We start from the raw sequence: 57,060 nt of genomic DNA on the forward strand, positions 1-57,060 counted from the left end.
CTCGACGTCGTCCTCGCCGCGCACGACCTCGGTGGAGCCGCCGCCGAGGTCGACGACGAGGTACGGACCGGGGGTGCCGAGGCGTCGTAGTCCGGCCGTGGCACCGACGAACGACAGCCGCGCCTCGACCTCGCCGGGCACGACCTCGGGCGCGACGTCGAGGTCACCGAAGGCTGCGCGGACGCCGGTGACGAAGTCCGCGGCGTTGCGGGCGTCGCGGGAGGCCGACGTGGCGACGAACCGGGCGGCCGCCACGCCGTGCTCGCGGCACAGGTCGGCGTACTCGCGGGCGACGGCGAGCGTCCGGGCCATCGCGGCCGCGCCGATCTCCCCCGTGGCGTCGATGCCCTCCCCGAGCCGGACGACCTCGAGCCGCCGGACGACGTCGGTGACCAGCCCGTCCGCGGCGACGTCGGCGACGAGCAGCCGGATGGAGTTGGTGCCGCAGTCGACCGCGGCCACCCGGTGCGACGAGGGGTGGGCGCTCACGCCTCGGCGTCCGTCGCGCAGGACCGGCCCTCCCACCACGGCGGCAGTGCGGCCAGCGCCTCGTCGCCGAGGGGGTTGACGCCCGGGCCGACCGCCAGCGAGTGCGCGACGAGCACGTGCAGGCACTTGACGCGGGTGGGCATGCCCCCGGCGGACACGCCGGCGATCTCGGCGACCTCCCCGAGCTCGGACCGCCGGGCCAGGTAGTCCTCGTGGGCGGCCTCGTACCCGGCGCGCAGGTCCTCGTCGGCGTCGAGCCGGTCGGTCATCTCCCGCATGAGCCCCTGCGACTCCAGCGTGGAGACGGCGCCGGTGAGCCGCGGGCAGGTGGCGTAGAAGGTCGTCGGGAAGGGGGTGCCGTCGGGCAGGCGGGGCTCGGTACGGACGACGTCGGGCTCGCCGCAGAGGCAGCGGTGCGCGACCTCGACGACGCCGCGGGGGTCCCGGCCCAGCTGTCGCCGGACGGCCTCGAGGTCGGCCGTCGCGACCGGCGGACGGTCCGCGGTCATCGGCCACCCACGACGGCGGGGCCCGTCACCGCCGGGCCCCGGGGGCGTCGGCGGTGCGCACCGACTCCCAGACCGTGTCGTACCAGGGCCGCACGGGCGCGGCCTCGTCGGCGCCTGGGCCGGCGACGGCCGGGGTGTCGGCGGTCTCGGGCTCGGGGTCCAGGACGGTGTAGGACCGCTCCCCCGGCCGGACGAACTTCAGCCGCTCGCGGGCCTGCTGCTCGACGTAGGCCGGGTCCTCCCAGCGCTCGCGCTCGGCCCGCAGCGCCTCGACGTCGGCCTCCTGGGCGGCCACCCGGTCCTGCAGCGCGGCGATCTCCCCGCGCTGGTGGACCCACGCCGCGACCGACGACGCGAGGAGGACGGTGAGGAAGACCGCGATCCCGGCGAGGACGACACCGCGCCGCACGAGACGGTGCGTGACGGCCCCGCCGATCCGGCCGGGCCAGCCGGACCGGGTCCGCCGGACGACCTTGCTCGTCGTCGGCGTGCCGGTGGAGCGGGTGGCCGCGGACGCCGTCGACCGGGTGCGGCCGCCGGCGCTCCGGGCGCCGCTCCCGGTGGACCGCGACGCGGACGCCCGCGCCCCCGTCCCGCGTCGCGGCGGGCGGGACGCGGGACGGGTGGTGCGGCCGGGCATCGCTCGTGGTCCTCCGGGCGGGTCAGGCCCGGCGGGCGGCGAACCGCGGGAACGCCTCGGCGCCGGCGTAGACCGCGGCGTCGTCGAGCTCCTCCTCGATCCGCAGTAGCTGGTTGTACTTCGCGACGCGCTCGGACCGGGCCGGGGCGCCGGTCTTGATCTGGCCGCAGTTCGTCGCGACGGCGAGGTCGGCGATCGTCGTGTCCTCGGTCTCGCCCGAGCGGTGGCTCATCATGCAGCGGTAGCCGTTGCGCTGCGCGAGCGAGACGGCGTCGAGGGTCTCGGTGAGCGAGCCGATCTGGTTGACCTTGACGAGCAGCGCGTTCGCCGTGGCGGTGGAGATGCCGCGGGCCAGGCGCTCGGGGTTGGTGACGAAGAGGTCGTCGCCGACGATCTGGACCTTCGCGCCGAGGCGGTCGGTCATGGCCTTCCAGCCCTCCCAGTCCTCCTCGTCCAGCGGGTCCTCGATGGAGACCAGCGGGTAGGCGTCGACGAGCTCGGCGTAGTAGTCGACCATCTCGGCCGCGGACTTCGAGCCGCCCTCGAAGGCGTACGCGCCGTCCTCGTGGAACTCGGTGGCGGCGACGTCGAGCGCGAGCGCGATCTGCTCCCCCGGGGTGTAGCCGGCGCGCTGGATGGCCTCGAGGATGAGGTCGAGGGCGGCGCGGTTGGACTCCAGGTCGGGGGCGAAGCCGCCCTCGTCGCCGAGGCCGGTGGCCAGGCCCTTCTCCTTGAGGACGGCCTTGAGCGAGTGGTAGACCTCGGCGCCCCAGCGCAGGGCCTCGCGGAAGGTCTCGGCGCCGATCGGCGCGATCATGAACTCCTGGATGTCGACGTTGGAGTCCGCGTGGCTTCCGCCGTTGAGGATGTTCATCATCGGGACGGGCAGGACGTGCGCGTTCGGCCCGCCGACGTAGCGGAACAGCGGCAGGTCGGCGGAGTCGGCCGCGGCCCGGGCCACGGCGAGGCTGACGCCGAGGATGGCGTTGGCGCCGATCTTCTCCTTGTTCGGGCTGCCGTCGACGGCGAGCATCTCGGCGTCGACGAGGCGCTGCTCGCTGGCCTCGAAGCCGAGGAGCTTGGGCCCGAGCTCGTCGATGACCGCGTCGACCGCCTGCTCGACCCCCTTGCCGAGGTAGCGGCCCTTGTCGCCGTCCCGGCGCTCGACGGCCTCGAAGGCCCCGGTCGAGGCGCCGCTGGGGACGGCCGCGCGGGCGACGGTGCCGTCGTCGAGGGCGACCTCGACCTCGACCGTCGGGTTGCCGCGCGAGTCGAGGATCTCGCGCGCGCCTACTGCATCGATGTTGGCCACAAGACACTCCTGTGGAGAGGGGACACGTTTCCTGCCGAGCGTAGCCGGGGTGGGCTCCGTCACTCCGGACCGACCCGCTCCCCGGACCGGCGCGCTCCCGGGTCGTCAGCGGGTGGCGGCGAGGGCGACGGCGATCTGCGTGCCGACGCGGGCGTTGTGCTCGACGAGGGCCACGTTCGTGCGCAGCGAGCGCCCGTCGGACAGCTCGACGATGCGACCCAGGAGGTAGGGGGTGATGTCCTTGCCGCGCACCCCGAGCCGGTCGGCGTCGGCCAGGGCCTGCGCGATGACGCCGTCGATGTCGGCGCGCGGCATCTCCGCCTCGGCCGGCACCGGGTTGGCGACGGCGACGCCGGACTGCAGGCCGAGGTCCCACGTCGCCCGGGCCAGGGCCGCGACCTCCTCGGGGGTGTCGAGCCGCATCGGCACCGGGACGCCGGAGGAGCGGGAGAAGAACGACGGGAAGTCGTCGGTGCCGAACCCGACGACGGGGACGCCGAGGGTCTCGAGGACCTCGAGGGTCCGCCCGATGTCGAGGATCGACTTCACGCCCGCGGACACGACCGCCACCGGGGTCCGGGAGAGCTCGGTGAGGTCGGCCGAGACGTCCATGCTCGACTCGGCGCCCTGGTGCACGCCGCCGAGCCCGCCGGTGACGAACAGCCCGATCCCGGCCAGGCCGGCGATGCGCATCGTGCTGGCGACGGTCGTCGCGCCGTGCGAGCCGGTGGAGACGACCCGGCCGAGGTCGCGCACGCTGACCTTCGGCACCGAGCCGTCCGAGGCGAGCAGCTCGAGTTCGGCGTCGCCCAGCCCCACGGTCGGGCGTCCGGCGATGACGGCGATGGTGGCGGGCACGGCGCCGCCCTCGCGGACGAGGCCCTCGACCGTGCGGGCCATGCCGACGTTCTCCGGGTAGGGCATGCCGTGGCTGATGATCGTCGACTCCAGGGCCACGACGGGGTGCCCGTCGGCCAGGGCGTCGCGCACCTCGGGCGCGAGGGCCAGGGCGTCGTGGGGCGGGCGGGGCGTGGTCATCCGGGGAGCTCCTCGGTGGTCGGCTCGGTGGGGGTCAGGCGGTCCGCGACGAGCGCCGCGGTGAGGTCGGGACGGACGGTGTCGGGCGAGGCGCAGGTCAGGGCGGCCAGCACCTGCCCGAAGCGGGCGGCCTCGACGACGTCGGCGCCGGCCAGGAGGGAGTGGACGTAGCCCGCGGTCATCGCGTCGCCCGCGCCGGTGACGTCGACGACGTCCGTCGTGGGGGCGGCGACGAGCACCGCGCGGGGAGGGCCGTCCGGGGTGCGCACCGACAGCAGGCTGCCGCGGGCGCCGCGCCGCACCCAGACCCGCTCGACGCCGCGGGCGTGCAGCACCTCGGCGGCCGCGCGGACGTCCGCGACCGAGTCCGGCACGGGGAGGCCGGTGAGGGCGGCGAGCTCGTCGGCGTTGGGCGTGACGGTGTGGACGGGCCGACCGTCGTCGAGGGCCGGCGCGGCGGCGGTCGCCTTGGCGACGCTCACCGGCTCGAGGACGACGGGGACGCCGGCCTCGTCGGCCTCCCGCAGCAGGGCCCGCAGGACGGTGACGTCCAGGTTGCCGTCGAGGACGAGCAGCCCCGCGCCGGCGAGGAGGGCGGGCACCACCGCGAGGTCGCCGGTGCCGAGCTCGTCGGTGGCGCGCATGTCGGCGACGGCGAGGAGGAGGTCGCCGCGGTGGTCGAGCACCGCGGTGTAGGTGCCGGTCGGCAGCCCGGTCGTCACGAGGTGGTCGACGTCGACGCCGGCCGCCGCGGTCCGGGCCCGCACCGTCCGGCCGGCGACGTCGTCCCCGACGGCGGCGACGAGCACCGTCGGCGAGCCCAGCCGGGCGAGGTTCTCGGCGACGTTGCGGCCCACCCCGCCGACCCCGCTCGTCGCCGTGCCGGGGTTGCTCGTCCCGAGGACCGGCTCGCCCGCGGTGCGGACCTTGGCGTCGAGGACGGCCCCGCCGACGACGACGACGCGGACGGGCTCGGGCACCGGCACAGACTAGGGCCCCGTCGGGGTCAGCGCGGCAGGCGCCGGCCGGCGGCCTTGCGCCAGGCGCTGAAGGAGGTGACGGGTCCGGCGTGCGGGGGCACCAGCCACGGCCAGGGGTGCCGCTCGGCGACGTCGAGGCGCGCCGCCCGGGGGGCGAACCCGGGGACGGGGGCGTGGGTGACGGCCAGCCGGGTGCCGGCCAGCTCCGTCCCGACCCGGCCCCGGTGCAGCCGCACCTCGCGTTCCTCCCCCAGCTCGGCGAGGGTCTGGGCCAGGAAGACCAGCCGCTTGCCGGACAGCCGCAGCCGCCGCAGCAGGGGCTCGTCGAAGCAGAAGACGGCCGGGAGGTCCGGGTGGGCGGCCAGGGCCGGGTCGTCCGCCCCCAGGGACTCCGCGGTCAGCCACACCGCCTCCGGCTCGCCGCCCGACTCCACCTCGCGGGGTCCGGCGGTGGCCGCCGGGTCGGGGTCGTGGCGCAGCCGCGGGTCGGGGTCGGCGACCCGTCCGGTCGCGCTGCCGGCGCCGTCGGTGTCCGGCCACCCGGCGATCGGGCAGGCGTCCCGCAGGGCGCACCGCTCGCAGAGGCCGGGCGCGCGCTTGCGGACCTGCCACCGCGAGAACCCGTACGCCTTCGGGCTGCCCGCGCCGACCGTCCACTGCCAGCCCAGCCGGTTCGCGGCCCGGGAGCCGTCGAGCAGGTGGGTGAAGAACGCGTCCTCGCCGGAGCGCCAGCCCCATCCCTCGCGGACCGTCCAGTGCGAGGACAGCCACATCCGGGTCTGGTTGACGAGCCAGCCGTCCCGCTCGAGCTCGCCGACGGTGAGGTCGAGGCAGGCCATCTCGCGCGACCACGGCGCGGTGCGGGCGGCGGGGTCGTCCGCCGAGTCCGGGCGCGGGGCGTCGGGCGGCATGGCGTAGCGCAGCGAGTCCCGGGTCGCGGTGCCGACCCGTGCGTACAGGTGGCGCGCGTACTCCTGCCACAGCAGCTCGTCGCGGAACTTGCGGACGTCGCCGGCCGGGCCCCCGGCCACGTGGTCCCACACCTCGCGCAGGCCCAGCAGGCCGTGGCGGACGAACGGCGAGAGCCCGGACGCGCCCCGCGCCTCGGCCGGCCAGACCTGGTTGCGGCGGCGGGCGTAGCCGGTGACGTCGAACCCGGCCAGGGCGATGTCGGCCGCCCGCTGCCCGCCGGTGAACCGCCCGCTGGCCGCGACGCCGTCGGCCCCCTCCGCGGTGAGGTCGCCCAGGTGCCTCGCGGTCCAGGAGACGACGCCGTCGGGGTCCCCGGTGGGCGGTGCGGGTAGGAGGCTCACGCCGGACCGCGTCCGCCGGCCCCGCTCGTGCCGCCGCTCGGGCCACCGGCCGGGCCCGCGAGCCCGCGCAGCGCCGCGCGGGCCTCCGCCTCGGCGGACTCGACCGCCTCCTGCGCGGACTGCAGCCGGGCGAGCGCCCCGGGGTCGGGGTTCTGGCCCCGGCGGCGCATCCGGGAGAGGACCTTGGCCGCCGCGAGCCCCGGCGGCAGGGTGGCCGGGACGCCGTGGAGCAGGTCGTCCGCGTAGCCCCCGGCGGCCTTCTCGTCGGCCTTGATCCGCTCCCACTCGGTCTCGACCTGCTCCGGCGTCGTGGCGTCGCCGTCGGCGAAGACGTGCGGGTGCCGCCGGACGAGCTTGTCGACGAGCAGCCCGGCGACGGTGTCGACGTCGAAGCCGTCCGCCCCGGCGTCCTCGGCGACCCGGGCGTGGAAGACGACCTGGAGCAGGACGTCGCCGAGCTCCTCGGCCAGCGCCCGCGGGTCCCCGGACCCGATCGCCTCCAGCACCTCGTGGGTCTCCTCGACCAGGTACGGCGCGAGCGTGGTGTGCGTCTGCTCGGCGTCCCACGGGCAGCCGCCGGGCGAGCGGAGCCGGTCCATGGCCGCGACGACGTCGAGCAGCCGGCCGCCCTGGACGTCCCACGAGCCGACGACGAGCTCGACGTCCGGGGGCGTGTCCAGCCGGGAGACCTCGGCGGCGACCGCGTCGGACAGCCCGGGGTCGCCGTCGGAAGAGCCCAGCCACACGACGGACGTCGTCGCGGCGAGGTCGACGAGGGTGCGGGCGAGCTCCGGCGGAGCCACGTCGCCGACGGTCTCGACCGTGAGGTCGGCGTCCTCGAGCGCCTCGACGAGGGGCTCGTCGGCGGCCCGCGCCAGCAGCCGGTCGGCCTCGGTCACCGCACGCCACGCCGCGACCGACAGCAGCCCGGGGGCGACGCGCGGCGAGGTGACGACGAGCCCGAGCCGGCGCTCGCTCACGAGGCGGGCGTGATCCAGTCGGGCTGGGTGGCCTGGACCGAGATGTTCGTCGGGTCGAAGGTGCCGTAGCGGGGGTTGACCTCGACCTTCTGCGAGGCGATCTTCTGGACGAGCTCCTGCTGGTCGGCCTGGGTGAACTTCCCGCTGTCGCTGGCCTGCTGGAGGCTGTCGAGGAAGCGCAGGGCCTCGATGGTGGCCGGCGAGGGGTCCGCGACGCCGCGGCTCTGCGCGTCCTGCTCGGCGACCGAGTCGGAGGCGACGACGCCGTGCTCGTCGAAGAACTGCAGCGCCGGCCGGGCCTGGAGCAGCAGCGACAGGGTGGTGGCCGGCGTCAGCGGGTCGAGCCGTGGCTGGCTCATCCCGTTGAACTCCGACATGACGGACTGGACCTCGGTCTCGCTGATGACGCGGCCGTCGACCGTCGCGGCGCGGTTGGTCTCGAGGGAGCCGCAGCCGGCGGTGACGAGGGCGAGCGCCAGCGCGAGGACGCCGACGACGCGGCGAACCGGGAGGGTCACGAGGGGTCCTTTCACGATCGGGTCGCCCCGGCCGGGGCGGTCGCCGCACGGGCGGCCTCACCGACATTGTCCATGACGACGGTCCGCACCACCTGCGCGGCCCAGTCGAGGATGTCACGGTCGCGCAGCGGCCGGCCACCCACGCGGGCGGTCTTCGGGGCGGGGACGAGCAGGACGTTCGTCGCCGCCTTGAGGATCGAGCCGGGGTGGACGCGGTTCAGCCGCAGCTGCTGGCTCTCGCGCAGCTGCACCGGACCGAAGCGGACGTGCTGGCCCTGGACCGAGATGTCGGCGATGCCGGCGGACCGGGCGACGGTCCGCAGCCGGGCGACCTCGAGGAGGTTGCGCACCGGCTCGGGGACCGCGCCGTACCGGTCGACGAGCTCGCCCTCTATCTCGGCCAGCTGCTGGGTGTCGACGACCGCCGCGAGCTTCTTGTACATCTCCAGCCGCAGCCGCTCGTGCGGCACGTAGTCGTGCGGCAGGTGCGCGTCGACCGGCAGCTCGATCTTGATCTCGGCCGGGGCCGTCTCGCCCTCGCCACGGAAGGACGCGACGGCCTCGCCGACGAGCCGGACGTACAGGTCGAACCCGACGCCTGCGATGTGGCCGGACTGCTCGCCGCCGAGGAGGTTGCCGGCGCCGCGGATCTCGAGGTCCTTCATCGCCACCTGCATGCCGGCCCCGAGGTCGGTGTTGCTCGCGATGGTCTGCAGCCGGTCCAGGGCGGTCTCGGTGAGCGGGGTCTCCGGCGGGTAGAGGAAGTAGGAGTAGGCGCGCTCGCGGCCACGGCCCACCCGTCCGCGCAGCTGGTGCAGCTGGCTCAGGCCCAGCCGGTCGGCCCGCTCGACGAGCAGGGTGTTGGCGTTGGAGATGTCCAGGCCGGTCTCGACGATCGTCGTGCAGACGAGGACGTCGAAGCGCTTCTCCCAGAAGTCGACGACGACCTGCTCCAGCTTCTGCTCGCCCATCTTCCCGTGGGCCACGGCGACGCGGGCCTCGGGCACGAGCTCGCGGATGCGCGCCGCGGCCTTGTCGATCGTCGACACCTTGTTGTGGACGAGGAAGACCTGCCCCTCGCGCAGCAGCTCGCGGCGGATGGCGGCCGTCACCGTCTTCTCGTCGTAGGCGCCGACGTAGGTGAGGACGGGGTGGCGCTCCTCGGGCGGGGTGGCGAGCGTCGACATCTCGCGGATGCCGGTGACCGCCATCTCCAGGGTGCGCGGGATCGGGGTCGCCGACATGGCGAGGACGTCGACCTCGGTGCGCAGCGCCTTGAGCTGCTCCTTGTGCTCGACGCCGAAGCGCTGCTCCTCGTCGACGACGACGAGCCCGAGGTCCTTGAAGCGGACCTCCTTCGACAGCAGCCGGTGGGTGCCGATGACGAGGTCGACCGACCCGTCGGCCAGGCCGGCGAGCACCTGCTTGGCGTCGGCGTCGGTCTGGAAGCGCGAGAGGCCCTTGACGACGACGGGGAAGCCCGCGTACCGCTCGGCGAAGGTGTTGAGGTGCTGCTGGACCAGGAGCGTCGTCGGGCAGAGGACCGCGACCTGCTTGCCGTCCTGCACCGCCTTGAACGCGGCCCGCACGGCGATCTCGGTCTTGCCGTAGCCGACGTCGCCGCAGATGAGCCGGTCCATCGGGACCTCGCGCTCCATGTCGGCCTTGACCTCGTCGATGGAGCTCAGCTGGTCGGGGGTCTCGACGTGGGCGAAGGCGTCCTCGAGCTCGCGCTGCCACGGGGTGTCCGGGCCGAAGGCGTGGCCCTTGGTGGCCATCCGGGCCGAGTAGAGACGGATGAGCTCGGCGGCGATCTGCTTGACGTAGCGCCGGGCGCGGCCCTTGGTCTGCTGCCAGTCCGAGCCACCCATCTTGTTGAGCGTGGGCTGCTCGCCGCCGACGTAGCGGGTCACCTGGTCCAGCTGGTCGGTGGGGACGTAGAGGCGGTCACCGGGCTGGCCCCGCTTGGACGCCGCGTACTCGAGGACGAGGTACTCGCGGGTGGCGCCCTGCACGGTGCGCTGCATCATCTCGACGAAGCGGCCGACGCCGTGCTGCTCGTGGACGACGAAGTCGCCGGGACGCAGCTGCAGCGGGTCGACCTGGTTGCGCCGCTTGGACGGCATCCGCCGCATGTCCTTGGTCGACGTGCCGGACCCGCCGGCCGACCCGGTGAGGTCGGCCTCGGTGACGACGGCGAGGCGCTCGTCGGGGACGAGGAAGCCCGCCCCGACGGCGCCGGTGGTCACCGTGACGATGCCGGGCTCGGGGTCGGCGTCCTCGGGCACGAGCCGGGCCCCGATCTCGTGCTCGCCGAGCACCTCGGTGACCCGCTTGGCGAGCCCCGGGCCCTCGGTGGCGACGAGGACCGACCAGTCGTCGGCGACGAGCCGCCGCAGCTCGGCGACGGCGTCCTCGGTGCTGCCGCGGAAGGTCGGCGATGCGACGAGGCCGAGGTCGATCGTGTCGTCGTCCCCGTCGCCCGCGAACGGGGTGAGGTCGAGCCACCCGACGCCGAGCTCGCGGGCCTGGTCGCGCAGCTCGGCCATGGTGCGGAAGGACGCGGTGCCGAGCACGGACTCGAGGTCCACGGGCACGGCGCTGCCGGCGGCGGCGCCCACCCAGCCGGCCTGGAGGAACTCCTCGCTCGTCGAGACGAGGTCGTGGGCGCGGGTGCGCACCCGCTCGGGGTCGCAGGCGACGAGGGCGGAGCCGGCCGGCAGGACCTCGAGCAGGGTCTGCATCCCGTCGACGAGGGCCGGGGCCAAGGACTCCATGCCCTCGACGGCGATGCCGTTGGCGAGCTTGTCGAGGATGTCGGCGACCCCGGGCAGCTGGTCGGCGAGGGCGGCGGCGCGCTCGCGGACCGCGGGGGTGAGCAGCAGCTCGCGACACGGCGGCGCCCAGAGGCCGTGACCGGCGACCTCGAGGCTGCGCTGGTCGGCGACCTTGAACCAGCGGATCTCCTCGACGGTGTCGCCCCAGAACTCGACCCGGAGGGGGTGCTCCTCGGTGGGCGGGAAGACGTCGAGGATGCCGCCGCGGACGGCGAACTCGCCGCGCCGCTCGACGAGGTCGACGCGGGCGTAGGCGGCGGCCGCGAGGTCCTCGACGACGCGGTCCAGCGGCACGTCGTCGCCGGCCGCGAGCGCGACGGGGCGGAGCTCGCCGAGGCCCTGGGCGATGGGCTGGAGCACCGAGCGCACCGGGGCGACGACGACCGACAGCGCGCCGTGCGTGGCGTCTCCGGTCTCGGGGTGGGCCAGCCGGCGCAGCACCGACAGGCGCTGCCCGACGGTGTCGCTGCGGGGGCTCAGCCGCTCGTGGGGCAGCGTCTCCCAGGAGGGGAAGAGGGCGACGGCCTCGGGGCCGAGGGAGGCGACGAGGGCCGCGTGCAGGTCCTCGGCCTCGCGGCCGGTGGCGGTGACGGCGAGGACCGGCGCGCCGTGACGCCGGGGCGCGACGGCCGCGATGACGGCCGGCCGCGCGCCCGGTGGGCAGGCGGCCTCGACCTCGGCCGAGGGCAGCGCGAGGTGCTCGGAACAACGGGTGACGGCGGGGAGAGCGGCGATCCGGGACCGCAGCGTGGAGAACGAGGGCATGTCGACGTCCAGGATAGGCGTCGCCGCCGACACCCCGGTCCGCCGCCCGGGCGGTCGGGGGTCGCCGGTGAAGGTTCGGTCCGCCGGGCGGTGGGGCCGCCGCTGGACGGGACCGGCGTGGTCAGCGGACGCGGGCGTCCGCGTCGTCGGCGGCGAAGGGGTCGAGGTCGAGCGAGACGTCGTCGGGGTCGCCGACCGGCTCCGGCTCGCGGGTCACCGGCTTCGCGCCGCGCCGGCCGCGCAGCGACCACTTCTGGTCGCGGGCGGACGCGCCGCCGCCGGTCTCGTAGCCGTAGGTCTCGTACCCGTAGACCCCGGCCGAGCGGCCCTGTGGGATGCCGTTGAGCGCGACGCCGAGGACCCGGGCGTTGACGCCGGCGGCGAGCTCCAGGGTGCGCTTCAGCTGCTCCTTGCGGGTCTTGCCCATGAGCGTGACGACGAGGACGCCGTCGACCCGCTGGGAGAGGATCAGCGCGTCGGTGACCGGCAGCGTGGGCGGGGCGTCGATGACGACGACGTAGGACTTCGAGAGGTGGTCGAGCAGCTGGCGCATCCGGTCGGACCCGACGACCTCGCTCGGGTTGTGCGGGATGCGGCCGGCTGGCAGGACGAAGAGGTTCGGGGTGTCGGTCGAGACGATCGCCTCGCGCAGCGGCACCGACCCGGACAGCACCTGGGTGACGCCGACGCCGCTGGAGACGTCGAAGAGCGTCGCGACCATGGGCCGACGCAGGTCGCCGTCGACGAGGACGACCTTCTCGCCGCGCAGGGCCAGGCTGCGGGCCAGCAGCGCGGAGACCGTCGACTTGCCCTCGCCCGGCTGCGGGCTCGTGACGACGACGCTGCGGGGGGCGTGGTCGGGGTCGGCGAAGACGAGGTTGGTGCGCAGGTGCCGCAGCGCCTCCCCGACGGCGCCGCTGAGCAGCGCCTGGGAGTGCAGCCGCTGGCGCAGGTCGCGCGAGCGCGGGATGGTGCCGATGATCCCGTGGTCGGTGAGGGAGGTGACGTCCTCGGGACGGCGGATCCTCGTGTCCAGCCGCAGGCGGGCCATGACGAGCAGGTAGGCGGCGACGGCCCCGGCGGCGGCGCCGGTGGCGAGGAGCAGCAGCACGTTCGGCGACACCGGGCTCGTCGGCAGGACGGCGCTGGTCACGGGGATGAGCCGGACGACCGTGTCTCCCCGGGTGTCGCCGTTCTCGACGAGGGAGGCGACCTCGGCCGTGGCGCCGACGACGGCGTCCGCGACGTCCTTGGCCCGCTGCGGCGACGTCGACGTCGCGAACACCTGGATGCGGGGGCTGTCCGGCTCGGTCGCGTAGGAGATGGAGCCGGCGACGGCGGCCGGGCTGACGTCGAGCCCCAGCTCGTCCACGACCCGGTCGGCGACCATGCCGCTGCGGGTCAGCGGCGCGTAGGCGGCGGCCTTGGCGCTGGCGACGTTGTTGCCGACGGAGACCTCGGAGACGGACCGGCCGCCTCCCTCGATCTGCACGTAGGCCTCGGAGGAGGCGGTGTAGAGACGCGGCTGCAGGGCGGCGTACCCCGCGCCCGCGCCGATGCCGACGAGGAGGCACACGGCGATGCTGACCCAGAAGCGGCGCGCGACACGGACGGCGTCGAGGAGGGTCATGGATCCAGCCTTTCGGACCGCGGGGGCGACGAACCGCCTCACGGTAACGCCCGTGACGGGCGGGAACGATGGGTCGGACCTTATCTCGTCCGAACGGACCAGGGGCCGGGCCGGGGCGCCCGGGATCAGCGTGGGGCGTGGACCCGCTGCTGGGCGTCGAGGAGCCCGACGGTCACGAGGTGCTCGACGGCGTCGGCGGCGTCGTCGAGCAGGAAGGGCAGCAGGTCCTTGCGCTCGGACGGCGAGAAGTCCTTGAGGACGAAGTCGGCGGGCTCGGTGCGTCCCGGCGGGCGGCCGATGCCCACCCGCACCCGGTGGTAGTCCTTCGTGCCGAGCGAGGAGCTGATCGAGCGCAGTCCGTTGTGCCCGCCCTCGCCGCCACCGCGCTTGAGCCGGACGAGCCCGGCGTCGATGTCGAGCTCGTCGTGGACGACGACGAGCCGGTCGACCGGGACGGAGAAGAAGGACATGAGCGCCTTGACCGGGCCGCCGGACTCGTTCATGTACGACGACGGGACGGCGAGCACGGCCGACGGGCCGGGCACCCCGCCGGGACCGGTGCCGAGGCGCACCCGGTCGGCGACGGCGCGCGCCTTGTGGGTGCGCAGGCTGCCACCGGTCCGGCGGACGAGCTCGTCGACGACCATGGCGCCGACGTTGTGGCGGTTGCCGGCGTAGCGCGGGCCGGGGTTGCCCAGCCCGACGACGAGCCAGGGGGCGGTGTCGGTCACGGCGTCGATCATGTCAGAGGGCCGGGGACGCCGACGGGGCCCGGTCCGTGGTCGGACCGGGCCCCGTCGGGGTGCAGCGGGTGGCTCAGGACTCCTCGGAGGAGTCGCCCTCGGACGACGCGCCCTCGGCGGACTCGCCCTCGGTGCCGGCCTCGTCGCCGCCCTCGGCCTCGGCGTCCTCGTCGGACTCCTCGCGCTCGATGCCGGCCTCGGCCTCGGCCTCCTCGAGCTCGGCGTCGAGCTCCTCCTGGGTGACCTGCTGGGTGATGTTGACGACGAGCGCCTCGGGGTCGGTGAGCAGCTCCGCGCCCTCGGGCAGGCTCACCTGGCCGGCGAGGACCTGGGTGCCGGCCTCGGCGCCCTCGACGTCGACGGTGACCGACTCGGGGATGTCGGTCGCGAGGACCTCGACCTCGAGGGTCGTGAGGACGGTGGTGACGACGGTCTCGGCGGCGGCCTCGCCCTCGACGTGGACGCCGACCTCGACCGTGACCTTCTCGCCCTTGCGGACGACGACGAGGTCGACGTGCTCGATGACCGGCTTGATGGGGTCGCGCTGCACGTCCTTGGCCAGCGCCATGTGCTCCGTGCCGTCGATGACGAGCGTGAGCAGGGCGTTGGTGTGCTTGAGCGCGAGCATGGCCTCGTGGCCCGGCAGCGTGATGTGCACCGGCTGGGTGCCGTGGCCGTACATGACGGCGGGGATCTTGGCGGCGCGGCGGATCTTGCGGGCGGCGCCCTTGCCGAACTGGGTGCGCTGCTCGGCGACGAGCTTGGTGACCTCGCTGGACACGGGATGGCTCCTGGGGTGGGTCGGGGACGACGGTGACGGATGTCCTCGACGCGGGACGTGGCACCGAACCGGGCGCGGACGGCCGCCGGACCCGGGGGCCGGAGCGCCGCCAGCGTCGATCACGGACCTGTCGCGGACTCGCGTCCGCGGGTGCCGGACTGCGGTGTCCGGTACGACGTCCCTCGCCGAGGCAACCCCGAGAGTCTAGGCGACCGGGGGCGGGAGGTCGAAATCGGCGCCGCCCGGTCGCCCGACGTGGCGGACCCGGGGTGTCAGGGGACGGGCACGGGGGCGTCGACGTCGGGCGTCGACGCGGCCCGGCGACGCGCGTCGCGGCTCTCGCCGAGGCGCACGGCGGCAACCCCGCCGAGGATGACGATGCCACCGACGAGCTGCCAGGGCCCGGGCAGCTCGCCGAGGACGACCCACGCGACGAGGACGGCGAAGAGGACCTCGGTGAGCCCGAGGAAGGACGCCAGGGTCGAGCCCAGCCGCCGGGTGCCGACGATGCCGAGGACGTACGCGGCCGCGGCGGCGACGAGGACGAGCTCGGCCAGCGAGGTCCAGGCGGGGACGGCCACCCCGGCGAGGTCGACCGTCGCGTCGCCGGTGTGCATGCGGATGACGCCGAGGCCGCCGAGGAGGGCGAGGGCGAGGGTGCCGAAGAAGAGGCCGACCGCGGCGAAGGTCAGCGGCGGCAGCCGGGTCTCGCGCCCCGCGAGCACGTAGTGGCCGGCGAGCCCGACCGCCGCGAGCGAGGCCCAGGCGACCCCGACCAGGTCCGGGGTCGACTGGCCGGCGACGTCGAGGACGAGCACCAGCCCGAGGACCGCGAGCACGATGCCGACGCCGGTGAGGGCGTGCGGGCGACGGCGGGTGAGCAGCCAGACCCAGAGGACGACGACGACGATGCCGAGGTACTCGATGAGCAGGGCGACGCCCACGGTGAGGTGCTCGATGGCCTGGAAGTAGCCGAGCTGGGCGGCGCCGACGGCGAGCAGGCCGTACCAGGCGAGCACGGGCAGCTCGCGGCGCAGCGCCCCCAGGTCCTGGCGCGCCGCCCAGAGGCCGAGGGGCAGCAGGACGAGGGTGGCGCCGGCCATCCGGATGAGGACGACCGCCCCGGGGGACCACCCGCTCTCGATGAGCGCCTTGGCGAACGGACCCGACGTCCCGAACGCGAAGCTGCCGAGCAGCATCGCCGCGACCCCGATGCCGACCGTGCGGCGGACGACCTCGACCATGGTGGACCTCCCTCCGATGCTCCCCGTCCCGGTCGCGGCCCCGTCGCCGCTCCGGTATGTAAGGAGTCAACTGTTATGTTGGGTATGACACTAGGCCAGGACCCGTCAGGAGTCAAAGTGGTTTTCACCCATGACACGGACCTCGTGCTGCGACACGCCGCCGCGCTGGTCAACACCGCGCCCGGGCACGGCACGTCGGGCGAGGAGGACCTGCCCGACCTGCCGACCGTGCTCGCCTGGATGGACGACTGGGGCTGGACGGGCGGACGGCCCGGCGACGCCGCGGAGGTCGCGCACCTGCAGCGGGTGCGGGGACGCATCGAGCGGCTGTGGCTCATGGACCTCGTGGAGCAGGTGGCCGAGGTCAACGCGCTGCTGGCCGAGGGCCACGCGCTCCCCCGGCTCGTCGAGCACGACGACCAGGGCTGGCACGTCCACGCCACCGACGACGACGCGCCGCTCGCCGACCGGTTCGCCGTCGAGGTCGCGATGGCGATGATCGACGTCATCCGCGCCGACGAGCGCGAGCGGCTGCAGGTGTGCAGCGCCGAGGACTGCTCCGACGTCTACGTCGACCTCTCCCGCAACCGCTCCCGCAAGTTCTGCGACGGCACCTGCGGCACCAGGGCCAACGTCGCCGCCTACCGGGCCCGAAAGGCCGCCGAGGCCGGCTGACCCCGCCCCACCCCCCTACGCCCCCGCCCCACCTGACACCCCCGCCCCCGCCGTCAGCCCACACAACTTTCTCGCCTGATCCACCGACCTTGGGGTTCGCCGGGGAACGGAGGGTGCGCGAACCCGAACGTTCCGGGATCAGGCGAGAAAGTTCGCCGGGGTCAGGAGGGGCCGGCGCGGCCGCCGAAGAGGCTCGTCACGGAGCCGTCCTCGAACACCTCGTGGATGGCGGCGCTGATGAGCGGGGCGATCGAGAGCGTCGTGAGGCCCTCGAACTCCTTGTCCGCGCTGATCGGCAGCGTGTTGGTGACGATGACCTCCCGGGCCGAGCACGCCTGGAGCTTCTCGACCGCCGGCTCGGACAGGATCGCGTGCGTCGCGGCGATGACGACCTCCGCGGCGCCTGCGGCCTTGAGCGCGTCGGCGGCCTTGGTGATGGTGCCCGCGGTGTCGATCATGTCGTCGACGAGGATGCAGACCCGGTTCTCGACGTCGCCGACGACCCGGTTGGCGACGGTCTCGTTCGGCCGGTTGATGTCCCGGGTCTTGTGGATGAACGCCAGCGGCGCGCCGCCGAGCCGCTTGCTCCACTGCTCCGCGACCTTGATCCGGCCCGCGTCCGGCGAGACGACCGCGAGGTCCTGGTCGCCGTAGCGCTGGTCGACGTACTCCGAGAGGACCGGGATGGCCATGAGGTGGTCGACGGGGCCGTCGAAGAAGCCCTGGATCTGGTCGGTGTGCAGGTCGACGCAGATGAGCCGGTCCGCCCCGGCCGTCTTGAACAGGTCGGCGACGAGCCGCGCGCTGATGGGCTCGCGGCCGCGGTGCTTCTTGTCCTGCCGGGCGTAGCCGTAGAACGGCATGACGACGGTGATCCGCTTGGCGCTCGCCCGCTTCAGCGCGTCCACCATGAGCAGGTGCTCCATGATGTTCTCGTTGATGGGGCTCGTGTGGCTCTGGATGACGAACGCGTCCGAGCCGCGCACCGACTCCTCGAAGCGGACGTAGATCTCGCCGTTGGCGAAGTCGTAGGCGCTGGTCGGCACCAGCTCGGTCCCGAGCTGCTTGGCCACCTCCTGCGCGAGGCCGGGGTTGGCCCGCCCGGAGAACACCATGAGCTGCTTCTTCGGCCGCTTGCGGATGTTCGCCGACGGCGGCCGGCTCTCCTTGCTGCTCTTCCCGCCCTTGCCGCTCCTCGCGCCCCGCGACTCCTCGGGCGGCGTCCCGTCCTCCCTCACCGGGGCACGTCCTCTCCGGCGACGGGACCGGCATCGCCGGCGGACCCGGCGTCGTCGTCGGCAGCGGACCCGGCGTCGTCACCGGCGGCGGGACCCCCGGCCGTCCGCGCCCGCTCGGCCGCGGCGGCCGCCGGGGTGCCGGCCCGCTTGCGCTCGGTCCAGCCCTCGATGTTGCGCTGCGGCGCGACGTTGACCGCGAGCGCCCCCGCCGGCACGTCCTTGCGGATGACCGTGCCGGCACCGGAGTACGCGCCGTCGCCGACGGTCACCGGGGCGACGTACATGTTGTCGCTACCCATCCGGCAGTTGTTGCCGACGACGGTGCGCGCCTTGGAGACGCCGTCGTAGTTGACGAACACCGACGCCGCGCCGATGTTCGTGTCCTCGCCGATCTCGGCGTCCCCGACGTAGGACAGGTGCGGCACCTTGGACCCGGCGCCGATCCGCGCGTTCTTCGTCTCGACGAAGCCGCCGATCTTGCCCTTCGCGCCCAGCTCGGTGCCCGGCCGCAGGTACGAGTACGGCCCGACGGTGGCCCCCGGCCCGACGACGGCCAGGGTGGCGACCGTGCGCTCGACCGTCGCGCCGTCGCCGACCTCGGTGTCGGTGAGGGTGACCTCCGGCCCGATGACGGCCTCGGCGCCGATGCTCGTCGCCCCCAGCAGCTGGGTGCCGGGGAGGACGGTCGTGTCCTGGCCGATGAAGACGTCGACGTCGATCCACGTCGTCGCGGGGTCGACGATCGTCACGCCGGCCCGCAGGTGTCGCTCGCAGACCCGGCGGTTGAGCTCGCGCCCGAGCGCGGCCAGCTGGACCCGGTCGTTGACGCCCTCGGTCTGCCAGCGGTCCGGCACGACGTGGGCGCCGACGCCGTGACCGGCCTCGCGGGCGATCTGCACGACGTCGGTGAGGTACTTCTCGCCCTGCGCGTTCGCGGTGCCGACCTGCGACAGGGCGTCCCGCAGCACGCCGGCGTCGAAGGCGTAGATGCCGGAGTTGATCTCGGTGACGGCGAGCTCGTCCGGGCTCGCGTCCTTGTGCTCGACGATGCGCAGCACCCGGCCCTCGTCGTCGCGGACCACCCGGCCGTACCCCGTCGGGTCGGTGAGGTGGGCGGTCATCACGGAGACGGCGCTGCCCGCGGCGAGGTGCGCCTCGGTGAGCGCGACGAGGGTGTCGCCGCTCAGCAGCGGGACGTCGCCGTAGGTGACGAGCACGGTGCCGGTGAGCCCGGCGGGCAGGGCGTCCAGCCCGCACTCGACGGCGCGCCCGGTGCCCTTGACGTCGTCCTGGTCGGCGACGACGAGCGTCGGGTCGAGCTCGGCGAGGAAGGCCGCCACCCGCTCCCGCTCGTGCCGGACGACGACCGACACGTGCTCGGCCCGCGTCGCGCGGGCGGCGCGGACGGCGTGACCGAGCAGCGCGGTGCCGCCGATGCGGTGGAGGACCTTGGGGGTCGAGGACTTCATCCGCGTCCCCTCGCCGGCGGCGAGGACGATGACGGCGGCCGGTCGGGTCGCGTTCACGCGCTGTGCTCCAGGGGGTCGGGGCCACGGGCCGCCCGCCAGCCTACCGCCGGGCACCGGCCCCTCCGGGCGCGCGGTCCCTCCCCCCGACCGCGTCGGCTCGGGCGGCACCCGCGGCCCGGGGCCGACCCCCTGTCGGCTGGGTGGGACGCCGGCCCGCGCGGCCGTCCCGGGGCGCCGAGGTCAGGTCCGGCGGGTGCCGAGACCCGGACGGCCCGCGGTCCCCGCCGCGCGGACGGCGGCCGCGCCGGCGGCCCGGGACGCACGCGCCAGCCCGGTCTCGGGCTCCCCGGAGATGCGCGGAGGCATGACGACGACCGGGCACGGGGCGGCGTAGACGAGGCGGTGCGCGAACAGCGGTGACGCGGCGAGCGAGCGCGGGGCGTCGACGACGAGGAGGTCGGCGTCCCGCGCGGCGGCCAGCAGCGCCCGGCGCCGGTCCCCGCGGGTGACGACGAGCTCGGCGCCGTGGTCGGGCCCGAGGACCTCGGCGACGTCGGAGACGAGCCGGCTGAACGCCTCGTGCTCGGAGTCGGTGCTGCGGGGCACGCGGGCGGCGGTCGTCCCCGACGGTGTCGCCTGCGGGGTCGGCGCCTTCCAGGCCCGCAGCGCGACCAGTCGTCCGCCGTGCTCTCGGGCCTGCCGCCTCGCCCACAGCAGCGCGGTCGGCGAGCTGGAGCGGGGGCTGACCCCGACGACGACGGTGTACTCGTGGGCACTCATGGCGCGTCCTCGCTCACACCGGGAGGTGGACGGTCTCGTTGCCCTCCGCGTCGTAGCTCGTGAGCGGCGGCGCGACCTCCTCGAGGGACTTGTTCTCGGCGTCGACACCCCACAGCCAGGCGACGCCCGCGCCGACGAGCATGATGACCGTCGCGATGATGTAGCCCCAGAACATCGGGGTGCGGTCCTTGCCGTCGCCGATGAGCCACCCGTAGAACACCGGGCCGATGGCGCCGAACACCTGCGCGACGGCGAAGAAGTACGAGATCGCCTGGCCGCGGACCTCGAGCGGGAAGATCTCGGACACGGTGAGGTAGCCGGCCGAGGCGCCCGCCGAGGCGAAGAAGAACGCGACGCACCAGAACGCCGTGTGGGTGGCGGCCCCGATGGCGTCCTGCTGGAAGAGCCAGGCCGAGATGGCGAGGACGACGCCGGCGAACCCGTAGCAGCCGGTGATCATCCGTCGGCGCCCGACGGTGTCGAACAGCGGCCCGAGCAGCAGCGGCCCGAGGAGGTTGCCGACGGCGAAGGGGAAGAAGTAGATCGCGGCCTCGGACGCCGACTTGCCGTAGAAGTTCTGCAGGACGAGCGCGTAGGTGAAGAAGATCGCGTTGTAGAGGAAGCTCTGGGTGATCATCAGGGTCGCGCCGAGCACCGTGCGCGTGGGGTACATCCGGAAGAAGACGTACCCGAGCTGGCGGGGGGTGAGGCCCTCGCGCGCCTTGATCCACATCGCCTCGTCGTCCCCGTGCTCGGGCGGGGTCTTGCCGGCGTCGCGGACGTCCTGCTCGAGGTCAGCGACGACCTTCTCCGCGGCCTCGGCGTGACCGTGCGTCACCATCCACCGCGGGCTCTCGGGGATGTGCCGGCGCAGGTAGATGATGCCGAGACCGAGGACGGGGCCGATGAAGAACGCGAGGCGCCAGCCGACGTCCTGCCCGAAGCGGCTCGTGTCGAGCAGGATCGTCGAGCCGAACGCCCCGATGGCGGCGCCGGCCCAGTAGGTGCCGTTGATGGCGAGGTCCACCCGCCCCCGGAACCGGCCGGGGATGAGCTCGTCCACGGCGGAGTTCACGGCCGAGTACTCCCCGCCGATCCCCATGCCGGACACGAACCGGAACGCGAGGAACAGCATCATGGTCGGCGCGAGGCCCGCGGCCGCGGCGGCGACGAGGTAGACCGCGAGGGTCAGGGTGAAGAGGCGCTTGCGGCCCCAGGTGTCGGTGAGCCGGCCGAAGACCAGCGCCCCGACCACCTGGCCGACGAGGTACACCGTGCCGGCCAGCCCGACGTCGGCGGCGGACATGTGCAGCGTCTTCTCGAAACCGCCGGCGGCGACGATCTGGGCCTCGAGGCCGTCGAGGATCCAGGCCGTCCCCAGCCCGAAGATCACCATCCAGTGGAACTTCACCCAGGGCATGTCGTGCATGCGTGCGGGGATGAGGCTCTTGACCGGCTTGTCGTCGGTCCGGGCCATCGTGGTCATCGACGCTCCCTTCGCTCCGCCCGTCCGCGGGGCGGGCGGGTCGTCCCCGCTCGGCGTCGAGGCGGCCAGGAGGGCGGGAGGGACGGGGAGGGAGGACTCGATCTCGTCCTGCCACGCTAGGCGCGCGTCAGCAGGGGGACCCGGGACGGATCTCCCTCTGCGACATGGCATCCGTTATGGGCGGGACGGGGCGGTCAGGGGTAGGGCCGGGGGCGTCCAGCCCGGGGGGCCGCCCGCGAGGCCGGGCCCGGTCGCGACGACGCCGCCCCGGCGGTGCGGGGCGGCGTAATCGAGGCGGGCGAGGGGGGACGTCAGCGGTTGCGCACCGTCGACGGCTCGAGGTCGCCGCCGGAAGGCGGGCCGGGCTTGCTCGTCGTGTCGCTGCCGCGGGCCTTGGTCTGCGCGTCGAGGACGATGCCGAAGACCACGACGCCGAGCATGGCCCAGCGCAGCGGCCCCGGGACGTAGGGCGCGAAGCTGCCGAGGAACAGCAGCACGGCCACGAGGACGGTGGTCAGGTAGAGGATCCCCCAGAACACCCAGCGGATCGCCGCGTTCATCACATCGCTCGTCATCGTCTGCTCCTCTGCTTCCCTCTGCGTCGAGACCAGGTCATCCGATTGTCGCACCGGGGTCGTCCGTTCGGACGATGTGCCGGCCGCCTTCGACAGGAGCGGGGTGAGGAGGAGGCCGGCGTCGGCCGCCGGGTGGGGCGGCCCGGGCGCCGTGGGCCCGGGGGCAGGGGCTCCCCGGGTAGGAATCGAACCTACGTCGCTTGTCCTGATTCAAAGTCAGGCGGGCCCTGCCAGCAGACCAACCGGGGACCGCCGCCCGCGGCGGACGGCTGGCGAGAAGCGTAGTGGAGCCGCTCCCGGCCCTCCCCCGGCCCGGGGGCCCACCGCGGACGCGCGGGCGGCTGTCGCCGCCGGTTGGCATGATGACCCGGTGAGCGAGGACACCGGGGCGAAGAAGGCACGCGGGTCGCGGTCCCGGATGACGGGCCGCGAGCGGCGCGAGCAGCTCATCGGCGTCGGGCGCAAGCACTTCGCCGACCACGGGGTCGAGGGCACGACGATCGAGGAGATCGCGGCGTCGGCCGGCGTCTCCAAGCCGGTCGTCTACGAGCACTTCGGCGGCAAGGAGGGCCTCTACGCCGTCGTCGTCGACCGCGAGATCGAGGCCCTGCTCGGCGGGGTCACCTCGGCGCTGGACTCCGGCGGGACCTCGCGCCAGCTCATCGAGCGCGCCGCCCTCGCCCTGCTCGACTACGTCGAGCTGCACGCCGACGGCTTCCGGATCCTCGTCCGGGACAGCCCGCCCGGCCAGGCGACGGGGTCGTTCGCCAGCCTCATGAGCGACATCTCCAGCCAGGTCGACCACATCCTCGCGGCCGAGTTCAAGCGCCACAAGCTCGACCCCAAGGCCGCCCCGATGTACGCGCAGATGCTCGTCGGGTCGATCGCGCTCACCGGCCAGTGGTGGCTCGACAACCATCGGTTCAAGAAGCACGAGGTCGCCGCCCACGTCGTCAACCTCGCCTGGAACGGGCTCACCGGGCTCGAGGCCAAGCCGACCCTCACACCCGAGACGATGGAGCGGCTCTGACCGCCTCGGGCTGACCGGCCCTCAGGCCGGCGGCCGCCCGCTGCGCCGCGCGACCGCGAAGATGCGCCGGAAGGGGAAGATCACCCCGGCCGAGGTCCGCGGGTACGCCTCGTGCAGCGCCTGCGCGTACGGCGTGAGGAAGGCCTCGCGCTCGTCCTCGCCGGTGAGCAGGTCGAGCACCGGCCGCAGCCCGGTGGCCGTCACCCAGGTCAGGACCGGGTTCTCGTCCTGCGCCCCGGGGTCCAGGACGTGCAGGTAGGTCGTCTCCCAGGCGTCGACGTCGCAGCCCAGCCGGGTCAGCACCCGCAGGTACGTCGCGGGCTCCCCCGCCGACGGGACCTCGAGGGCCGCGGTCAGCTCGCCCCGACGCGGGTGGTCCTCGGCGACCTCGCGCATGAGGGCGTGGCTCGGGGCGTCGAAGTTGCCGGGGACCTGGAGGGCGAGGCAGCCGCCGTCGGCCAGCGCGGCCACCCAGTCGCCGACGAGGTCCAGGTGGCCGGGCACCCACTGCAGCGTCGAGCTCGTGACGACGACGTCGGGCCGGTCCCCGAGCGAGGCGGGGTCCCAGTCGCGCAGGTCGGCCTGAACCCACTCGACGCGCCCGGCCTCGTCCCGCTCGCGCGCGGCGTCCAGCATCGACGCCGAGGAGTCCACCCCGACGACCCGCGCGTCCGGCCAGCGCTGCGCCAGGCGCAGGGTCGTCGGGCCGTGCCCGCAACCGAGGTCGACGACGAGGCGCGGGTCCTGCGCCGGGACCTGGGCCAGCAGGTCGGCGAAGGGGCGGCTCCGCTCGTCGGCGAACCGTCCGTAGGCGCTGGGGTCCCAGCTCGGGGTCTCGCGCATGACGTCCTCCTCGGCCCGGCGTGCGGCCATGGTCGCGCGCAAGTATCTCGATGTCAAGATACTTGACGGGGAGTAGCATCACCGCATGGCCGCTGACGACGTCGACCGTATCGTCTCGGCCTGGCGCCGGGAGCGACCCGACCTGGACGTGACCCCCCTCGAGGTCCTCTCGCGCATCTCGCGGCTGGCCCGGCGCCTCGACCTGGCCCGGGGCCGGGCCTTCGCGGGGACCGGCCTGGAGCGCTGGGAGTTCGACGTGCTGTCCGCTCTGCGCCGTCGGGGCGCCCCCTACGAGCTGAGCCCGGGGCAGCTCGTCACCGAGACGCTCGTGACGAGCGGGACGATGACCAACCGCGTCGACCGGCTCGCGGCCCGCGGGTTCGTCGAGCGCCACCCCGACCCCGGCGACCGCCGCGGCGTCCTCGTCCGGCTGACCGACGCCGGGATGGCCGCCGTCGACACCGCGCTCGCCGAGCTGCTGGCCGACGAGCGGGCCCTGCTCGCCCAGCTGGACGACGACGAGCAGGCCGACCTCGCCGAGCTGCTGCGACGGCTGCTGGGTCCCTTCGAGTCCGGTCCGGCCTGACGCCCGTCTCCGACGGCGCTCAGCCGTCGACCTCGGCGGCCTCGAGCCACTCCAGCTCCAGGCCCTCCCGCTCGCCCGCGACCTCGCGCAGCTCGCGGTTGAGGTCCGCGACCCGCTGGTGGTCGGTCGCGGCGTCGGCCATCGCGGCGTGGATGCGCTGCTCGCGCTCGGCCAGCCGGCTCAGCTGCCGCTCGACCCGCGCCATCGCCTTGCGCGCCTCGCGCACCTGCGCCGGGGACGGCCCGGTGGCCTCGCTCCCGTCGTCCGGCGCCGGGGCGTCCGCGGCCGGCAGGTCGCGCGCCCCCCGCCCGGACTCGACCATCCCGTGCCGCAGCCGCAGGTACTCCTCGACCCCGCCGGGCAGGTCACGCAGCCGCCCGTCGCCGAGCAGCGCCAGCTGACGGCTGCACACCCGCTCCAGCAGGTACCGGTCGTGCGAGACGACGACGAGGGTGCCCGCCCAGCCGTCGAGGACGTCCTCGAGCGAGGTGAGCGTTTCGATGTCCAGGTCGTTGGTCGGCTCGTCGAGCAGCAGGACGTTCGGCTCGTCCATGAGCAGCCGGGTCAGCTGCAGGCGCCGTCGCTCGCCGCCGGAGAGGTCCCCGACCCGGGTCTGCTGCCGCGGCCCGGTGAACCCGAGCCGCTGCGCGAGCTGGGAGGCCGAGAGCTCCTTGCGGCCCAGCCGCACGGTGGAGCGCACGGCCTCGACGGCCTGGATGACCCGGCGCCCCGCCCAGGCGTCCAGCTCGCGGACCTCCTGGGTGAGGAAGGCGACGCGGACGGTCACCCCGACCCGCCGCTTGCCGGCGGCGAGCGGCACCTCCCCCGCGAGCGCCCGCAGCAGCGTGGACTTGCCGGCGCCGTTGACCCCGACGAGCCCGACCCGGTCCCCCGGCCCGAGCCGCCAGGTGAACCGCTCGACGAGGGTGCGGTCGCCGACGGTCAGGGTGGCGTCGAGCAGGTCGACGACGTCCTTGCCGAGCCGGGTGGAGGCGAAGCGCATCAGCTCGACGTCGTCGCGCGGCTCCGGCTCGTCGGCGATGAGGGCGTTGGCGGCGTCGATGCGGAACTTCGGCTTGCTCGTGCGCGCCGGCGGGCCGCGGCGCAGCCAGGCGAGCTCCTTGCGCAGGAGGTTGTCGCGGCGGTCGGCGACGACCCCCGCCATCCGCTCGCGCTCGGCCTTGGCCAGGACGAAGGCCGCGTAGCCGCCCTCGTACTGGTGGACGCCGCCGGACTCGACCTCCCAGGTGCGGGTGGCGACGGCGTCGAGGAACCAGCGGTCGTGGGTGATGACGACGAGGGCGGTGTCGGGGCGGGCGTGCACCCCCGCCAGGTGCTCGGCCAGCCAGGCGACGCCCTCGACGTCGAGGTGGTTCGTCGGCTCGTCGAGGAGCAGCAGGTCCGGGCCGTCGACGAGCAGCGCGGCGAGGGCGACCCGGCGCCGCTCCCCACCGGACAGGGGCCCCACCGGCGCGTCCAGCCCGCCGACGACCGGCGCGTCGAGCCCGCCGAGCAGGCCGGTGAGCACGTCGCGGACCCGCGGGACGGCCGCCCACTCGTGCTCGGCCAGCCCGCCGAGAACGACGTCGCGGACCCGGGCCGCGGGGTCGAGGGTGTCGTCCTGGGTCAGCACGCCGGTCCGCAGCCCGGTGGTCCGGGCCACCCGGCCGTCGTCGACCTCGCGGCTGCCCGCGATGACCCGCAGCAGCGTGGTCTTGCCGCCACCGTTGCGGCCGACGACGCCGATGCGGTCCCCGCCCGCGACCCCGAGGGACACGGCGTCGAGCACCTGCGTCGTGCCGAGCGCCAGGGACGCCCGCTCGACGGAGACGAGGTTCGCCACTAGTCGGTCCGGTGGTGGACGACGTGCGCGCCGTGCACGGGGCCGCTGGCCCGCCGGACGTCGCGGACGACGCCGCTGGCGGTGAGGGCGACGGCGAGGTCGATGCCGGCCTCGTTGTCCTCGACGAGGAAGGCGACCGTCGGGCCGGAGCCGGAGACGATGCCGCCGAGCGCGCCGTACTCCATGCCCGAGGCCAGGGTCTCGCCGAGCGCCGGGCGCAGCGAGACCGCCGCCGCCTCGAGGTCGTTCGTCAGCTGCGCGGCGAGCTCGTGCGGGTCGCCGCTGCGCAGGGCGGCCATGAGCGCCGGGGTGCACACCGGCTCGGGGACGTCGGTGCCCTCGCGCAGCCGGTCGCACTCGGCGTAGACCTCGGGCGTCGACAGGCCCTCGTCGGTCAGCGCGAAGACCCAGTGGTAGGTGCCGCGGGCCAGCACGGGGGCCAGCAGCTCGCCGCGTCCGCTGCCCATGGCCGTCCCGCCGCCGACGAGGAACGGGACGTCGCTGCCGACCTCGGCGGCCAGGGACTCGAGCTCGTCGCGGTCCAGGCCGAGCGCCCAGAGGTGGTCCAGGGCGACGACGGTGGCGGCGGCGTCGGCCGAGCCGCCGGCCATCCCGCCGGCCACGGGGATGCCCTTGCGGATGCTCACGTGCGCCGGGTCGCCGTCGTGCCGCTCGGCGAGCAGGTGGGCGGCGACGAGGGCGAGATTGCGCCCGTCGGTGGGGACGCCGGCGGCGAGCGGGCCGGAGACGCTGACGCCCCACTCGTCCGCGGGCGCCACGGTGACGTCGTCGTAGAGGCTCACGGCCTGGTAGACGGTGGCCAGCGCGTGGTAGCCGTCCTCCCGCCGCGGGCCGACGACGAGCTCGAGGTTGACCTTCGCCGGGACGCGCACGGTCACGGGGCCGGGCTCGAGGGGGGCGGCGGTCATGGCCTCACCCTAGTCAGAGCGGACCACCGGTCCGGGCCGCCCGTCCGGGCGTCCGTCCCCGGCGTCCGCGGTCACCGGCCGGTCCTCCCGGTCGGCGGCGGCGCGGGCGGCTGCGACCCGGGCGAAGTCGGCGACCGAGAGCCGCTCGCCGCGGGTGCGCGGGTCGACCCCGGCGGCGACGAGCGTCTCCTCCGCGGCCGTCGCCGACCCGGCCCACCCGGCGAGCGCGGCCCGCAGGGTCTTGCGGCGCTGGGCGAACGCGGCGTCGACGACGGCGAAGACCTCGGCCCGGGAGGCGGTGGTCGACGGCGGGTCGCGGCGCTCCAGCGCCACGAGGCCGGAGTCGACGTTGGGCACCGGCCAGAACACCGACCGCGGCACGTGCCCGGCGAGCCGGACCTCGCCGTACCAGGCGGCCTTGACGCTCGGCACGCCGTAGGTCCGCGAGCCGGGCGGCGCGGCGAGCCGTTCGGCGACCTCGAGCTGGACCATGACGAGGACTCTGGCGATGCTCGGGAAGCGCTGGAGCAGGCCGAGCACGACCGGCACCGACACGTTGTAGGGCAGGTTCGCGACGAGCGCGGTCGGCGGCGGCCCGGGCAGGTCCTCGACGGTGAGGGCGTCGGCGGCGACGACCTCGAGCCGGTCCGCGACGTCCGGGGCGTGGGCGCGCACGGTGTCCGGCAGCGCCGCGGCGAGCACGGGGTCGACCTCGACCGCGACGACCCGGCCGGCGACCGGGAGCAGGGCCAGGGTGAGGCTGCCGAGCCCGGGGCCGACCTCGACGACGACGTCGTCCGGGCCGACCCCCGAGACCCGCACGATTCGGCGCACGGTGTTGCCGTCGACGACGAAGTTCTGGCCCCACTGCTTCGTCGGCCGGATGCCGTGCCGGGTGGCGAGCTCGCGCACCTGCGCGGCGCCGAGCAGCGTCGCGTCGGCAGGCTCGGTCACGGGCGTCACCCTAGCGACGGCCCCCCGGCGGACATTTCGGGGTGACCCCGAAATGTCCGCCGGGGCGGGGTTCGTAAGCGGGGTCTCGGTGACGAACCGGGGTGTCGGCCGGTCGGGGCCGCTCGGCCGACGCCGCGTCGTCCCCCCACACGACGGAGCCGGCCGCCCCACGGGTGGGGGCGGCCGGCTCCGGTCGGCGCGGCGAGGAGGCTCAGGCGGCGTGCGCGCAGCCCCAGGGCCCGAGGCCGGCCTTCTCGTAGTACCGGTTGGCGACGGTGATCTGCTCGGCGCGCGACGCGAGGTCGGCACGCGGGGCGAAGTCGTCGCCCCCGTTGGCCAGCCAGGACGGGATGTCGAACTGGAGGCCGCCGTAGTAGCCGTTGCCGGTGTTGATGCTCCAGTTGCCGGAGGACTCGCACTGGGCGATCCGGTCCCACATGTCGGCGCGGGCCAGGTTGATCCCGGCGCCCGAGGAGCCACCGGAGGTCCCGCCCGTCGAGGTGCCGCCGGAGGTCCCGCCCGTGGGGGCCGGAGCCGGCGCGGGGGGCGGGGTGGGCGCGGGGCGCTCCTTGGTCCCGACCTTGACGACCGCGTCGACCGGCTTCGTCGTGACCTTCTCGGAGACGACCTTGCTGCTACGGGCCTTGCCGTCGACGTAGCGGACCTGGCGCACGATGCGCTTCTCGCCGGGGACGCCGGCGGTCGCGGTCTTCCTCAGCCCGACGAACAGCGAGCCGTCCTCCTCCTCGCGCGTCATGAAGGGGATGACCTCGGTCGAGGTCCTGCGCTTGGTCTCGACCTGCTGGAGCACGATGCGCATGCCGTCCTCGACCTCGGTGCCGAGGCGCGGCCGGACGACATCGCGGGCGTCCCGGTTCACGCCGAGTTCGCCGAAGACGCCGGCGACGGTGGGGGCGGAGGTGGTGACCGTGCGCTTCTTGCCGCCGACGACGACGGTGACCTTCTTGGGCGTCGTCACGCCGATGGCCAGCCCGCTGCGGCCGAGCGGCTGCGAGCGGGAGGCGGTGAGCACGGCGCCGTCGGCGCGGACGCCGACGTCCCGGAGGGCGGCGTCGACGGTGGTCGCGGTGGTCCAGTACTCCTTGCGCGTGCCGTCGACGGTGACCACGAGCTTGCGACCGTAACGGACCGAGATGTGGTCGCCGTCGGCGAGGGCGGCGGTCGGGGCCGGGACGACGACGTCGTGCTCCCCGACCTCGATGCCCTGCTTGTCGAGCGCGTCCTGCACGGTCGAGCCGAAGACGTGGACCGAGCGCGGGGCGCCGTCGACGGTCATCGCGACCGACTTGTCCAGGTGGGCGATCCCGACGGAGCCGGCGGCGACGGCGAGAGCGGCGGCGCCCTGGGCGGCGAGACGGACGGTGCGGTGGGTCAAGACTTCTCCAGGAGTGGTGCGTCCCGGGCACCGGCTGCTCGGTCCCTGCCGCGAGAGGCCACGGCCACGAGGGGCCGAGCGCACGTGCGCGCCCACCGGCCGCTCCGCCGGATGGGCGCACGTGCGAGGTCCCGAGGCTCACCGGCCCCGGCCATCTGGGCTCCACCGTGCACGACGGCCGCGGCCAAGGTCAAGTTTCGGTAACGGCGGCGGCCCGGCCCCGTGCCTCACGAGTCACATCCACCTCATACACCCCCACGGCCCCACACATTCTCAGGGGTGTCTCATCGCTCGGACGCACCCACGTGACGGACGTGACCCGCGCGTCACCAGGGGCCGTAGAGACGCTCCGAGTTCTCGCTCAGCGCCTGGCACAGCGTCGGGACGGCGAGGCCGAGCACGGCGGCCATCGCCCGCACGGTGAGCGGGACGAGCCGCGGGCTGTTGCTCGCGCCGCGCCACGGGTGGGGCGTGAGGTAGGGGGCGTCGGTCTCGACGAGCAGCAGCTCGGGCGGGGTGACGGCGAGCGCGTCCCGCAGCCCCTTGGCGCTCTTGAACGTCACCGTGCCGCTGAAGGACAGGTGGTAGCCGCGCCGCACGCACTCGCGGGCCATCTCGAGGTCACCGGAGAAGCAGTGCATGACGGTGCGCTCCGGGGCGCCCTCGTCGGCGAGCACCCGCAGCACGTCGTCGTGGCTGTCCCGGTCGTGGATCTGCAGGACGCGGCCGGTCCGCTTGGCGAGGTCGACGTGCCGCCGGAAGGACTCCTCCTGGGCGGCGTGCCCCTCCGGCGGGGTCCGGAAGAAGTCGAGCCCGGTCTCGCCGACCACCCGCACCCGAGGGTGGACGGCCAGCTCGGACACCCGGTCCATCGCGGCGTCGAACCGGCCGGCGGCGACGAGCCCCGGCACCTCGTTCGGGTGGAGGGCGACGCCGGCGAGCACCGACCCGTACTCCTCGGCCGCGGCGACGGCGAACTCGTTGCCCGCCGGGTCGCAGCCGATCTGGACGACGCGGTCCACCCCGACGGCGGCCGCAGCCCGCAGGGCCGGACCGAGGTCGCCGACCCCGGCCGGCTCGCCCTCGCGGCTGATGTCGAGGTGGGTGTGGTTGTCGACGACCGCGATCGGCAGGGGGTCCGGGTCCTCCGGCTCCCCCCGCCGGCTCGGCTGGCTCGTCACCGGGTCAGGCCCCGGCCCGGGCCAGCTCGTCGTCGACGACGGACTCGTCGAGCTTGGTGAGGACCGGCGCCGGCTTGCTGATCGGCGTCCCGACGACCACCGGCCGCGACTCCCACCGCGGCGTCGTCGAGTACTCGCCCGTGATGACCGGCCACGTGCGCCCCTCGTCCTCGGGATCCAGGCCGGTGACGGTCTCGAGCCGCGGCATCGGGACGAGGTCGCCCTCGCCGCCGAGGACGGCGTGGACCCGGTTGGCGGCGTGCGGGAGGAACGGCGCGAGGATGGTGTTGAGGTCCGACACGCACTGCACGAGCGTGTGCAGGACGGTGGCCAGGCGCTCGCGCTGGTCCTCGCCCTTGAGCTTGAACGGCTCGGTCCGCGACACGTAGCCGTTGACCTCGCCGACCACCCGCATGGCCTCGGCGATCGCCGCCTTCTGGCGGTGGCGCTCGAGCAGTCCGCCGACGGTGTCGAAGCCCCCGAGCACGGCGGCCCGGACCTCCTCGTCCACGGGCTCCAGGGCGCCCGGCTGCGGCACCTCGCCGAAGTTCTTCGCGACCATCGCCGCGGTCCGGGACACGAGGTTGCCCCACCCGGCGACGAGCTCGGAGTTGTTGCGCTGGACGAACTCCCGCCAGGTGAAGTTGCTGTCCTGGGTCTCCGGGCCGGCCGCGCAGATGAAGTACCGGATGCCGTCCGGGCCGTACCGGTCGAGGACGTCGCGCACGAGGACGGTGTAGCCGCGCGAGGTCGAGAACTGCCGCCCCTCCATCGTCAGGTACTCGCTGGAGACGACCTCGGTGGGCAGGTTGAGCTCGCCGTAGACGCCGGGCTCGCCGCCGCGCTCCCCGCGGCCGGCGTAGGCGAGCAGCTCGGCCGGCCAGATCTGGCTGTGGAAGGTGATGTTGTCCTTGCCCATGAAGTAGTAGGACAGCGCCTCGGGGTCGTTCCACCAGTCGCGCCAGCGCTCGGGCTCGCCGATCCGCCGCGCCCACTCGACCGACGCCGACAGGTAGCCGATGACGGCGTCGAACCACACGTAGAGGCGCTTGCTCGGGTTCTCGCGCCAGCCGTCGATGGGCACCGGGATGCCCCAGTCCAGGTCGCGGGTCATCGCCCGCGGGCGGATCTCCTCGAGGATGTTGAGGCTGAACTTGATGACGTTGGGCCGCCAGGTCCCCGAGGCCTCCCGCTCCCGCAGCCAGGCGCCGAGCGGCTCGGCCAGCGCGGGCAGGTCGAGGAAGAAGTGGCGGGTCTCGACGAACTCCGGCGCCTCGCCGTTGATCCGGCTGCGCGGGTCGATGAGGTCGGTGGGCTCGAGCTGGTTGCCGCAGTTGTCGCACTGGTCGCCGCGGGCCTCGCCGTAGCCGCAGATCGGGCAGGTGCCCTCGATGAAGCGGTCGGGCAGGGTGCGGCCGGTGGACGGAGAGATGGCGCCCTGCTGGGTCTGCTCGACGAGGTAGCCGTTCTCCCAGACGTGGTGGAACAGCTCCTGGGCCACGGCGTAGTGGTTCGCCGTCGTCGTGCGGGTGTAGAGGTCGTAGGAGCAGCCGAGGTCGGCCAGCTCGCCCGCGATGACCGCGTGGTTGCGGTCGACGAACTCCCGGGCCGTGACGCCCTCGCGGTCGGCCTGGACGAGGATCGGGGTGCCGTGCTCGTCGGACCCGCTGACCATGAGGACGTCGTGCCCCGCCATGCGCATGTACCGGCTGAAGACGTCGGACGGCACGCCGAACCCGGCCACGTGGCCGAGGTGGCGCGGACCGTTGGCGTACGGCCAGGCGACGGCGGAGAGGACCTTCATGCCCGGAATCCTAGGCGCCGACCGAGACCCGCCGTCCCCGGCCGTCCGGCGGCACGGGTGGGGGCGGGGCGGTCAGCGGACCCACTCGTAGGGCGTCGTCGTCGTGACCCGCACGAGGCCGGACCGCTCGAGGATGGGGCGGGAGAACTCCGTGGAGTCGCTGTGCAGGGAGGTGTACCCGAGCCGCAGCGCCGAGCGGGCGCGCACCGCCGTGAGCGCCCGGTAGATGCCGCGGCCACGCCACTCGGGCAAGGTCGAGCCGCCCCACACCCCGGCGACCTCGGTCCCCGGCACCGGCTCGAGGCGGCCCGAGGAGACGATGCGGCCCCCCGCCTCGGCCACCCAGACCTCGACGTCGGGGTCGTGCTGCACCCGGAAGACGAGGTCGTCGGCGCGGCGCTCGGACACGGGGTCGCCGAAGGCCTCGTCGGCCGCGGCGCTCATGGCCCGCACGTCGGCCTCGCCGGTCACCCGGCGCAGCGTGACGCCGTCCGGCAGCGGCACCTCGGCGGTGAGCGGCTCGGCCGGGCCCATCATCACCGACTCGGCCTCGCCCGCCGTCCAGCCGTGCTCCTGCAGGGCCTCGTCCAGGCCCGGTGCGTCGTCGTGGCCGCGGGTCTTCCACTCGGCGTCGACCACGCCCGGGTCGGCGGTCAGCAGGGCGGTGGCGGCGGCGACGAGGTCGCGCACGCCGCCGGCGTCCGCTCCCCCGAGGTCGCGGTAGCTGACGAAGCCGCGCCCCCCGGGGAAGCGCGCCACGCGCAGCGGCCCGAGGTGCTCGACGCTCACCGCCCCCGGCGTCTCGGCGTCGGTGCGGAGCTGGTCGTCGTAGATCCGCAGGAGCGCGGCGATGTCGGTCACCGGGGCATCGTCCCGGCCGAGGCACGCGCCGCGCCACCGTATTGCCGGCGCCGGGGGACGCGGGTCCACCGCGGGCGGTCGCGCCAGGCGCCGTGGCGGGCGGCCGCGCCCCGCGGCGGGCTCGTCGCCGAGGTCACGACGCGGCCTCGGCCGGGGCGGGAGGGAACCACGGCGGGCTACCCTGACGTCGGACCGACGTCGCGTTCGTCGTCACGCCCGCAGCCGCGGGTCATCGCAGGTCAGGAGGTCGCCGTGCTGGCTGCCCTCACCGGTATGGGGCTGTCCGCCGCCGCGGGCCTCAACGCCTACATCCCCTTCCTCGTCGTCGCCCTCGCGGCGCGCTTCACCGATCTCGTGACGCTGCCGTCGGACTACACGTGGATCGAGAGCGACTGGGCCATCGGCGCCGGGGCCGTGCTTCTGCTCACCGAGGTCGTCCTGGACAAGGTGCCCGCGGTCGACTCGCTCAACGACACCATCCAGACCTTCATCCGCCCGAGCATGGGCGGGCTCATCTTCGCGGCCACCAACGCGGCCTCGGAGATCGACCGCTCGACGTGGATGGCCGACCACCCCTGGGTGGGCGTCGTCCTCGGGGTGCTCGTGTCCGGCATCGTCCACAGCGGGAAGATGGCCGCGCGTCCGGTGGTCAACGGGGCGACCGTCGGCTTCGGCGCCCCGGTCGTCTCGACCGTCGAGGACGGCGCCTCGATCGGGCTGTCGCTCGTCGCGCTCCTCGCCCCGGTGTTCGTCGTCGTCGGCCTCGGGCTGCTCGCCTGGCTCCTGGTCTGGATGTGGCTGCGGGTGCGCGACTGGCGCCGCTCGCGCCGCTCCGGCGTCTACGCCTCCGGCTGACCGCCCCGGACCCGCCCGGGCGTGCCGCGGCGCCGGTCAGCCGCCGGTGTGCAGGGCCCGGACCAGTGGCGGCACCGCGTCGCGCAGGAACTGCTCCCGCTCGGGGCCGGGCAGCCGCACGGCGGTGACGAGGCACCCCTCGACGGCGGCGACGACGACCGCGGCGTCGCGCGCGGGCGCCTGCCGTCCCGTCGCCCGGCCGAGCTCCTCGACGGTGGCCAGCAGGCCGTGCCGCCAGCGCTCGAAGACCTCCATGAGCTCCGGGCGACGTCCGGCCTCCAGCGACAGCTCGGCCTGGGCGCGGACGACGGCCGACTCACGGACACAGCCGGTCGTGAGGTCGGTGACGGCCGCGGCGACGGCGTCCGCGTCGCCCGCGCACCCCTGGAGGTCGCCGGCCAGCCGGGTCACCCCCGCCTCGAGGATGCCGCCGACGTGCTCCGCGAGGGCGACGAGCAGGGCGCCGCGGGTCCGCAGGTAGGCCGAGCAGGTGCCCTCCGGGAGGCCGGCCCGTCGGTCGACCGCCCGGTGGGTGAGCCCGCGCAGTCCCTCGTCGGACACGACGTGCACGGCGGCCGCCAGCAGCTCGGGACGCCGGCCGCCGCCGCGGGGGGCCGGGGCGCCCGTCGGCCGGCCCGGCTCGGGGTTGCCCGCAGGGCGGGGCGGGGAGGTGGCCACCGGCGTCATTGTGCCGTCCCGTCGGGACCACGACGGGAACACCCGTGGTCCGGCCGTCCTTCTACTTCTGTAGAATCGTCTACATCCGTAGAAAGGCGGTCGTCATGGGACCACTCATCCTCACCGGGCTCGACACGGTGACCCTCGCCCTCCAGGTGCTGCTCTGGGTCGCCGGAGCCCTCGTCGTCGGGCTGTCGCTCGGCGTCGCCGTCCCCGCCCTCACCCGGGCGTCGACGCACACCACGCCGGACACGCAGCGGACCGACGCCCGGTCGGACGACCGGGGCCGGGCCGCGGCGCGGCGCGACCTCGCGGGGGCCCACTGACCCCGGCCGGGACCGTCAGAGGCTGAGGACCTTGCCGGCGGGCGGGGCGCTGACCGTCTCGGCGGCGTCCCAGTCGGAGAAGGTGACTTGGCCGGCGTCGTCGCCGGTGATGACGATCTTCATGAGGCGCTCGGTCTCGGGGTCGACCCAGATCTCGGAGCCCGAGGGGTCCGAGGCCACCCACACGTCCTGGCCCTTGACGCTGCGGGTCTCGACCGTGCTCGTGACGTCGGCGAGCGCGCCGAGGTCCTTGTCCGTGAACATGGCGTCGAGAATGCTGCCGATGCTGAGGTCGGCGACGGCCTTGGCGTCCGAGCCCGACACCTTGACGTACTTGCCGACGAGGACCTTGGCGGCGTTCGCGTTGCCCGTCTGCTCCCTCCAGAACTTCGCGTCACCGGAGAGGTAGTACTTCTTCTTCACGGTGAGGATCTCGACCTCGCCGGAGCCGATCGTCACGACGGCGCGCTGGTTCGTGCCGTCCACCGTCCCCTCGATGTCGAGGCTCACCTTCTCCTTGCCGGAGGTCACGCGGCCCGTGACGTGGCCGGACTTCGCGGCGAGCGCGGTCTTGCGGACCTTGGCGTAGAGCTCGCCCATCGTCGGCTCCTCCGCAGCGGCGGGCGAGGCCGAGGCGGACGGGGAGTCCGCGGGCGACGCCGCGTCGGAGGCCGCGGACGACGCGGTGGCCGCGGAGGAGGTGGCCGGGGTGTCGGAGCCCGAGGACGAGCAGCCGGCGAGCGCGACGAGCGAGAGCAGGAGGGCGGTGGGCGCCGCGGTCACGCGGACGCGGGTACGCCTGGGTACGGTCGACATGGTGTTCCCCCGGGAAAGACGTGCTGCTGTCGTGGCGCCCCGGTCGAGGCGAGCGCAGCGTATCGGGTGCAGGGGGTCCCGGGGAACAGGTCGCCGGCACCCGCTCGGGGCCTCCGGGCTACCGGTAGACGGCGGAGGGGCGGGGGGCCTTGAACGTGCGCGCGGCGTCCCATTTGTCGAAGGTCAGCTCGAACGGGTCGTCCCCGGTGTAGACGAGCTTGACGAGCCGGTCGGTCTTGCGGTCGCTCCACAGCTCGATGTCGCGGTCCTTGACGACCCAGACCTCACGGTCGTTCTCGGTGCGCAGGCCGACGTCGCTGACGAAGCGCGCCACCGGGCTCACAGAGGCGTCCTTGAAGGCCTCGTCCAGCAGCGTCCCGAGCGTCATCTCCGAGGGGAACTTGCGGGCCTGCTTGGGCGGTACGAGCACCTGCTTGTTCTTGAAGACGTCGCCGGCCCGGGGGTCGGCGGTCGAGGAGGCCCAGAAGTCCCAGTCCGCGGAGATGTACAGCCGTCCCTTCACCGACAGCATCGTCGCCCGGCCGTCGTCGGTCGTGATGCGCACCCGCTGGTTGGCGCCGTTGGTCCGGCCCTCGAGGTCGACGGTCATCGACTCGCCCTCGTCGGTGACGAAGCCGGTGACGTGCCCGGACTTCGCGGCGAGCGTGGCCTCGCGGGTCTTGGCGTAGAGGTCCTGGACCGTCGGCATCGGGTCGCCGTCGGCGGTCGTGCCGGGCCCGAGCATGGCGCCGCAGCCGGACAGCGTCGCGGCGAGGGCGGCGGTGAGGGCCACCGTCGCGGCTCGGCGCAGCGTGCGGGTCGGACGGGACGGGTGGGGCACGGACATCTCGAGGCTCCCCTGGCGGCATCGGGTCTCGGGCGAGGACGCGCACACCGTAACGAAGCCCGCGGGGGCGGGGGGCCCGAACCGGGATGTTCGCGCCCGTCCGGCCGAGTCCCAGGAGACGTCCAGGGTCGGGTCGGGATGGCCGCCTACCCTGGGGCCCCATGCGCCGCCGCCACCTCACCGAGACCCTGCTCGTCCTCGGGGTGTCGCTGGGGTCCTCCGCCGTCTACGCGCTGCTGCGGATCGTCGACCGGCTCACCCGCCCCGAGGCGCTGTCCCAGCAGACCTCGGCGATGAACTCCTCGGTGACGCCGGACCGTCCATGGCTCGACGTCACCTACCAGCTGGCCGGCATCGCCTTCGCGCTCGTGCCGGTGCTGCTCGCCTTCCACCTGCTGCGCCGCGACGACCCCGCCGAGCCGCGCACGATGGGCTTCGACCTGCGCCGCCCGGTGGGCGACCTGTGGCGGGGCGCGGCGCTGGCGGCGGTGATCGGCATCCCGGGGCTCGGGCTCTACCTCGTCGCCAAGGCGGTCGGGCTGAACACGACGGTGGCGGCCGCCAACCTCGTCGGGGCGGCCTGGTTCACGGTGCCGATCCTCGTCCTCGCGGCCGCGCAGAACGCCGTGCTCGAGGAGACGATCATGATCGGCTACCTCTTCCGGCGCTGGACCGAGGCCGGCTGGGGCACGTGGCGGGTAATCGTCACCTCGGCGGTCATCCGCGGGACCTACCACCTGTACCAGGGCTTCGGCGGGTTCGTCGGCAACATCGTCATGGGCCTGCTCTTCGGCTGGCTCTACACCCGCACGAAACGGGTCATGCCGCTCGTCGTCGCGCACACGATCCTCGACGTCGTCGCCTTCGTCGGCTACTCGCTGCTCAAGCCGCACGTCTCCTGGCTCTGACGCTCGACCGCCCAGGTACGCCGCCCGCCCGTCCGAGCTTTCTCGCCTGATCCCGGAAGGTTGGGGTTCGCGCACCTTCGGAGGGTGCGCGAACCCGAAGGTTCCGGGATCAGGCGAGAAAGTGGAGGCGGGGTGAGGGTCGGAGTGGGGTGGGGGTTGGAGCGGGGGGTGAGGGTCGGAGCGAAGCGGGGTGGGGGTCAGCCGCGCAGGGAGGTGCGCAGGTCCTTGTTGAGCGTGGAGATGACGTCCTGCGGGATGCCCTTGGGGCAGGCGCGCGAGCAGGCGCCGACGTTCGTGCAGCCGCCGAAGCCCTCGGCGTCGTGCTGGTCGACCATGGACAGCACGCGCGCCGACCGCTCGGGCTGGCCCTGCGGCAGCTCGGACAGGTGCGTGACCTTGGCGCCCATGAAGAGCATCGCCGAGGCGTTGGGGCAGGCGGCGACGCAGGCCCCGCAGCCGATGCACTCGGCCGCCATGAACGCCCGGTCGGCGTTGGGCTTCGGCACCGGCGCCGCGTTGGCCTCGGGGGCCGCGCCGGTGTTGACCGAGATGTAGCCGCCGGCCTGGATGATCCGGTCGAAGGAGCTGCGGTCGACGACGAGGTCCTTGATGACCGGGAACGCGTTGGCCCGCCACGGCTCGATGGTGATGACCTCGCCGTCGGAGAAGCTGCGCATGTGCAGCTGGCAGGTCGTCGTGCGCTCCGGGCCGTGCGCCTCGCCGGAGATCATGAGGCCGCACATGCCGCAGATGCCCTCGCGGCAGTCGCTGTCGAACGCCACCGGCTCCTCGCCCTTGGCGATGAGCTCCTCGTTGAGGACGTCGAGCATCTCGAGGAAGCTCATGTCCTCGGAGATGTCCTGGACCTTGTACGTCGTCAGCTCGCCGGTGTGGCGCGGGCCGGCCTGTCGCCAGATCTTCAGCGTGAGGTTCATCCGAATGCTTTCCGTCTCGTGACCCCGTGGGTGCCACGGGGGTGCACGGGGGGCGGGCCCCCCGCGGGTTACTTGTAGCTGCGCTGCTTGAGCTCGATGGCCTCGTAGACGAGGTCCTCCTTGTGCAGCACCGGGGTGCCGACCTCGCCGAACACGCCGTCCTCGCTCCCGCCGAACTCCCAGGCGGCGACGTAGGCGTACTCGTCGTCGTGGCGCAGCGCCTCGCCGTCCTCGGTCTGGGACTCCCCGCGGAAGTGCCCGCCGCAGGACTCGCGACGGTGCAGGGCGTCGATGCACATGAGCTCGCCGAGCTCGAGGAAGTCGGCCACCCGGCCGGCCTTCTCCAGGCTCTGGTTGAGGGTGTCGCCGGCGCCGAGGACGCGCACGTTGCGCCAGAACTCGTCGCGCAGGCCGCGGATGAGGTCGATGGCCTTGAGCAGGCCCTCCTCCGTGCGCTCCATGCCGCAGTACTCCCACATGACGTGGCCGAGCTCACGGTGGAAGGAGTCGACGCTGCGCTCGCCGTTCACCGACAGCAGCCGCTGGGTGCGCTCCTCGACCGAGCGGCGCGCCTCGACGACGGCGGGGTGGTCCTCGGCCAGCGGCTCGTACGGGCCCTTGGCCAGGTAGTCGCGGATCGTGTTCGGCAGGACGAAGTAGCCGTCGGCCAGGCCCTGCATGAGGGCCGAGGCGCCGAGGCGGTTCGCTCCGTGGTCGCTGAAGTTCGCCTCGCCGGTGACGAAGAGCCCGGGGATCGTCGACTGCAGGTCGTAGTCGACCCACAGGCCGCCCATGACGTAGTGCACGGCGGGGTAGATCCGCATCGGGACCTTGTACGGGTTCTCCCCCGTGATCCGCTCGTACATGTCGAAGAGGTTCCCGTACTTCTCGCGCACGGTCGCCTCGCCCATCCGCTCGATGGCGTCGGCGAAGTCGAGGTAGACCCCGCGCCGGAAGTCGCCGACCATCGGGCCGACGCCGCGACCCTCGTCGCACACGTACTTGGCCTGCCGAGAGGCGATGTCGCGGGGGACGAGGTTGCCGAAGGAGGGGTAGATCCGCTCCAGGTAGTAGTCGCGGTCCTCCTCGGCGATGTCGCGCGGGTCCTTGTCGCAGTCGTCCTTGTCCTTGGGCACCCAGATGCGACCGTCGTTGCGGAGCGACTCCGACATGAGGGTCAGCTTCGACTGGTGCTCGCCGGAGACCGGGATGCACGTCGGGTGGATCTGGGTGTAGCAGGGGTTGGCCATGTAGGCGCCCTGCCGGTGCGCCCGCCAGGACGCGGTGACGTTGGAGCCCATCGCGTTGGTCGAGAGGAAGAAGACGTTGCCGTACCCGCCGGAGGCGAGGACGACGGCGTCGGCCAGGTGGGTCTCGATCTCGCCGGAGACGAGGTCGCGCACGATGATGCCCCGGGCCCGGCCGTCGGCGACGACGAGCTCGAGCATCTCGTGCCGCGCGTACTGGGTGACGGTGCCGGCCGCGACCTGCCGCTCGAGGGCCTGGTAGGCGCCGATGAGCAACTGCTGGCCGGTCTGACCGCGGGCGTAGAAGGTGCGCGAGACCTGGACGCCGCCGAAGGACCGGTTGTCGAGCAGGCCGCCGTAGTCGCGGGCGAAGGGCACGCCCTGCGCGACGCACTGGTCGATGATGTTCGCGCTGACCTCGGCCAGGCGGTAGACGTTGGTCTCGCGGGAGCGGTAGTCCCCGCCCTTCACGGTGTCGTAGAAGAGGCGGTAGACCGAGTCGCCGTCCTCCTTGTAGTTCTTCGCCGCGTTGATGCCGCCCTGCGCCGCGATGGAGTGCGCGCGCCGCGGGGAGTCCTGGAAGCAGAAGGACTTGACGTTGTACCCGGCCTCGCCGAGGGTCGCCGCGGCCGAGCCGCCGGCGAGCCCGGTGCCGACGATGATGACGTCGAGCTTGCGGCGGTTGGCGGGGTTGACGAGCGAGGCGTCGAAGCGGCGCTGGGTCCACTTCTTGTCGATGGGGCCGGCGGGCGCCTTGGTGTCGGCGATGGGCTCGCCGTCGGTGTAGAGGCCGTGGGCGATGCCGGCGTTGACGGTGTCGGTCATGGGTCAGTGCCTCACTTGATCAGGCCGAAGAGGATCGCGAGCGGCGGGATGAGGAAGCCGACGACGATGACGGCGGCCAGGGCGTGGCCGGTCATCTTCGAGCGGCGGTAGGCGCCCGCGCTGCCGGTCAGCCCCAGGGTCTGCGACGCGCTGAACACCCCGTGCGAGAGGTGAAACGCGAGCGCGACGAGGGCGGCGACGTAGATGAGCGTCAGCCACCACACCTGGAAGCTGGCCACGAGAAGCTCGTAGGGGTTCTGGGTGATGTTCGGGCCCTGCTTGTCGGGGTTCACCGAGATCTTGAGGATCGTGAACTCGAGCAGGTGCCACACGACGAAGAGGAGGATGAAGGTGCCACCCCAGCGCATCCACGCGGTGCGCGCGGCGGTCTTGACGGCCGCGTACTTCGTGCGTCGCGCGTTGCCGGCCCGGCTCCACAGCGTGTACGCGGCGTAGGCGTGGCCGACGAGGCTGAGCAGGAGGACGACGCGGACGATCCAGAGCAGACCGCCGTACGGGAGGATCGGCTCGCCGAAGGTGCGCAGGTGCTCGGCGTAGGTGTTGAACGCCTCCTCGCCCTGCAGCGCCTTGAGGTTGCCGTACATGTGGAGCAGGACGTACAGGACGAACACGATGCCGGTCCCCGCCATGAGGATCTTGAGGCCGATCGTGGTCCGTCGTGCCGTCGCGACGCGCGAGGAGGTAACTGTGGCCACGGAACTGAACCCTAGTCCCCGCCTCCGACGGGATCGAGGGGTGTCGAACGCTCCGGCGGTGTGACATTCGCCCGGTCCGCGCCCCGGCGGCGGCCGTGTCCGGTCCGCGGCCCGCCGCCGGCGGCTCCCGCCCCACCAGGGAGGATGTCCGCATGGACGTGGTCACCGGCATCCTGCTGCCCCTGATCGGGGGCCTCCTCGTCATCGCCGCCATCATCGCGGCCAACGGCTACTTCGTCGCCCAGGAGTTCAGCTACATGGCCGTCGACCGGTCCGGCCTGCGGGCCCGGGCCGAGGGCGGCGACGAGGCCGCGCGGCGCACCCTGCGCATCACCGAGCGCACCTCGTTCATGCTCTCCGGAGCCCAGCTCGGGATCACCGTCACCGGCCTGCTCGTCGGGTACGTCGCGCAGCCGCTCGTCGGCACGGCCATCGGGCGGATCCTCGGCGGCGTCGGGGTGCCGGACGCCCTCGGCGTGACGATCGGCACCGTCGGCATCCTCGTCCTCGCCACCTTCGTCCAGATGCTCTTCGGCGAGCTCTTCCCGAAGAACCTCGCCATCGCCCGCCCCTACGACGTCGCCGCCCGGCTCTCGCGCTCGACGGCCGTGTACATGCGGGTCATGGGCTGGGCCATCCGCTTCTTCGACGCCTCGTCCAACGCGCTGCTCAAGGTCCTGCGCATCGAGCCGGTGCACGACGTCGAGCACTCCGCGAACGTCCACGACCTCCAGCGCATCGTCACGATCTCGCAGGAGACCGGCGACCTGCCGGAGGAGCTCGGGCTCGTCCTGGACCGGATGCTCGACTTCCCGCAGCGGCACGTCGCGCACGCCATCGTGCCCCGGTCGCGGGTCGCGGTCGTCCAGCACGACGAGCCGGTCTCGCAGGTGCTGACGCGGATGGAGGGCGGGCACTCCCGCTACCCGGTGCTCGACGGCGACGGCGACGTCGTCGGGGTGGTCCACGTCGCGGAGGTGCTGCGCGCGCACCGCGAGGGGCAGGCCGGGCGCGAGGTGCGCGAGATCGCCCGGCCGCCGACCGTCGTCCCCACCCTCATGACCCTCCCGCGGGCCCTGGAGGAGATGTCCGGCTCCAGCGACCAGCTGTGCTGCGTCATCGACGAGTGGGGCGGCTTCGTCGGCATCGTCACCGTCGAGGACCTCGTGGAGGAGGTCGTCGGCGAGATCACCGACGAGCACGACGTCGACGAGGAGCCGCACCTCGTGCCCGGCGACACCGCCGGCCGCTGGTCGGTCCGCGGCGACGCGCCGCTGGACGAGGTGGAGCGCGAGATCGGGGTCACCCTCCCGCGCGGCGACGCCCAGACGGTGGCCGGCATGGCCATCGCCGCCCGGGGCGCGCTGCCCGACGTCGACGAGGCGGTCGACGTGCGGCTGCCCCCCGACCCCGTGGAGCTCGCCCACGACGACGCCCCCCCGGAGCGCGTGCTGCGGCTCACCGTGCTCGAGCGGGCGCGCCACGTCCCGACCTGGCTGCGCCTCGAGCTCGTCGGTCCGGAAGGGCTGGACGCCGGCGACCTCGACGGTCCCGTCGACCCGGTGGTCGCCGACCCGGCGGAGGTGTCGTGATGTCGGGCTGGGTCGCCCTCCCCGTCACCGTGGCCATCATCGCGGCCAGCGCGTTCTTCGTCGCCGTCGAGTTCGCCGTCATCGCCTCGCGCCGCACCCGGCTGGAGGCCGCGGCGACGACGAGCCGGGCGGCGCGCGCGGCGCTGCGCAGCGCGTCGGAGGTCTCGGTGCTGCTCGCGGGCTCCCAGCTGGGGATCACCGCGTGCACCCTGGCCCTCGGCGCCGTGTCCGAGCCCGCGCTCGAGCACGCCCTCGAGCCGCTCGTCGAGGCCCTCGGGCTGCCGCCGGGCGTCGCCTACGTCGTGTCCTTCGCCCTGGCCCTGGTCGTCGTCACCTTCCTCCACCTCGTCGTCGGGGAGATGGCGCCGAAGTCCTGGGCGATCTCGCACCCCGAGCGCTCGGCGATGATGTTCGCCGTCCCCATGCGCGCGTTCATGGCGGTCTTCCGGCCGGTGCTCGTCCTCCTCAACGACGCCGCCAACGGCCTGGTCCGGCGGGTGGGGGTCGAGCCGGTCGACGAGGTCGCCGTCGAGCAGAGCCCCGCGGACCTGCGTCAGCTCGTCCTGCACTCCGCGGAGGCCGGCGACCTCGACGCCGGGTCCTCCGAGCAGCTGACCAGCGCGCTGGAGACCGCCGAGCTCACCGTTGACGAGGTCGTCGGGGACGGTCCGCTCGTGCGGGTGGGGTCCGGCGCCACCGTCGGCGAGGTGCAGTCGCTCTCGCTGGAGTCCGGCCACCTGCGGGTGCTCGTCGGGGACGAGGACGCGCCGTCCGGCGTCGTCCATGTCCGCGACACCCTCACCGCCGACCCGGGGTCGCCGATCGAGCCGTTCGTGCGCGACCTGGCCCGGGTCCGCGGCGACCTCACCGTCCTCGACGCCATCCAGGAGCTGCGCTCCGCGGGCTCGCAGATCGCCCTCGTCCGGTCGAAGGACGCGGCCCGGGTCGTCACCATCGCGGACCTGCTGGCCCGGGTCATGCCGGCCAGCGCCCCCGCCGAGCAGACCCCGTCGGCGCAGGCCTGACGCCCGGGGCCCCGCCGGACACGGCCGCGCCGGCCCGCCCCCGCGAGGGGACGGACCGGCGCGTCGTGCGGAGCGGACGTGGCCCGTGAGGGCCGTGCCCGCCGAGCGGGCTCAGCTCTCCGAGAGGTGCTCGTGCTCGTCGTGCAGGCCGCCCTGGCGACCGTCGGAGGCCATGCCGGCCGTCGTCGGCTGCACCGGCGCGAAGTTCGGCTTGCCGGCGACGCCGTTGACGTCGCTGGTGTTCATGCCGTACTGGAGCACCGCGAAGGCGATGGCGTCGGAGTTGACGTCCAGCGCGGTGTCGTTGTTGTTCGCGTAGGTGTCGCAGGGCTGGTGGTAGCACGGGTCGTACTGCGCACCGGCCGTGCCGCCCCAGATCTGCGCCTCCTCGGGGGTCTTGATGCCCTCGGCGCCGGTGAACAGGCCACCGGAGGGGATGCCGGCCGCGATGAACGGCCCGTAGTCGGAGCGGCCGCTGAAGTCGGTGCCCTTGAACGGGATGCCGCGCTGGCTGTAGAACGCCTCGAACGTCTTCTCGATGCGGGCCGAGCCGTCCGGCCCCGGACCCGCGCCGACCCCGTCGGAGTCGTCGCCGTCGTAGACGAAGAAGACGTGGTTGGGCGAGCCCACCATGTCGAAGTTGAGGTAGAGGGCGATGCGGTCGCGGGCGGCCTCGTCCAGGCTTGCCACGTAGCGGGTCGAGCCGACCAGGCCCGACTCCTCGGCGCCCCACCAGGCGAACCGGATCTTGTTGACCGGCTTGACCTTGGCCATCTGGACCGCCGTCTCCAGCAGGGCGGCGGTACCCGAGCCGTTGTCGTTGATCCCCGGCCCCGCGTTGACCGAGTCCAGGTGGGCGCCGGCCATGACGACGTTGTCGGCGTTCCCGCCGGCGGTCTCGGCGAGGACGTTGTAGGTCGTGGCCTCGCCGCGGAAGGTGTCGGTCTTGACCCGCAGGACGAGACCCGCGGTGCCGGCGAGCCGCTGCCCGACGTCCTGGGTCACGGAGACGACCGGCAGGTCGAGCGCGAAGGACTCCGAGAGCGTCCCGTTGAGGACGCCGGCCTGGTTGTTGTAGATGACGACGGCGCTCGCGCCGGCGGCGGCGGCGTTCGTCGCCTTGGCCGCGAAGGTGCAGCCGCCGCGGCTGATGAGCGCGATGTTCCCGGCGGGGAAGCCGGCGAAGTCGGCGGCCTCGCAGCCGGGCGTGGCGTCCGCGGGCGGCGGGGTGAGGGCGGTGACCGACGCGGTGACGTCGCCGCTGCCGGAGTAGCTCATGATCGACACCGGGACCGGCCCGGTGGGAGCCGGCGAGACCTGCTCGAGGACCGTGGCCGACAGGGTGATGAAGGTGTTGTACGTGAAGGACTGGACGGTGGGCGAGTACCCGGCCTTCTCCAGCGTGGAGCGCACGTACTCGACGGACTCGTCGTAGCCCGGGCTGCCCGACACCCGCGTGTCGTTGTTGGCGTCCGCGATGGCCTGGAGGGCCGCCTGGTGGGCGCGCACGCCCTCGAGGGTCACGCACTCGGCGAGCTTGGCGTGGGTGTTGTTCGTGCGCGACGAGCACGCGTCCGGGCCGGCCACGGCGCTGGGGCCGAGCGTGGCGGCCAGGGCACCGGCGGCGACGACGGCGCCGGCACGCAGGAGGGTACGGGGCATGGATGTCTCCCTGGAGGGTGTGAGGGGGCTCCCCTGGCTCGGGGGGTGCCGTGACGGTAGCCTCCGGCGGCGGCCGCTGAGAACCACCTGAGAGTCAAGAATCTGCCAAGACTCGGTCAAGAACGCCCGGGCCGAGCGGGTCAGGAGTAGTCGGCCCAGAGCCGGCGCTGCTGCCCGTCGACGGTGACGGACCCGCCGTAGGGCAGGACCCACTGCGGCCGGGTGTGCCCGAACGGCGGCCCGACGAGGACGACGGCCTCCGGGTTGTAGCGGTGCACCACCTCGATCGCGGTGTCCCGCTGGGCGTCGCGGTGTGCTCGTCGCTGCGCGGCGGTGGGCCGCCGGGCGAAGTCCGAGGCCGGTGGCCGGGCGACGAGGACGGCGTCGACCGCCTCGAGCAGTCCGCGTTCGCCGAGCGAGCGGACGATGTACCCGAACTCCGGCGCGGGGATGAGCTCCTCCGAGGCCTCGAGGAGGAGGACCCCGCCGGCGAGGACGGACGGGTCGGCGGGGAACCGGCCGGCGGTGAGGACCCACTGGACGACCTCGACGCACCCGCCCCAGGTGCGCCCGGTGACGACGCGGGCGGGCCCGGCCCAGGTCCACGGCTCGGTCGGCTCGCGCTCACCGCACTCGGTGAGCGCCCGCGGGTCCTTCCAGTCGAGCCCGATGTCCTCGGACTCCCCCGGCTCGGTCACCTCGAGCCGCTCGCCGGTGAGCAGCGCGGCGCGCAGGGAGGCGGCGTGCACCGGGTCCACGTGCGGTCCGGGACCGAGGTGCACCTGGGTCGACCCGCCGTAGAAGCCGGCGACGCCGTGGGTCCAGAGCCAGGACAGGACGTTGGTGTTGTCGCTGTACCCGACGAACGGCTTGGGGTCACGCCGCGGGAGCTCCGGGTCGAGGTGCGGCACGACCGTGATCTGGTCCTCCCCGCCGATCGTCGCGAGGACGGCCCGGACCGCCGGGTCACCGAACGCCGCGTTCAGGTCGGCCGCCCGGTCCCGCGGCGACGCGCCGAGGCGCCGGGTCGTCGGGTACTCGACGGGGACGAGCCCGGTCACCTCGCGCAGGCGGTGCATCGCCTGCTCGTGGACCTCCGGCCCCTCGCCGGGCGCGGCGAACGACGGCGAGAGGACGGCGACCCGGTCCCCCGGCCGGGCCTTGGCGGGCGCGACGATCTCCATGCGCCCGACGGTACGCAGCGGGCGCGGCGCCGTCATCCCGCGCCGCGGTCGGCGCCGGTGAGCCGCGGTGAGCCGCGGTCAGCCGCGGGCGGCGACGGCGGCGTCGTACAGCGCCTTCTTCGACAGGCCGGTGCGGCCCGCGACCTCCCCGCAGACGTCCTTGAGCCGCTCGCCGGCGGCGACGCGCGCCCGGACCTCGGGCAGCACGTCCTCGACGGTGGCGGCGGGCCCGGTGGCCCCGGCGACGACGACGGTGACCTCACCGCGGGCGTGCTCCTCCGCCCACGCGGCGAGGTCGGCAAGCCCGCCGCGGCGGACCTCCTCGTAGGTCTTGGTCAGCTCGCGGCACACGGCGGCGGGACGGTCGGCGCCGAACGCCGCGGCCATCGAGCCCAGCGCCCGCGCGAGCCGGTGCGGCGCCTCGAAGAAGACCATGGTGCGCCGCTCGTCGGCCAGCCCGGCCAGGGCCCGCTCGCGCTCGCCCTCCTTGCGCGGCAGGAAACCCTCGAAGCAGAACCGGTCGACCGGCAGCCCCGACACCGCGAGCGCGGTGAGCACCGCCGACGGCCCGGGCACGCCGGTGACCCGCAGCCCGGCCTCGACGGCGGCGGCGACGAGCCGGTAGCCGGGGTCGGAGACCGAGGGCATCCCGGCGTCGGTGACGACGAGCACCCGGGCGCCGCCGCGCAGCTCGTCGACGAGGTCGGCGGCGCGTGCGGACTCGTTGTGCTCGTGGAAGGACAGCACCCGGCCGGCCGGGGTGACGCCCAGCTCGGCGCACAGGCGGCGCAGGCGACGGGTGTCCTCCGCGGCCACGACGTCGGCGGTGCCGAGCTCGTCGACGAGGCGCGGCGAGGCGTCCCGCGGGTCGCCGATCGGGGTCGCCGCCAGCACGAGGACGCCGCTCATGCGCCGATCCTCGCACGCTGCCGGGAACCCCGAGGAGGGCCACCTACGATGTGCCGGTGACCCGGACGGACGAGCTGCGCGCCCGCCTGCTGGGGCACCGCCCGACCGACGTGCTGTGGGGGTGGCTCGGGCCCGGGCTCATCGCGCTCGTCGGCGGCCTCCTGCGGTTCTGGGACCTCGGGCGGCCGCAGGCGCTCGTCTTCGACGAGACGTACTACGTCAAGCAGGGCTACTCGATGATCCGCTACGGCGTCGAGATGCACACCCTGCGGTCGCTGAAGACGCCGGACGTCCCCTTCGCGCAGGGCACGCCGGACGTGTTCTCCTCCACCGAGGGCGACTACGTCGTGCACCCACCGGTCGGCAAGTGGGTCATCGGGGCCGGCGAGTGGGTCATCGGCGCCGACAACGGCTGGGGCTGGCGGTTCTCCGTGGCGCTGGTCGGCACGCTGTCGATCCTCGTCGTGGGCCGGGTGGCGCGGCGGATGTTCGGGTCGACGGCGCTCGGCTGCGTCGCCTCGTTCCTCCTGGCCTTCGAGGGCCTGCACTTCGTCATGTCCCGCACCGGCATCCTCGACATCATCGTCATGTTCTTCGCGCTGTGCGCGTTCGCCGCGCTGCTCATCGACCGCGACCGGAGCCGCGCGACCCTCGCCGCGAAGGTCGGGGCCCTCGGCCGGGGCGAGTGGCCCGAGGGGGTCGGGCCGTGGCTCGGCCCGCGGCCGTGGCGGTGGGTGGCGGGCGTGTCGCTCGGGCTGTGCACCGGGACGAAGATCTCCGGCCTGTTCTTCCTCGCCGCCTTCGGGCTCCTCACGGTGTGGTGGGACCTCGGCGCCCGCCGGGCCGCCGGGGTGCGGCACTGGCTGCGGGGCACGGCGGTGCTCGACGCCCCGTTCGCCGTCGTCCAGACGGTCCTCACCGCCGCCGGGGTCTACCTCGTGTCCTGGACCGGTTGGTTCCTCTCCGACACGGGCTACAACCGGCAGTGGGCGCAGGACAACCCCGGGGAGGGCGTGCAGTGGCTGCCGCCGGCGCTGCGCAGCCTCGTCGACTACCACCGCCAGCAGTTCGGCTTCAACACCACCCTCGCCGAGCCGCACCCGTACATGTCGAACCCGTGGTCCTGGCTCGTCCAGACCCGGCCGACGTCGTTCTACTACGAGAGCCCGACGCAGGGGGTCGACGGCTGCACGGTGGCCCAGTGCTCCCAGGCCATCAACCCGATCGGCACCGTGACCATGTGGTGGGTCGGCGTGCTCGCGCTGCTCGTCGTCCTGTGGTGGTGGGTGGTGCGGCGCGACTGGCGGGCCGGGGCGATCGTCGCGGGGATGGTCGGCGGCTACCTGCCGTGGTTCGCGTTCCAGGGCCGCACGATCTTCACCTTCTACGCCGTGGCCTTCGAGCCCTGGGTCGTGCTCGCCGTGACGATGGCGGTGGGGCTGTTCGTCGGGCAGCGCGCGGCCGACCCCGCCCGCTGGCGGGTGCGCGTCCTCGTCGTCGGCGGCTACCTGCTGCTCACCCTCGCCGTGTTCGCCTTCTTCCACCCGGTCTACGTCGCCGACACCATCCCCTACGACCACTGGCGCTGGCGGATGTGGTTCCCGAGCTGGATCTGAGGGGGCCGCGGGCCCGAGTCGCCTCCCCGGGGCTGTCGGGGGCCGCGCGTACGGTCGAGCCATGATCCTCCTCGACGGACGCGTCGTCGCCAGCGCCAGCGACCTGCGCACGGCCGCGGCGTGCGAGTTCGCGCTCGTCGCCGGGCTCGACGTGCGGCTGGGCCGGCGTGCCGGGGACGCCGAGGACGAGGACCCGATGCTCGCGCGCGTCGCGCAGCTGGGCGACGAGCACGAGCAGGCCGAGCTGCGGCGTCTCCACGGCGTCCACCCCGGCGGCATCGTCCAGTTCCCTCGTCCGGATTACACCGACGCGGCCCTGCGCGAGGCCATGGCGGCGACGGTCACGGCCACGTCCGACCCCGGCGTCCGGGTGCTCACCCAGGCGACCGTCTACGACGGCGGCTTCGTCGGCCACGCCGACTTCCTCGAGCGCACGGCGGACGGCTGGCTCGTCAGCGACACCAAGCTCGCGCGGTCGGCGAACGTCGCCGCGCTGCTGCAGGTCGGCGCCTACGCGGCGCTGCTCGCCGGGGCCGGCGTGCCGGTGGCGCCCGTCGCCCGGCTCGTCCTCGGCGGCGGCGACGTGGAGGACGTCGCCCTCGGCGACGTCCTGCCGGTCTACCGGGCCCGGCGCGCGCGTCTCGAGACGCTGCTGGGTGAGCACCTGGCCGACGACGCCCCCGCCCGCTGGGGCGACGCGCGCTGGCTGGCCTGCGGCCGCTGCCCGGTCTGCGACACCGAGGTCGAGGCCGCCCGCGACCTCCTGCTCGTCGCCGGCATGCGCGGGCCCACCCGGCGGCGGCTGATGGACGAGGGCGTGACGACGATCGACGCGCTCGCCCGCAGCGAGGGCCCGGTGCCCGACGTGCGGTCGGCCACGCTGGAGCGGCTGCGCGCGCAGGCCCGGCTGCAGCTGGCGCAGGAGGCCGACCCCGGGGCCGGGGTGCGGCACGAGGTCGTGGACGAGGACGCCCTGCGCCGGCTGCCGCCGCCGAGCCCGGGCGACGTGTTCTTCGACTTCGAGGGCGACCCGCTGTGGCGCGAGCGCGGGTCCTCGGACTGGGGGCTGGAGTACCTCTTCGGGATGGTCGAGGTCGACACCGGCGAGCCGGAGTTCCGTGCCTTCTGGGCCCATGACCGGCGGGCGGAGCGGCAGGCGCTCGTCGACTTCGTCGACCACGTCCACGAGCGCCGGCGTCGCTGGCCGGACCTGCACGTCTACCACTACGCGCCCTACGAGCCCGCTGCCCTACTGCGGCTGGCCGCCCGCCACGGCACCTACGAGGACGAGGTCGACCAGCTGCTGCGCGACGGCGTGCTCGTCGACCTGTACGCGACGGTCCGCTCGGGGGTGCGGGTGTCGCAGCGCTCGTACTCGATCAAGAAGCTCGAGCCCCTCTACATGCCGGCCCGGGAGGAGGACGTCCAGGGCGGCGCCGAGAGCATCGTCGCCTACCACGAGTACGAGCAGGCGCTGCTCGAGGGGCGAACGGCCGAGGCGGAGACGCGGCTGCAGGACATCGCCGACTACAACGAGAAGGACTGCGAGTCGACGTGGCTGCTGCGCGAGTGGCTGCTCGGCCTGCGGACCGACGACGCCGGCGACCCGCCGCCCCCCGTCCTGGAGGAGGCCGCCGAGCTGCGGGTGAGCGAGGCCCGGCAGGCCGCGCTCGAGCTCGAGGCCGCGGTCCGGGCCCTCGTCCCCGACGTCCCGCCCGCCGACCGGTCCGACGTCGACCACGCGGTCGCGCTCGTCGCCGCCGCCGTCCTCTTCCACGCCCGCGAGGACAAGCCCAGGTGGCAGGAGCACTTCGAGCGGCTGCGGCTGCCCACGTCGGAGTGGCGCGCCGCCGACGGGGTCTTCCTCGTCGAGCGCACCGAGGTCGTCGGCGACTGGGCGAAGCCGCCGCGGGCCCGCAAGGCCCGGCGCCTGGTCCGGCTGCACGGCGAGCCGTTGCGCAACGCACCGCTGCCGGTCGGGGCCCGGGTCTCGGCGGTCTACGCCGTCCCGGCCCCCGACGGCATGACCGCCGAGCTGCTACACGCCAACGCCAAGAGCCCCGCCGGCGTCACCGTGCTCGAGACCGAGGAGGTGCGGGCCCCCAACGGGCGGCTGCACCAGACCCTCCTCGTCGAGGAGCTCCAGCCCGGCCCCGTCGGGCACGCGGTCGGGCCGGTGGCCCTGGTCCCCAACGACTCCGTCTCCTCCGCCACCATCGACGCCGCCCTCGCCGAGGTCGCTGCCGTCGTCCGTGACACCGGGCAGGTTCCCGTGGGCGCGGGTACCGACCTGCTGCTCCGCCGGCCCCCACGGCTGCGCGGCGGCGCGGCGCTGCCCTCGGTCCCCCCGGGGCCGGGCGGGTCGGTCGAGGCGGTGACCGAGGCACTGCGCGGGATGGACGACTCCTACGTCGCGGTGCAGGGCCCGCCCGGGACCGGCAAGACGTACGTCGGCGCGCACGTCGTCGCCCGGCTCGTGGCGGCCGGCTGGGCGGTCGGGGTGTGCGCGCAGAGCCACGCCGCCGTCGAGAACGTCCTCGACGCCGTCGTGCGGGCCGGAGTCGGCCGGTCGCAGGTCGGCAAGGCGCCGAAGCACGCGGCCTCCCCGGCGTGGACCGCGCTGGACTCGGCCGACGGGCTCGCGAGGTTCGCCGCGGAGCACCGTTCCGCCGGACGCGGATACGTGATCGGCGGCAGCGCGTGGGACCTCACCAGACCGTCGCGGGTCGAACGCGGCCAGCTCGACCTGCTCGTCGTCGACGAGGCCGGCCAGTTCTCGCTGGCCAAGACGCTCGCGGTGTCGGTGGCGTCCCGGAGGCTGCTGCTGCTCGGCGACCCGCAGCAGCTGCCGCAGGTCATCACGGGCACGCACGCCGAACCCATCGACACCGCCGCCCTGGCCTGGCTGGCCGGCGGCGAGTCGGTGCTGCCCGCCCGGTTCGGCTACTTCCTCGACACGACGTGGCGGATGCACCCGGCGCTCACCGCCGTCGTGTCCGACCTCGCCTACGACGGTCGCCTCACCTCGCGCGAGGAGCGCACCGCGGCCCGCACCCTGGAGGGCGTCGAGCCCGGGCTCCACGTCCGGATGGTCGACCACCGGGACAACTCGACGCACTCGCTCGAGGAGGCCCAGGAGGTGCTCGCGCTCGTCCGCGACCTCCTCGGCCGCCGGTGGGAGGACCCGGCCGAGATGGACGCCGACGGCCGTCCGGTCGGGCCGCGGCCGCTCGCCGAGGACGACCTCGTCGTCATCACCCCCTACAACCACCAGGCGGCCGCGATCCGGGCGCTGCTCGACGAGGCCGGTCACGAGCGGGTGCCGGTGGGCACCGTCGACAAGTTCCAGGGCCAGGAGGCCGCGGTCGCCATCGTGTCGATGGCCGCCTCCTCGCACTCCGACGTCTCGCGCGGCATGGGCTTCCTGCTGGACCGGCACCGCCTCAACGTCGCGATCTCGCGCGGGCAGCACTCGGCCTTCGTCGTGCGCTCGCGGGTGCTCACCGACTTCTCGCCACGCACCCCGCGCGAGCTCGTCGCGCTCGGCTCGTTCCTGCGCCTGGGCGACGCCGCCGTGAGCGTCGGGAGCGCACCGGTGGGGCTGCCGGTGCCGGGGTGACCTGGGCGGACTCGGCCGTTCGGCCATAAGCCGCACCGTCCGGGCGACAGCGGCCTCCGGTGGCGGACATTCTCTCCTCCATCACTTCCTTCTCGCCGGAGGTCCCCTGTCGTGAGCCTGAGCCGTGTCGGCGCTGCCCTGACCAGCGCCGCAGTCGTCCTTCTCGGTGGCGGAGTCGCTGCCGTCGCCTCGTCCGCCCCCACCTCGTTCGTCCTCGCCGGCGAGGACGTCCCGAGCGCGAGCCCGTCGCCCGGGAGTACCTGCTCCACGGAGTCCGACGACTCGGATGAGGGCACCGACACCTCGACCGGGTCGGCCGAGGGCTCCGAGAAGTCCGCACCCGAGGAGACCGCGACCGCGGACGAGCAGGGCACCGACGGCTCCGACGACCAGGGCACGGAGGACTCCGACGACACCGACTCCGACGACCAGGGCACCGAGTGCTCGGACGACGAGGGGACCGAGGACGGCCAAGGGTCCGAGGACACCCCGGGCACGGAGAGCTCCCAGGGCACCGAGGACTCCGACGACCAGGGCACCGAGGACTCCGACGACCAGGGCACCGAGGACTCCGACGACCAGGACGGTGAGGACTCCGAGCAGGGCGGCGGCGTCGGCCCCGACGCTGCCGGTCCGGCCCACAAGGGTCTGTGCAACGCCTGGGCGCACGTCCAGCAGTCCCAGGGTCAGGCCGCCGAGAAGTCCACGGCCTTCCGCAACCTCCAGGAGGTCGGCTGCGACGACGTCGCCGCCACCGACGAGGGCGCCGAGACCGAGGACTCGGCGGAGGACGCCACCGCGAAGGCGGAGCGCAAGGCGGCGAAGAAGGCCGCCAAGGCCGAGCGCAAGGCCGCCCGCGACGCCGCCAAGGCCGAGAAGAAGGCCGCCAAGGCCGAGCGCAAGGCCGCCCGCGACGCTGCCAAGACCGCGAAGAAGTCCGACCGCACGTCCACCGCGACGCCGCCGAGCTCGAGCAGCACCCAGCCCGCGCCGTCGACGGGCACCACGACCACCTGGTCCGGCCCCGGCAAGGGCGGCTCGGGCAACGGCGGCTCCGGCGCCAAGAGCACCGGCAAGGGCAGCTCGGGGGCCAAGAGCACCGGCAACGGCGGCTCGGGCGCCAAGGGCACCGGTGGCGGCAAGAGCACCGGTGGCGGCAAGAGCAAGGGCGGCAACGGCAAGGGTCGCGGCAAGCACTGACCCGGGCCGGGGCGCCCCGCGGCGCCCCACCCCCAGAACGTCCCGCCGGAGGATGCGACCGGCTGGGACGCGTCCCGGCCGGACAGTGAGCCGTCCGGCCGGGACGTCAAGACTCACGCATGACGAGGGCCCGCGGTGCTTCGGCACCGCGGGCCCCTCGCCGTCCCCGACCTTCTCCGCCCCCGCCCCCACCCCCACCCGTGCTCACTTTCTCGCCTGATCCCGGAAGCTTCAGGTCCGCACCACCTCCGTCCCCCGGCGAACCCGAACGTTCCGCAGCCAACCCCCGCCGACCCGTGCTCACTTTCTCGCCTGATCCCGGAAGCTTCAGGTCCGCACCACCTCCGTTCCCCGGCGAACCCGAACGTTCCGCAGCCAACCCCCGCCGACCCGTGCCCACTTTTCTCGCCTGATCCCGCAACCTTGAGGTCCGCACCACCACCGTTCCCCGGCGAACCCGAACGTTCCGGCGCTGACCGGCGCCGGGCCGTGCTCACATTCTCGCCTGATCCCGCAAGCTTCAGGTCCGCACCACCTCCGTTCCCCGGCGAACCCGAACGTTCCGGCGCCGGCCCGTGCCCACTTCCTCGCCTGATCCCGGAAGCTTCAGGTCCGCACCACCTCCGTTCCCCGGCGAACCCGAACGTTCCGCTGCCGACCAGCGCCGACCCGTGCCCACTTCCTCGCCTGATCCCGCAACCTTCAGGTCCGCACCACCTCCGTTCCCTGGCGAACCCGAACGTTCCGCTGCCGACCAGCGCCGACCCGTGCCCACTTCCTCGCCTGATCCCGCAACCTTCAGGTCCGCACCACCTCCGTTCCCCGGCGAACCCGAACGTTCCGGTACCGACCGGCTCCGGCCCCCGCCTGACCTGCCCCGGGAAGCCACTGCGTGACCGCCCCGCTCGGTCCGGGCCCATCACGTCCGTCGTCCGAGGTCGCGAAAGTTCCAGCAAACGGCGGAGGGCCCGGACACGTTGACGTGTCCGGGCCCTCTGGCATTTCGGTGGAGCTGAGGGGATTCGAACCCCTGACCTTCTCATTGCGAACGAGACGCGCTACCAACTGCGCCACAGCCCCGAGTGCGGGAGACACATTAACACCAGCGGGGTACCCCTCCCGAATCCGCCCGTCGTCCACGCCCGCTCCGGTCGCCAGGCCTCCGCGGCCGTCCCGCGACGCTCCGCCGGGCAGCGCCGAGCCGCCCGCACCGGGACGACGACCGCCCGCGTCCCGGGCCGCCGCGCGACCTCCGCGACCCGGCGAGTGCCCAGGTCAGCGGCCTGCGGGACGGCGCTGGCCCGTCTGTCGTCGCGACGCCCTAGAGTCGCGGCATGCGACTCCCGTTCTCCCGTGGCCCGCAGGCCCGTCCGTCCCCCGCGGACCTGCCCACGTCGCTGCCGGGCGACCCCGGGGTGACGCCCCTGGCCGAGGGCGACGCGCGCCGGCCCGCCGAGTGGTCGGTGCCCCGCGGCGTGCGCACGGCCAGCGAGTGGGCCTGGCGCACCGTCGTCATCGCCCTCGTCCTCGTCGGGGTGCTGCGCCTCACGGCCCTGCTGTCCGAGGTCGTCATCCCCGTCGTCGTCGCGCTGCTCCTCTCCGCGCTGCTGCACCCGCTCTACGACCGGCTCGTGCGCGTCATGCCCAAGGGCGCCGCGGCGGGCATCACCGTCGTCGGCACCATCGCCGTCGTCACCGGGCTCATCTCCTTCGTCGGCTCGCAGCTGACGAGCCAGCTCGGCGACATCACCCAGCGCGTCACGGACGGCATCGACCAGATCCGGCAGTGGATGCAGGACAGTTTCGGCATCACCGACACCCAGATCACCGACTACGTGGCCCGCGCCCAGGACGCCGTGAGCTCCGGGAACGTCACCGACTCGCTGACCTCCGCGGGGCTGACCTTCGGCCACCTCGTCGCGGGGTTCTTCCTCGCCCTGTTCACGCTGTTCTTCTTCCTCAAGGACGGTCCGACGATCTGGGCCTGGGTGGTGCGGCTGTTCCCGCGCGGCGCCCGCGCCAAGACCCACTCCTCGGGCCTCATCGCCTGGGGCCAGCTCGCGGCCTTCACCCGGGCGACGATCTTCGTCGCCCTCGCCGACGCCATCGGCATCGGCGTCGGGGCCGCGATCCTCGGGGTGCCGTTCGCCTCCGGCATCGCGCTGCTCGTGTTCTTCGGCGCCTTCATCCCGATCGTCGGCGCCGCGGTGTCCGGCGGCGTCGCCGTGCTCCTCGCGCTCGTCGCGCTGGGCCCGGTCAAGGCGCTCATCATGCTCGGCGTCGTCATCGGCGTGCAGCAGCTCGAGAGCCACCTGCTCCAGCCCCTGCTCATCGGCCGGGCCATGAGCCTGCACCCGCTGGCTGTCATCCTCGGCATCGCCGCCGGCATCATCCTCGCCGGCATCATCGGCGGTCTCATCGCCGTCCCCACGGTGGCGGTGCTCAACGCGGTGGGCCACCACCTGCTGGACTCCCCCGACGGACTCGGCGCGCGGGACGTCGACAACCCGACGGTGGCCGACGTCCTCGGTGAGGAGCACGCCGCCGCGGCCCACAGCGAGGCGGTGCAGGACACCGACGAGGCGCCGCTCGTCCCGGAGGTCCCGGGTCAGGCCGAGCCGGGCGGGACCCGCTCCGACTCCTGACCGGCAACGCGCCCCATCGGCGGAAC

At 74.1% G+C, this 57,060-nt stretch carries 48 protein-coding genes and 2 tRNA genes; 12 read left to right on the forward strand and 38 right to left on the reverse strand.

Going from position 1 to position 57,060, the window contains the following annotated elements:
* The 14 genes from EPD83_RS05785 to EPD83_RS05850 form a co-directional block, all read right to left on the reverse strand.
* On the reverse strand, window positions 1–489 hold a 489-nt coding region (locus tag EPD83_RS05785), incomplete at its 3' end, for a Ppx/GppA phosphatase family protein (protein WP_407676016.1).
* Complete coding sequence (locus tag EPD83_RS05790) at window positions 486–998, reverse strand: DUF501 domain-containing protein (RefSeq protein ID WP_128366968.1); 513 nt, start codon at window positions 996–998, stop codon at window positions 486–488. The genes EPD83_RS05790 and EPD83_RS05785, both read right to left, overlap by 4 nt.
* Window positions 999–1,023: 25 nt before the next feature.
* A complete protein-coding gene (locus tag EPD83_RS05795; protein ID WP_128366967.1) occupies window positions 1,024–1,638 on the reverse strand; it encodes an FtsB family cell division protein in 615 nt (204 codons plus the stop codon).
* Window positions 1,639–1,660: 22 nt separating this feature from the next.
* Window positions 1,661–2,950 (reverse strand): phosphopyruvate hydratase, encoded by a 1,290-nt coding sequence (gene eno, locus EPD83_RS05800; RefSeq protein ID WP_128366966.1) that lies wholly within the window; start codon window positions 2,948–2,950, stop codon window positions 1,661–1,663.
* Between the two features lie 105 nt (window positions 2,951–3,055).
* On the reverse strand, window positions 3,056–3,988 hold the full coding sequence (locus tag EPD83_RS05805; protein ID WP_128366965.1) for a pseudouridine-5'-phosphate glycosidase: 933 nt from the start codon (window positions 3,986–3,988) through the stop codon (window positions 3,056–3,058).
* Complete coding sequence (locus EPD83_RS05810) at window positions 3,985–4,968, reverse strand: carbohydrate kinase family protein (protein WP_164896453.1); 984 nt, start codon at window positions 4,966–4,968, stop codon at window positions 3,985–3,987. The genes EPD83_RS05805 and EPD83_RS05810 overlap by 4 nt, the downstream gene beginning before the upstream one ends.
* A gap of 26 nt (window positions 4,969–4,994) precedes the next feature.
* Complete coding sequence (locus EPD83_RS05815; protein WP_165566335.1) at window positions 4,995–6,281, reverse strand: FAD-binding domain-containing protein; 1,287 nt, start codon at window positions 6,279–6,281, stop codon at window positions 4,995–4,997.
* On the reverse strand, window positions 6,278–7,261 hold the full coding sequence (locus EPD83_RS20570) for a MazG family protein (RefSeq protein ID WP_128368277.1): 984 nt from the start codon (window positions 7,259–7,261) through the stop codon (window positions 6,278–6,280). Before EPD83_RS20570 ends, EPD83_RS05815 begins: the two co-directional genes overlap by 4 nt.
* Window positions 7,258–7,779 (reverse strand): hypothetical protein, encoded by a 522-nt coding sequence (locus EPD83_RS20575; RefSeq protein ID WP_128368276.1) that lies wholly within the window; start codon window positions 7,777–7,779, stop codon window positions 7,258–7,260. The genes EPD83_RS20570 and EPD83_RS20575 overlap by 4 nt, the downstream gene beginning before the upstream one ends.
* Before the next feature lie 11 nt (window positions 7,780–7,790).
* Entirely contained in the window at window positions 7,791–11,381 is a 3,591-nt protein-coding gene (gene mfd, locus EPD83_RS05830; protein WP_165566336.1) for a transcription-repair coupling factor, read from the reverse strand.
* A 121-nt stretch (window positions 11,382–11,502) separates the two neighbouring features.
* Entirely contained in the window at window positions 11,503–13,011 is a 1,509-nt protein-coding gene (locus tag EPD83_RS05835) for a polysaccharide biosynthesis tyrosine autokinase (RefSeq protein ID WP_128366676.1), read from the reverse strand.
* Between the two features lie 125 nt (window positions 13,012–13,136).
* Window positions 13,137–13,754 (reverse strand): aminoacyl-tRNA hydrolase, encoded by a 618-nt coding sequence (gene pth / locus EPD83_RS05840; RefSeq protein WP_165566337.1) that lies wholly within the window; start codon window positions 13,752–13,754, stop codon window positions 13,137–13,139.
* Window positions 13,755–13,827: 73 nt separating this feature from the next.
* Window positions 13,828–14,535, reverse strand: a complete 708-nt coding sequence (locus tag EPD83_RS05845) for a 50S ribosomal protein L25/general stress protein Ctc (RefSeq protein ID WP_128366674.1) — start codon at window positions 14,533–14,535, stop codon at window positions 13,828–13,830.
* A gap of 272 nt (window positions 14,536–14,807) precedes the next feature.
* Window positions 14,808–15,779 carry an EamA family transporter gene (locus EPD83_RS05850; protein ID WP_128367315.1) on the reverse strand — a complete coding sequence of 324 codons (972 nt, stop codon included), beginning with the start codon at window positions 15,777–15,779 and terminating at the stop codon, window positions 14,808–14,810.
* A gap of 117 nt (window positions 15,780–15,896) precedes the next feature.
* Here EPD83_RS05850 and EPD83_RS05855 point away from each other — a divergent pair, with 117 nt between their 5' ends.
* On the forward strand, window positions 15,897–16,454 hold the full coding sequence (locus tag EPD83_RS05855) for a CGNR zinc finger domain-containing protein (RefSeq protein ID WP_128367314.1): 558 nt from the start codon (window positions 15,897–15,899) through the stop codon (window positions 16,452–16,454).
* A gap of 161 nt (window positions 16,455–16,615) precedes the next feature.
* On the opposite strand, the gene EPD83_RS05860 is transcribed toward EPD83_RS05855, so the two are convergent.
* The 6 genes from EPD83_RS05860 to EPD83_RS05885 all read right to left on the reverse strand — a co-directional run bounded on the left by EPD83_RS05860 (window position 16,616) and on the right by EPD83_RS05885 (window position 22,251).
* A complete protein-coding gene (locus tag EPD83_RS05860) occupies window positions 16,616–17,596 on the reverse strand; it encodes a ribose-phosphate diphosphokinase (RefSeq protein WP_128367316.1) in 981 nt (326 codons plus the stop codon).
* 92 nt (window positions 17,597–17,688) lie between these two features.
* The gene (glmU, locus tag EPD83_RS05865; protein ID WP_128367313.1) at window positions 17,689–19,218 is read right to left on the reverse strand and encodes a bifunctional UDP-N-acetylglucosamine diphosphorylase/glucosamine-1-phosphate N-acetyltransferase GlmU; all 1,530 of its coding nucleotides are present in this window, start codon (window positions 19,216–19,218) and stop codon (window positions 17,689–17,691) included.
* Window positions 19,219–19,401: 183 nt separating this feature from the next.
* Window positions 19,402–19,941: a universal stress protein gene (locus EPD83_RS05870; protein ID WP_128367360.1), complete on the reverse strand. Its 540-nt coding sequence runs from the start codon at window positions 19,939–19,941 to the stop codon at window positions 19,402–19,404.
* A 13-nt stretch (window positions 19,942–19,954) separates the two neighbouring features.
* Entirely contained in the window at window positions 19,955–21,427 is a 1,473-nt protein-coding gene (locus tag EPD83_RS05875) for an MFS transporter (protein WP_235950365.1), read from the reverse strand.
* Window positions 21,428–21,738: 311 nt separating this feature from the next.
* Window positions 21,739–22,002, reverse strand: a complete 264-nt coding sequence (locus tag EPD83_RS05880; protein WP_128367361.1) for a hypothetical protein — start codon at window positions 22,000–22,002, stop codon at window positions 21,739–21,741.
* Window positions 22,003–22,172: 170 nt separating this feature from the next.
* Window positions 22,173–22,251, reverse strand: a tRNA-Gln gene (locus EPD83_RS05885).
* A 169-nt stretch (window positions 22,252–22,420) separates the two neighbouring features.
* Between EPD83_RS05885 and EPD83_RS05890 the strand changes: the two genes are divergently transcribed.
* Window positions 22,421–23,032: a TetR/AcrR family transcriptional regulator gene (locus EPD83_RS05890; RefSeq protein ID WP_128367364.1), complete on the forward strand. Its 612-nt coding sequence runs from the start codon at window positions 22,421–22,423 to the stop codon at window positions 23,030–23,032.
* Between the two features lie 21 nt (window positions 23,033–23,053).
* On the opposite strand, the gene EPD83_RS05895 is transcribed toward EPD83_RS05890, so the two are convergent.
* The gene (locus EPD83_RS05895; protein WP_235950366.1) at window positions 23,054–23,905 is read right to left on the reverse strand and encodes a methyltransferase domain-containing protein; all 852 of its coding nucleotides are present in this window, start codon (window positions 23,903–23,905) and stop codon (window positions 23,054–23,056) included.
* Between the two features lie 55 nt (window positions 23,906–23,960).
* On the opposite strand from EPD83_RS05895, the gene EPD83_RS05900 reads away from it, so the two are divergent.
* A complete protein-coding gene (locus tag EPD83_RS05900; protein WP_128367021.1) occupies window positions 23,961–24,461 on the forward strand; it encodes a MarR family winged helix-turn-helix transcriptional regulator in 501 nt (166 codons plus the stop codon).
* Window positions 24,462–24,480: 19 nt separating this feature from the next.
* Here EPD83_RS05900 and EPD83_RS05905 read toward each other — a convergent pair whose 3' ends face one another.
* The 7 genes from EPD83_RS05905 to EPD83_RS05935 form a co-directional block, all read right to left on the reverse strand.
* Window positions 24,481–26,304: an ABC-F family ATP-binding cassette domain-containing protein gene (locus EPD83_RS05905; RefSeq protein WP_128367022.1), complete on the reverse strand. Its 1,824-nt coding sequence runs from the start codon at window positions 26,302–26,304 to the stop codon at window positions 24,481–24,483.
* Window positions 26,304–27,233, reverse strand: a complete 930-nt coding sequence (locus EPD83_RS05910) for a 4-(cytidine 5'-diphospho)-2-C-methyl-D-erythritol kinase (RefSeq protein ID WP_128367023.1) — start codon at window positions 27,231–27,233, stop codon at window positions 26,304–26,306. The genes EPD83_RS05905 and EPD83_RS05910 overlap by 1 nt, the downstream gene beginning before the upstream one ends.
* Window positions 27,234–27,242: 9 nt before the next feature.
* Complete coding sequence (gene rsmA, locus EPD83_RS05915) at window positions 27,243–28,187, reverse strand: 16S rRNA (adenine(1518)-N(6)/adenine(1519)-N(6))-dimethyltransferase RsmA (protein WP_128367024.1); 945 nt, start codon at window positions 28,185–28,187, stop codon at window positions 27,243–27,245.
* A 211-nt stretch (window positions 28,188–28,398) separates the two neighbouring features.
* Complete coding sequence (locus tag EPD83_RS20930; RefSeq protein WP_128366368.1) at window positions 28,399–29,583, reverse strand: transglycosylase family protein; 1,185 nt, start codon at window positions 29,581–29,583, stop codon at window positions 28,399–28,401.
* A gap of 326 nt (window positions 29,584–29,909) precedes the next feature.
* A complete protein-coding gene (locus tag EPD83_RS05925) occupies window positions 29,910–30,764 on the reverse strand; it encodes a TatD family hydrolase (RefSeq protein WP_128366367.1) in 855 nt (284 codons plus the stop codon).
* Between the two features lie 4 nt (window positions 30,765–30,768).
* On the reverse strand, window positions 30,769–32,568 hold the full coding sequence (metG, locus tag EPD83_RS05930; RefSeq protein ID WP_128366366.1) for a methionine--tRNA ligase: 1,800 nt from the start codon (window positions 32,566–32,568) through the stop codon (window positions 30,769–30,771).
* Between the two features lie 72 nt (window positions 32,569–32,640).
* Window positions 32,641–33,429, reverse strand: coding sequence for a GNAT family N-acetyltransferase (locus EPD83_RS05935; protein WP_128366365.1), 789 nt, complete (start codon window positions 33,427–33,429; stop codon window positions 32,641–32,643).
* A 252-nt stretch (window positions 33,430–33,681) separates the two neighbouring features.
* Here EPD83_RS05935 and EPD83_RS05940 point away from each other — a divergent pair, with 252 nt between their 5' ends.
* Entirely contained in the window at window positions 33,682–34,284 is a 603-nt protein-coding gene (locus tag EPD83_RS05940; RefSeq protein ID WP_128366364.1) for a DUF4126 domain-containing protein, read from the forward strand.
* A gap of 36 nt (window positions 34,285–34,320) precedes the next feature.
* On the opposite strand, the gene EPD83_RS05945 is transcribed toward EPD83_RS05940, so the two are convergent.
* A complete protein-coding gene (locus tag EPD83_RS05945; RefSeq protein ID WP_128366363.1) occupies window positions 34,321–34,962 on the reverse strand; it encodes a TetR/AcrR family transcriptional regulator in 642 nt (213 codons plus the stop codon).
* A gap of 104 nt (window positions 34,963–35,066) precedes the next feature.
* Here EPD83_RS05945 and EPD83_RS05950 point away from each other — a divergent pair, with 104 nt between their 5' ends.
* Window positions 35,067–35,288: a hypothetical protein gene (locus EPD83_RS05950; RefSeq protein WP_165566338.1), complete on the forward strand. Its 222-nt coding sequence runs from the start codon at window positions 35,067–35,069 to the stop codon at window positions 35,286–35,288.
* Window positions 35,289–35,303: 15 nt separating this feature from the next.
* Here EPD83_RS05950 and EPD83_RS05955 read toward each other — a convergent pair whose 3' ends face one another.
* Both EPD83_RS05955 and EPD83_RS05960 read right to left on the reverse strand, forming a co-directional pair.
* The gene (locus tag EPD83_RS05955) at window positions 35,304–36,071 is read right to left on the reverse strand and encodes a hypothetical protein (protein ID WP_164896294.1); all 768 of its coding nucleotides are present in this window, start codon (window positions 36,069–36,071) and stop codon (window positions 35,304–35,306) included.
* A gap of 151 nt (window positions 36,072–36,222) precedes the next feature.
* Window positions 36,223–36,951 (reverse strand): hypothetical protein, encoded by a 729-nt coding sequence (locus EPD83_RS05960; protein WP_165566339.1) that lies wholly within the window; start codon window positions 36,949–36,951, stop codon window positions 36,223–36,225.
* Between the two features lie 161 nt (window positions 36,952–37,112).
* On the opposite strand from EPD83_RS05960, the gene EPD83_RS05965 reads away from it, so the two are divergent.
* Window positions 37,113–37,859: a CPBP family intramembrane glutamic endopeptidase gene (locus tag EPD83_RS05965; RefSeq protein ID WP_128366075.1), complete on the forward strand. Its 747-nt coding sequence runs from the start codon at window positions 37,113–37,115 to the stop codon at window positions 37,857–37,859.
* A gap of 197 nt (window positions 37,860–38,056) precedes the next feature.
* Here the strand turns inward: EPD83_RS05965 and EPD83_RS05970 are convergent, their stop codons facing one another.
* The 3 genes from EPD83_RS05970 to EPD83_RS05980 all read right to left on the reverse strand — a co-directional run bounded on the left by EPD83_RS05970 (window position 38,057) and on the right by EPD83_RS05980 (window position 41,582).
* Window positions 38,057–38,794, reverse strand: coding sequence for a succinate dehydrogenase/fumarate reductase iron-sulfur subunit (locus EPD83_RS05970; protein ID WP_128366074.1), 738 nt, complete (start codon window positions 38,792–38,794; stop codon window positions 38,057–38,059).
* A 68-nt stretch (window positions 38,795–38,862) separates the two neighbouring features.
* The gene (locus tag EPD83_RS05975) at window positions 38,863–40,866 is read right to left on the reverse strand and encodes a fumarate reductase/succinate dehydrogenase flavoprotein subunit (RefSeq protein ID WP_128366073.1); all 2,004 of its coding nucleotides are present in this window, start codon (window positions 40,864–40,866) and stop codon (window positions 38,863–38,865) included.
* 11 nt (window positions 40,867–40,877) lie between these two features.
* Entirely contained in the window at window positions 40,878–41,582 is a 705-nt protein-coding gene (locus tag EPD83_RS05980; RefSeq protein WP_128366072.1) for a succinate dehydrogenase cytochrome b subunit, read from the reverse strand.
* Window positions 41,583–41,734: 152 nt separating this feature from the next.
* Here EPD83_RS05980 and EPD83_RS05985 point away from each other — a divergent pair, with 152 nt between their 5' ends.
* A complete protein-coding gene (locus EPD83_RS05985) occupies window positions 41,735–43,174 on the forward strand; it encodes a hemolysin family protein (protein ID WP_128366071.1) in 1,440 nt (479 codons plus the stop codon).
* Window positions 43,174–44,199: a CNNM domain-containing protein gene (locus EPD83_RS05990; protein ID WP_128366070.1), complete on the forward strand. Its 1,026-nt coding sequence runs from the start codon at window positions 43,174–43,176 to the stop codon at window positions 44,197–44,199. The genes EPD83_RS05985 and EPD83_RS05990 overlap by 1 nt, the downstream gene beginning before the upstream one ends.
* 111 nt (window positions 44,200–44,310) lie before the next feature.
* On the opposite strand, the gene EPD83_RS05995 is transcribed toward EPD83_RS05990, so the two are convergent.
* The 3 genes from EPD83_RS05995 to rsmI form a co-directional block, all read right to left on the reverse strand.
* Window positions 44,311–45,861 (reverse strand): M28 family metallopeptidase, encoded by a 1,551-nt coding sequence (locus tag EPD83_RS05995; RefSeq protein WP_165566340.1) that lies wholly within the window; start codon window positions 45,859–45,861, stop codon window positions 44,311–44,313.
* Window positions 45,862–46,001: 140 nt separating this feature from the next.
* A complete protein-coding gene (locus EPD83_RS06000) occupies window positions 46,002–47,045 on the reverse strand; it encodes a S66 family peptidase (protein WP_165566341.1) in 1,044 nt (347 codons plus the stop codon).
* A gap of 78 nt (window positions 47,046–47,123) precedes the next feature.
* Complete coding sequence (gene rsmI, locus EPD83_RS06005; protein WP_128368428.1) at window positions 47,124–47,954, reverse strand: 16S rRNA (cytidine(1402)-2'-O)-methyltransferase; 831 nt, start codon at window positions 47,952–47,954, stop codon at window positions 47,124–47,126.
* Window positions 47,955–48,010: 56 nt separating this feature from the next.
* Here rsmI and EPD83_RS06010 point away from each other — a divergent pair, with 56 nt between their 5' ends.
* The 3 genes from EPD83_RS06010 to EPD83_RS06020 all read left to right on the forward strand — a co-directional run bounded on the left by EPD83_RS06010 (window position 48,011) and on the right by EPD83_RS06020 (window position 54,389).
* Window positions 48,011–49,570: a dolichyl-phosphate-mannose--protein mannosyltransferase gene (locus tag EPD83_RS06010; RefSeq protein WP_128368405.1), complete on the forward strand. Its 1,560-nt coding sequence runs from the start codon at window positions 48,011–48,013 to the stop codon at window positions 49,568–49,570.
* A gap of 61 nt (window positions 49,571–49,631) precedes the next feature.
* Window positions 49,632–53,189, forward strand: a complete 3,558-nt coding sequence (locus tag EPD83_RS06015; RefSeq protein ID WP_165566342.1) for a TM0106 family RecB-like putative nuclease — start codon at window positions 49,632–49,634, stop codon at window positions 53,187–53,189.
* Between the two features lie 111 nt (window positions 53,190–53,300).
* Window positions 53,301–54,389: a hypothetical protein gene (locus EPD83_RS06020; RefSeq protein WP_165566343.1), complete on the forward strand. Its 1,089-nt coding sequence runs from the start codon at window positions 53,301–53,303 to the stop codon at window positions 54,387–54,389.
* A 1,007-nt stretch (window positions 54,390–55,396) separates the two neighbouring features.
* On the opposite strand, the gene EPD83_RS06025 is transcribed toward EPD83_RS06020, so the two are convergent.
* Window positions 55,397–55,469: transfer RNA gene (locus EPD83_RS06025), tRNA-Ala, on the reverse strand.
* 254 nt (window positions 55,470–55,723) lie between these two features.
* On the opposite strand from EPD83_RS06025, the gene EPD83_RS06030 reads away from it, so the two are divergent.
* Window positions 55,724–57,034, forward strand: coding sequence for an AI-2E family transporter (locus EPD83_RS06030; RefSeq protein ID WP_165566344.1), 1,311 nt, complete (start codon window positions 55,724–55,726; stop codon window positions 57,032–57,034).
* Window positions 57,035–57,060: the final 26 nt, after the last annotated feature.

The sequence above is a fragment of the Phycicoccus flavus genome (assembly GCF_004025965.2).
Classification (GTDB): domain Bacteria; phylum Actinomycetota; class Actinomycetes; order Actinomycetales; family Dermatophilaceae; genus Phycicoccus; species Phycicoccus flavus.

What these genes read in the sequence shown, in the direction of transcription:
- EPD83_RS05795 (WP_128366967.1), bottom strand. Translation starts at nt 1,638, where the DNA reads ATGCCCGGCCGCACCACCCGTCCCGCGTCCCGCCCGCCGCGACGCGGG.
- EPD83_RS05850 (WP_128367315.1), bottom strand. Translation starts at nt 15,779, where the DNA reads ATGGTCGAGGTCGTCCGCCGCACGGTCGGCATCGGGGTCGCGGCGATG.
- pth (WP_165566337.1), bottom strand. Translation starts at nt 13,754, where the DNA reads ATGATCGACGCCGTGACCGACACCGCCCCCTGGCTCGTCGTCGGGCTG.
- EPD83_RS05975 (WP_128366073.1), bottom strand. Translation starts at nt 40,866, where the DNA reads ATGACCGACACCGTCAACGCCGGCATCGCCCACGGCCTCTACACCGAC.
- EPD83_RS05890 (WP_128367364.1), top strand. Translation starts at nt 22,421, where the DNA reads ATGACGGGCCGCGAGCGGCGCGAGCAGCTCATCGGCGTCGGGCGCAAG.
- EPD83_RS05990 (WP_128366070.1), top strand. Translation starts at nt 43,174, where the DNA reads ATGTCGGGCTGGGTCGCCCTCCCCGTCACCGTGGCCATCATCGCGGCC.
- EPD83_RS05995 (WP_165566340.1), bottom strand. Translation starts at nt 45,861, where the DNA reads ATGCCCCGTACCCTCCTGCGTGCCGGCGCCGTCGTCGCCGCCGGTGCC.
- EPD83_RS05870 (WP_128367360.1), bottom strand. Translation starts at nt 19,941, where the DNA reads ATGAGTGCCCACGAGTACACCGTCGTCGTCGGGGTCAGCCCCCGCTCC.
- EPD83_RS05910 (WP_128367023.1), bottom strand. Translation starts at nt 27,233, where the DNA reads ATGACCGCCGCCCCCCTCGAGCCCGGCCCCGTGACCGTGCGCGTCCCG.
- EPD83_RS05895 (WP_235950366.1), bottom strand. Translation starts at nt 23,905, where the DNA reads ATGGCCGCACGCCGGGCCGAGGAGGACGTCATGCGCGAGACCCCGAGC.
- EPD83_RS05960 (WP_165566339.1), bottom strand. Translation starts at nt 36,951, where the DNA reads ATGTCCGTGCCCCACCCGTCCCGTCCGACCCGCACGCTGCGCCGAGCC.
- rsmI (WP_128368428.1), bottom strand. Translation starts at nt 47,954, where the DNA reads ATGAGCGGCGTCCTCGTGCTGGCGGCGACCCCGATCGGCGACCCGCGG.
- EPD83_RS05965 (WP_128366075.1), top strand. Translation starts at nt 37,113, where the DNA reads ATGCGCCGCCGCCACCTCACCGAGACCCTGCTCGTCCTCGGGGTGTCG.
- EPD83_RS05900 (WP_128367021.1), top strand. Translation starts at nt 23,961, where the DNA reads ATGGCCGCTGACGACGTCGACCGTATCGTCTCGGCCTGGCGCCGGGAG.
- EPD83_RS05950 (WP_165566338.1), top strand. Translation starts at nt 35,067, where the DNA reads ATGGGACCACTCATCCTCACCGGGCTCGACACGGTGACCCTCGCCCTC.
- EPD83_RS05985 (WP_128366071.1), top strand. Translation starts at nt 41,735, where the DNA reads ATGGACGTGGTCACCGGCATCCTGCTGCCCCTGATCGGGGGCCTCCTC.
- EPD83_RS06000 (WP_165566341.1), bottom strand. Translation starts at nt 47,045, where the DNA reads ATGGAGATCGTCGCGCCCGCCAAGGCCCGGCCGGGGGACCGGGTCGCC.
- mfd (WP_165566336.1), bottom strand. Translation starts at nt 11,381, where the DNA reads ATGCCCTCGTTCTCCACGCTGCGGTCCCGGATCGCCGCTCTCCCCGCC.
- EPD83_RS05880 (WP_128367361.1), bottom strand. Translation starts at nt 22,002, where the DNA reads ATGACGAGCGATGTGATGAACGCGGCGATCCGCTGGGTGTTCTGGGGG.
- EPD83_RS05970 (WP_128366074.1), bottom strand. Translation starts at nt 38,794, where the DNA reads ATGAACCTCACGCTGAAGATCTGGCGACAGGCCGGCCCGCGCCACACC.
- EPD83_RS06015 (WP_165566342.1), top strand. Translation starts at nt 49,632, where the DNA reads ATGATCCTCCTCGACGGACGCGTCGTCGCCAGCGCCAGCGACCTGCGC.
- EPD83_RS06030 (WP_165566344.1), top strand. Translation starts at nt 55,724, where the DNA reads ATGCGACTCCCGTTCTCCCGTGGCCCGCAGGCCCGTCCGTCCCCCGCG.
- EPD83_RS05790 (WP_128366968.1), bottom strand. Translation starts at nt 998, where the DNA reads ATGACCGCGGACCGTCCGCCGGTCGCGACGGCCGACCTCGAGGCCGTC.
- EPD83_RS05835 (WP_128366676.1), bottom strand. Translation starts at nt 13,011, where the DNA reads ATGACCCTCCTCGACGCCGTCCGTGTCGCGCGCCGCTTCTGGGTCAGC.
- EPD83_RS05875 (WP_235950365.1), bottom strand. Translation starts at nt 21,427, where the DNA reads ATGACCACGATGGCCCGGACCGACGACAAGCCGGTCAAGAGCCTCATC.
- EPD83_RS05805 (WP_128366965.1), bottom strand. Translation starts at nt 3,988, where the DNA reads ATGACCACGCCCCGCCCGCCCCACGACGCCCTGGCCCTCGCGCCCGAG.
- metG (WP_128366366.1), bottom strand. Translation starts at nt 32,568, where the DNA reads ATGAAGGTCCTCTCCGCCGTCGCCTGGCCGTACGCCAACGGTCCGCGC.